The organism is Paenibacillus massiliensis 2301065 = DSM 16942, assembly GCF_000377505.1.
Classification (GTDB): domain Bacteria; phylum Bacillota; class Bacilli; order Paenibacillales; family Paenibacillaceae; genus Paenibacillus; species Paenibacillus massiliensis.
Window position 1 is genome coordinate 173,014 of the sequence record NZ_KB898193.1, and the last position, 57,044, is coordinate 230,057.

At 47.2% G+C, this 57,044-nt stretch carries 57 protein-coding genes, 6 tRNA genes and 1 riboswitch (2 of these 64 only partly in view); of the genes, 12 read left to right on the forward strand and 51 right to left on the reverse strand.

What is annotated here, in order from left to right; genetic code table 11:
- The 3 genes from D328_RS0118730 to D328_RS29405 all read right to left on the reverse strand — a co-directional run.
- Positions 1–1,018, reverse strand: the 5' portion of a protein-coding gene (locus tag D328_RS0118730) for a sulfatase-like hydrolase/transferase (protein ID WP_018886575.1). Its footprint begins 455 nt before the window's first position; 1,018 of the gene's 1,473 nt are visible here — the first part of the coding sequence; its start codon is at positions 1,016–1,018; its stop codon lies off the left edge, out of view.
- Between the two features lie 45 nt (positions 1,019–1,063).
- Positions 1,064–2,161, reverse strand: a complete 1,098-nt coding sequence (locus tag D328_RS0118735; RefSeq protein WP_018886576.1) for a radical SAM/SPASM domain-containing protein — start codon at positions 2,159–2,161, stop codon at positions 1,064–1,066.
- Between the two features lie 101 nt (positions 2,162–2,262).
- Complete coding sequence (locus D328_RS29405) at positions 2,263–3,696, reverse strand: PTS transporter subunit EIIC (protein ID WP_018886577.1); 1,434 nt, start codon at positions 3,694–3,696, stop codon at positions 2,263–2,265.
- A gap of 184 nt (positions 3,697–3,880) precedes the next feature.
- On the opposite strand from D328_RS29405, the gene D328_RS0118745 reads away from it, so the two are divergent.
- The gene (locus D328_RS0118745; protein ID WP_018886578.1) at positions 3,881–4,651 is read left to right on the forward strand and encodes a MurR/RpiR family transcriptional regulator; all 771 of its coding nucleotides are present in this window, start codon (positions 3,881–3,883) and stop codon (positions 4,649–4,651) included.
- A gap of 122 nt (positions 4,652–4,773) precedes the next feature.
- Here D328_RS0118745 and D328_RS0118750 read toward each other — a convergent pair whose 3' ends face one another.
- The 12 genes from D328_RS0118750 to cysT form a co-directional block, all read right to left on the reverse strand.
- A complete protein-coding gene (locus tag D328_RS0118750) occupies positions 4,774–5,220 on the reverse strand; it encodes a hypothetical protein (RefSeq protein WP_018886579.1) in 447 nt (148 codons plus the stop codon).
- Positions 5,221–5,485: 265 nt separating this feature from the next.
- Positions 5,486–6,502, reverse strand: coding sequence for an ABC transporter substrate-binding protein (locus D328_RS0118755; RefSeq protein WP_018886580.1), 1,017 nt, complete (start codon positions 6,500–6,502; stop codon positions 5,486–5,488).
- 22 nt (positions 6,503–6,524) lie between these two features.
- A complete protein-coding gene (locus D328_RS0118760; protein WP_018886581.1) occupies positions 6,525–7,283 on the reverse strand; it encodes an ABC transporter permease in 759 nt (252 codons plus the stop codon).
- On the reverse strand, positions 7,280–8,041 hold the full coding sequence (locus D328_RS0118765) for an ABC transporter ATP-binding protein (protein WP_018886582.1): 762 nt from the start codon (positions 8,039–8,041) through the stop codon (positions 7,280–7,282). Before D328_RS0118765 ends, D328_RS0118760 begins: the two co-directional genes overlap by 4 nt.
- Positions 8,038–8,697, reverse strand: coding sequence for a thiaminase II (tenA, locus tag D328_RS0118770; RefSeq protein ID WP_018886583.1), 660 nt, complete (start codon positions 8,695–8,697; stop codon positions 8,038–8,040). The genes D328_RS0118765 and tenA overlap by 4 nt, the downstream gene beginning before the upstream one ends.
- A gap of 131 nt (positions 8,698–8,828) precedes the next feature.
- Entirely contained in the window at positions 8,829–9,488 is a 660-nt protein-coding gene (thiE, locus tag D328_RS0118775) for a thiamine phosphate synthase (protein ID WP_018886584.1), read from the reverse strand.
- Positions 9,475–10,296 (reverse strand): hydroxyethylthiazole kinase, encoded by an 822-nt coding sequence (gene thiM, locus D328_RS0118780; protein WP_018886585.1) that lies wholly within the window; start codon positions 10,294–10,296, stop codon positions 9,475–9,477. Before thiM ends, thiE begins: the two co-directional genes overlap by 14 nt.
- 63 nt (positions 10,297–10,359) lie before the next feature.
- The gene (gene thiD / locus D328_RS0118785; RefSeq protein ID WP_018886586.1) at positions 10,360–11,157 is read right to left on the reverse strand and encodes a bifunctional hydroxymethylpyrimidine kinase/phosphomethylpyrimidine kinase; all 798 of its coding nucleotides are present in this window, start codon (positions 11,155–11,157) and stop codon (positions 10,360–10,362) included.
- A 111-nt stretch (positions 11,158–11,268) separates the two neighbouring features.
- A riboswitch (TPP riboswitch) is annotated at positions 11,269–11,366 on the reverse strand.
- Between the two features lie 129 nt (positions 11,367–11,495).
- On the reverse strand, positions 11,496–12,566 hold the full coding sequence (locus D328_RS0118790; RefSeq protein ID WP_018886587.1) for a sulfate ABC transporter substrate-binding protein: 1,071 nt from the start codon (positions 12,564–12,566) through the stop codon (positions 11,496–11,498).
- Positions 12,567–12,621: 55 nt separating this feature from the next.
- Positions 12,622–13,686 carry a sulfate/molybdate ABC transporter ATP-binding protein gene (locus tag D328_RS0118795; RefSeq protein ID WP_018886588.1) on the reverse strand — a complete coding sequence of 355 codons (1,065 nt, stop codon included), beginning with the start codon at positions 13,684–13,686 and terminating at the stop codon, positions 12,622–12,624.
- Between the two features lies 1 nt (position 13,687).
- Positions 13,688–14,485 (reverse strand): sulfate ABC transporter permease subunit, encoded by a 798-nt coding sequence (locus D328_RS0118800; RefSeq protein ID WP_018886589.1) that lies wholly within the window; start codon positions 14,483–14,485, stop codon positions 13,688–13,690.
- On the reverse strand, positions 14,482–15,297 hold the full coding sequence (cysT, locus tag D328_RS0118805) for a sulfate ABC transporter permease subunit CysT (protein ID WP_018886590.1): 816 nt from the start codon (positions 15,295–15,297) through the stop codon (positions 14,482–14,484). The genes D328_RS0118800 and cysT overlap by 4 nt, the downstream gene beginning before the upstream one ends.
- Before the next feature lie 209 nt (positions 15,298–15,506).
- Here cysT and D328_RS0118810 point away from each other — a divergent pair, with 209 nt between their 5' ends.
- Positions 15,507–15,908, forward strand: a complete 402-nt coding sequence (locus D328_RS0118810) for a secondary thiamine-phosphate synthase enzyme YjbQ (RefSeq protein WP_018886591.1) — start codon at positions 15,507–15,509, stop codon at positions 15,906–15,908.
- Positions 15,909–16,123: 215 nt separating this feature from the next.
- Here D328_RS0118810 and D328_RS0118815 read toward each other — a convergent pair whose 3' ends face one another.
- The 8 genes from D328_RS0118815 to D328_RS0118850 form a co-directional block, all read right to left on the reverse strand.
- Entirely contained in the window at positions 16,124–16,705 is a 582-nt protein-coding gene (locus D328_RS0118815; RefSeq protein WP_018886592.1) for a TetR/AcrR family transcriptional regulator, read from the reverse strand.
- A 5-nt stretch (positions 16,706–16,710) separates the two neighbouring features.
- Positions 16,711–17,343: a YigZ family protein gene (locus D328_RS0118820; protein ID WP_018886593.1), complete on the reverse strand. Its 633-nt coding sequence runs from the start codon at positions 17,341–17,343 to the stop codon at positions 16,711–16,713.
- A 137-nt stretch (positions 17,344–17,480) separates the two neighbouring features.
- Positions 17,481–18,836: a glucose-6-phosphate isomerase gene (locus D328_RS0118825; protein ID WP_018886594.1), complete on the reverse strand. Its 1,356-nt coding sequence runs from the start codon at positions 18,834–18,836 to the stop codon at positions 17,481–17,483.
- Positions 18,837–19,194: 358 nt separating this feature from the next.
- Positions 19,195–19,512 (reverse strand): pyrimidine/purine nucleoside phosphorylase, encoded by a 318-nt coding sequence (gene ppnP, locus D328_RS0118830; protein WP_018886595.1) that lies wholly within the window; start codon positions 19,510–19,512, stop codon positions 19,195–19,197.
- Between the two features lie 63 nt (positions 19,513–19,575).
- Positions 19,576–21,618: a transketolase gene (tkt, locus tag D328_RS0118835; RefSeq protein ID WP_018886596.1), complete on the reverse strand. Its 2,043-nt coding sequence runs from the start codon at positions 21,616–21,618 to the stop codon at positions 19,576–19,578.
- Positions 21,619–22,154: 536 nt separating this feature from the next.
- Complete coding sequence (locus D328_RS31280; RefSeq protein ID WP_018886597.1) at positions 22,155–22,652, reverse strand: hypothetical protein; 498 nt, start codon at positions 22,650–22,652, stop codon at positions 22,155–22,157.
- Between the two features lie 507 nt (positions 22,653–23,159).
- Positions 23,160–24,056, reverse strand: coding sequence for a formyltetrahydrofolate deformylase (purU, locus tag D328_RS0118845; protein ID WP_018886598.1), 897 nt, complete (start codon positions 24,054–24,056; stop codon positions 23,160–23,162).
- A gap of 21 nt (positions 24,057–24,077) precedes the next feature.
- Entirely contained in the window at positions 24,078–25,205 is a 1,128-nt protein-coding gene (locus D328_RS0118850; RefSeq protein ID WP_018886599.1) for a deoxyribonuclease IV, read from the reverse strand.
- 474 nt (positions 25,206–25,679) lie between these two features.
- Between D328_RS0118850 and D328_RS0118855 the strand changes: the two genes are divergently transcribed.
- On the forward strand, positions 25,680–26,594 hold the full coding sequence (locus D328_RS0118855) for a TIGR01777 family oxidoreductase (RefSeq protein ID WP_018886600.1): 915 nt from the start codon (positions 25,680–25,682) through the stop codon (positions 26,592–26,594).
- Positions 26,595–26,674: 80 nt separating this feature from the next.
- Here D328_RS0118855 and serS read toward each other — a convergent pair whose 3' ends face one another.
- The gene (gene serS, locus D328_RS0118860; RefSeq protein ID WP_018886601.1) at positions 26,675–27,958 is read right to left on the reverse strand and encodes a serine--tRNA ligase; all 1,284 of its coding nucleotides are present in this window, start codon (positions 27,956–27,958) and stop codon (positions 26,675–26,677) included.
- Positions 27,959–28,497: 539 nt separating this feature from the next.
- On the opposite strand from serS, the gene D328_RS0118865 reads away from it, so the two are divergent.
- Positions 28,498–29,013, forward strand: a complete 516-nt coding sequence (locus D328_RS0118865; RefSeq protein ID WP_018886602.1) for a hypothetical protein — start codon at positions 28,498–28,500, stop codon at positions 29,011–29,013.
- Positions 29,014–29,123: 110 nt separating this feature from the next.
- Positions 29,124–29,624 (forward strand): VanZ family protein, encoded by a 501-nt coding sequence (locus D328_RS0118870; protein ID WP_018886603.1) that lies wholly within the window; start codon positions 29,124–29,126, stop codon positions 29,622–29,624.
- 472 nt (positions 29,625–30,096) lie between these two features.
- On the opposite strand, the gene D328_RS0118880 is transcribed toward D328_RS0118870, so the two are convergent.
- The 10 genes from D328_RS0118880 to D328_RS0118925 form a co-directional block, all read right to left on the reverse strand.
- Positions 30,097–32,118: a DUF6382 domain-containing protein gene (locus D328_RS0118880; RefSeq protein WP_018886604.1), complete on the reverse strand. Its 2,022-nt coding sequence runs from the start codon at positions 32,116–32,118 to the stop codon at positions 30,097–30,099.
- 12 nt (positions 32,119–32,130) lie between these two features.
- A complete protein-coding gene (locus tag D328_RS0118885) occupies positions 32,131–32,646 on the reverse strand; it encodes an A24 family peptidase (RefSeq protein WP_018886605.1) in 516 nt (171 codons plus the stop codon).
- Positions 32,647–32,725: 79 nt separating this feature from the next.
- Complete coding sequence (locus D328_RS0118890) at positions 32,726–33,700, reverse strand: TadE/TadG family type IV pilus assembly protein (protein WP_026281261.1); 975 nt, start codon at positions 33,698–33,700, stop codon at positions 32,726–32,728.
- The gene (locus D328_RS0118895; RefSeq protein WP_018886607.1) at positions 33,669–35,870 is read right to left on the reverse strand and encodes a coiled-coil domain-containing protein; all 2,202 of its coding nucleotides are present in this window, start codon (positions 35,868–35,870) and stop codon (positions 33,669–33,671) included. The genes D328_RS0118890 and D328_RS0118895 overlap by 32 nt, the downstream gene beginning before the upstream one ends.
- Positions 35,871–35,898: 28 nt before the next feature.
- Positions 35,899–36,567: a TadE/TadG family type IV pilus assembly protein gene (locus D328_RS0118900; RefSeq protein ID WP_018886608.1), complete on the reverse strand. Its 669-nt coding sequence runs from the start codon at positions 36,565–36,567 to the stop codon at positions 35,899–35,901.
- Positions 36,564–36,758, reverse strand: a complete 195-nt coding sequence (locus D328_RS0118905) for a Flp1 family type IVb pilin (RefSeq protein ID WP_018886609.1) — start codon at positions 36,756–36,758, stop codon at positions 36,564–36,566. The genes D328_RS0118900 and D328_RS0118905 overlap by 4 nt, the downstream gene beginning before the upstream one ends.
- A 12-nt stretch (positions 36,759–36,770) precedes the next feature.
- A complete protein-coding gene (locus tag D328_RS0118910) occupies positions 36,771–37,646 on the reverse strand; it encodes a type II secretion system F family protein (protein WP_018886610.1) in 876 nt (291 codons plus the stop codon).
- Between the two features lie 20 nt (positions 37,647–37,666).
- A complete protein-coding gene (locus D328_RS0118915; protein WP_018886611.1) occupies positions 37,667–38,530 on the reverse strand; it encodes a type II secretion system F family protein in 864 nt (287 codons plus the stop codon).
- Complete coding sequence (locus tag D328_RS0118920) at positions 38,508–39,770, reverse strand: CpaF family protein (RefSeq protein WP_018886612.1); 1,263 nt, start codon at positions 39,768–39,770, stop codon at positions 38,508–38,510. The genes D328_RS0118915 and D328_RS0118920 overlap by 23 nt, the downstream gene beginning before the upstream one ends.
- Positions 39,771–39,919: 149 nt before the next feature.
- Positions 39,920–41,050, reverse strand: coding sequence for a P-loop NTPase family protein (locus D328_RS0118925; RefSeq protein ID WP_018886613.1), 1,131 nt, complete (start codon positions 41,048–41,050; stop codon positions 39,920–39,922).
- 179 nt (positions 41,051–41,229) lie between these two features.
- On the opposite strand from D328_RS0118925, the gene D328_RS0118930 reads away from it, so the two are divergent.
- Positions 41,230–41,967: a hypothetical protein gene (locus D328_RS0118930; protein WP_018886614.1), complete on the forward strand. Its 738-nt coding sequence runs from the start codon at positions 41,230–41,232 to the stop codon at positions 41,965–41,967.
- Here the strand turns inward: D328_RS0118930 and D328_RS0118935 are convergent.
- From D328_RS0118935 to D328_RS0118950, 4 genes are all read right to left on the reverse strand, one after another.
- Positions 41,948–42,412, reverse strand: a complete 465-nt coding sequence (locus D328_RS0118935) for a thiol-disulfide oxidoreductase DCC family protein (RefSeq protein ID WP_018886615.1) — start codon at positions 42,410–42,412, stop codon at positions 41,948–41,950. The two genes, D328_RS0118930 and D328_RS0118935, sit on opposite strands and share 20 nt — an antisense overlap.
- A 175-nt stretch (positions 42,413–42,587) precedes the next feature.
- Positions 42,588–42,869: a hypothetical protein gene (locus D328_RS0118940; protein WP_051091171.1), complete on the reverse strand. Its 282-nt coding sequence runs from the start codon at positions 42,867–42,869 to the stop codon at positions 42,588–42,590.
- Positions 42,870–43,074: 205 nt separating this feature from the next.
- Positions 43,075–44,139 (reverse strand): aromatic ring-hydroxylating oxygenase subunit alpha, encoded by a 1,065-nt coding sequence (locus D328_RS0118945; RefSeq protein ID WP_018886617.1) that lies wholly within the window; start codon positions 44,137–44,139, stop codon positions 43,075–43,077.
- A gap of 374 nt (positions 44,140–44,513) precedes the next feature.
- The gene (locus D328_RS0118950) at positions 44,514–44,933 is read right to left on the reverse strand and encodes an organic hydroperoxide resistance protein (protein ID WP_018886618.1); all 420 of its coding nucleotides are present in this window, start codon (positions 44,931–44,933) and stop codon (positions 44,514–44,516) included.
- Positions 44,934–45,179: 246 nt separating this feature from the next.
- Between D328_RS0118950 and D328_RS0118955 the strand changes: the two genes are divergently transcribed.
- Together D328_RS0118955 and D328_RS0118960 are read left to right on the forward strand one after the other, a co-directional pair.
- Complete coding sequence (locus D328_RS0118955) at positions 45,180–46,502, forward strand: Nramp family divalent metal transporter (protein ID WP_018886619.1); 1,323 nt, start codon at positions 45,180–45,182, stop codon at positions 46,500–46,502.
- 99 nt (positions 46,503–46,601) lie between these two features.
- Positions 46,602–47,084, forward strand: a complete 483-nt coding sequence (locus tag D328_RS0118960; protein WP_026281264.1) for a glutathione peroxidase — start codon at positions 46,602–46,604, stop codon at positions 47,082–47,084.
- Between the two features lie 108 nt (positions 47,085–47,192).
- Here D328_RS0118960 and D328_RS0118965 read toward each other — a convergent pair.
- Positions 47,193–47,275 (reverse strand) — tRNA-Leu (locus D328_RS0118965).
- Between the two features lie 394 nt (positions 47,276–47,669).
- Here D328_RS0118965 and D328_RS29410 point away from each other — a divergent pair.
- From D328_RS29410 to D328_RS30375, 3 genes are all read left to right on the forward strand, one after another.
- Positions 47,670–48,368, forward strand: a complete 699-nt coding sequence (locus D328_RS29410; RefSeq protein ID WP_018886621.1) for an urease accessory UreF family protein — start codon at positions 47,670–47,672, stop codon at positions 48,366–48,368.
- Between the two features lie 280 nt (positions 48,369–48,648).
- Positions 48,649–48,855, forward strand: coding sequence for a hypothetical protein (locus D328_RS0118975; RefSeq protein WP_018886622.1), 207 nt, complete (start codon positions 48,649–48,651; stop codon positions 48,853–48,855).
- Positions 48,856–48,897: 42 nt separating this feature from the next.
- Positions 48,898–49,521 carry a hypothetical protein gene (locus D328_RS30375; protein WP_018886623.1) on the forward strand — a complete coding sequence of 208 codons (624 nt, stop codon included), beginning with the start codon at positions 48,898–48,900 and terminating at the stop codon, positions 49,519–49,521.
- Between the two features lie 87 nt (positions 49,522–49,608).
- Here the strand turns inward: D328_RS30375 and D328_RS0118985 are convergent, their stop codons facing one another.
- From D328_RS0118985 to D328_RS0119020, 8 genes are all read right to left on the reverse strand, one after another.
- The gene (locus D328_RS0118985; RefSeq protein ID WP_018886624.1) at positions 49,609–50,043 is read right to left on the reverse strand and encodes a helix-turn-helix domain-containing protein; all 435 of its coding nucleotides are present in this window, start codon (positions 50,041–50,043) and stop codon (positions 49,609–49,611) included.
- Between the two features lie 179 nt (positions 50,044–50,222).
- A complete protein-coding gene (locus D328_RS0118990) occupies positions 50,223–50,684 on the reverse strand; it encodes a MarR family winged helix-turn-helix transcriptional regulator (protein WP_026281265.1) in 462 nt (153 codons plus the stop codon).
- 215 nt (positions 50,685–50,899) lie between these two features.
- Positions 50,900–50,982 (reverse strand) — tRNA-Leu (locus D328_RS0118995).
- Between the two features lie 12 nt (positions 50,983–50,994).
- Positions 50,995–51,070, reverse strand: a tRNA-Lys gene (locus tag D328_RS0119000).
- A 204-nt stretch (positions 51,071–51,274) separates the two neighbouring features.
- Positions 51,275–51,346 (reverse strand) — tRNA-Glu (locus tag D328_RS0119005).
- 84 nt (positions 51,347–51,430) lie between these two features.
- Positions 51,431–52,321 carry a carbohydrate ABC transporter permease gene (locus D328_RS0119010; protein WP_018886626.1) on the reverse strand — a complete coding sequence of 297 codons (891 nt, stop codon included), beginning with the start codon at positions 52,319–52,321 and terminating at the stop codon, positions 51,431–51,433.
- Between the two features lie 2 nt (positions 52,322–52,323).
- On the reverse strand, positions 52,324–53,217 hold the full coding sequence (locus tag D328_RS0119015; RefSeq protein WP_018886627.1) for a carbohydrate ABC transporter permease: 894 nt from the start codon (positions 53,215–53,217) through the stop codon (positions 52,324–52,326).
- A 96-nt stretch (positions 53,218–53,313) separates the two neighbouring features.
- A complete protein-coding gene (locus D328_RS0119020; protein WP_018886628.1) occupies positions 53,314–54,648 on the reverse strand; it encodes an ABC transporter substrate-binding protein in 1,335 nt (444 codons plus the stop codon).
- A 379-nt stretch (positions 54,649–55,027) separates the two neighbouring features.
- Between D328_RS0119020 and D328_RS0119025 the strand changes: the two genes are divergently transcribed.
- A complete protein-coding gene (locus tag D328_RS0119025; RefSeq protein WP_018886629.1) occupies positions 55,028–55,969 on the forward strand; it encodes an ArsR/SmtB family transcription factor in 942 nt (313 codons plus the stop codon).
- A 232-nt stretch (positions 55,970–56,201) separates the two neighbouring features.
- Here the strand turns inward: D328_RS0119025 and D328_RS0119030 are convergent.
- From D328_RS0119030 to D328_RS0119045, 4 genes are all read right to left on the reverse strand, one after another.
- Positions 56,202–56,289, reverse strand: a tRNA-Ser gene (locus tag D328_RS0119030).
- 1 nt (position 56,290) lies between these two features.
- Positions 56,291–56,366: transfer RNA gene (locus tag D328_RS0119035), tRNA-Asn, on the reverse strand.
- Positions 56,367–56,502: 136 nt separating this feature from the next.
- A complete protein-coding gene (locus tag D328_RS0119040) occupies positions 56,503–56,958 on the reverse strand; it encodes a hypothetical protein (RefSeq protein ID WP_033413226.1) in 456 nt (151 codons plus the stop codon).
- A 47-nt stretch (positions 56,959–57,005) separates the two neighbouring features.
- A protein-coding gene (locus D328_RS0119045) for a hypothetical protein (RefSeq protein WP_018886631.1) crosses the window boundary here: on the reverse strand, positions 57,006–57,044 show its 3' end. Its footprint extends 195 nt past the window's final position; 39 of the gene's 234 nt are visible here — the last part of the coding sequence; its start codon lies beyond the right edge, outside the window; its stop codon occupies positions 57,006–57,008.

Below are 57,044 nucleotides of genomic sequence, written 5' to 3' on the forward strand. Positions count from 1 at the left end.
CATAGCTATCTTCGACATTGAAATAGTCTAACAGTGTAGGGGCAAGATCAATAGTCTGGCACACCCCGTCATAGACGTATCCGTCATAGTTCGCTTCACCAGGAATGTGCATGAAGAACGGTAGATGAATAATCTCTTCATACATCGGCGCTATATTTTTGCCTAGCCAGTCATGCTCTCCCAGCAGGAAGCCGTGATCCGTATTGATGATGACCAGCGTGTCGTCCCACATGTTGTGCTCATCCATAAAATCCAACACTCTGCCGAGATGATGATCGCACATCGTTAGCAATGCAGCGTACTCTTTTCGCATCGCTTCTACCTGTTCTTGATTGCTGCTCTCATCAATTCTTTGATATTTAGGCCAGAATGGAATATCCTTGTCCTCACTACATGCGTACATCTCTCGATATTTCTCAGGGACATAGAAAGGCTCGTGCGGATCGAAGCATTCAATCTGCAGCAGCCACTGATCCTGATCATGATGCTGTGCCAGGAAATCCAGCCCTGCCTGAATCGTCTGCACGCTCGACATATCCTCTTCAGTCAACTGCCGTGTTCTATTGGCATAATGCTGAATAGCCGACACTCCTTCTTTATTCAGTGGATGTTGGTTGTCCGTTGGCAAGGCCTGACTACGTGGAACCCAACGATCCCCCTCCTGCCCCCGAAAGCCTTCCCAGGTCGAATAACGATTGTGATAGGTTGCTCCCCCGTCCTCAAAATAATGAGAATGATCTGTCACTAGATGGCAGTATACTCCCTTTTCCTGTAATCGCTCGAACACGGAATTGTCGAAGCTTTCAAGTGGCCCCCAGCCTCGGTGCAAGAAGTTATATCTCCCTGTCTGTAACTCTCTTCTGGCTGGCATGCAGGGCATGCTCCCACCATAGAAATTGCCGAAGGTCGTTGTCTTGTCACGCAAACGCTCAAAGTTAGGTGCCTTGACCCAATCATTCCCATAGTTCGGTAAATAGTTGCGTGTGAGGGTATCAAACATAATCATAATGGCTCTCATGTCATCACAATCCTTTATTATTACTCTTATATATTTAACTTGCCATCAAGCGCCGACAAGCCGTAGCAGTCTTGCTAGATACTGATCCAAAAAGTCCTGATAACCGCAATAAGATTCCTTGTCGTTAACATAGCAGGCTTCCTTCATTCGTTTGCAGCCCCCATTGCACATCTCCTTATAAGTACATGCCGTGCAATATTTCGATAAGGGCGGCTTATCTTGAATAAAGCATCCTGCTTGCTGCGATCTCGCAAGCTTACTAAGTCTATGCTCCGTGATATTTCCAATACACCATTCATCCAGTACGAAGAAATCACATGGATATACACTACCATCAGCTTCTATAACATACTGCAGCTGGCACTGACCTATCATGCCGCAGGTGCCGACTGTGCCGTTCGCGAATAGCTGCAAATGATGATCAAAAAAGCTCACATGCAAGTAGTTGCCCTTTCGACATTCCTGCTCCCATAACGGGTACAATCCTTTGTAGAAGGAGGCAAATCTCTCGGGTGTCAGGGCGTATACTGATCTATCTGGTGAATCCAGCTCATTAAGACAAGGGATGAACTGAACATAACGAATCTGATGCTCCAGCAAAAAGTTAAATACCTGTCGCGGATGTCTTGCCAACGGATTCGTCAGCACGCATAGCACGTTATATTCAATGGCATGAGCATCTAGCCGCTTCTTGGCAGCCATGACCCTGGTATACGTTCCCTGCTTCCTTGCATCCTTACGATATTGATCATGAGAGTCCTTCCCGCCATCCATGGACAGACCCACTAGAAATTTATGCTCCTTGAACAGCTTGCACCACTGATCATCCAGCAGCGTCCCATTGGTCTGAATTCCATAATGAACGACTTGCCTGTCTTGCTTGTGCGCCACATAGCTTGTAAAAGCCTTGAAATAATCCAGACCTGCCAAGGTCGGCTCCCCGCCTTGAAAGTTAAAGGTTACATGATCATATGCCTCAAGATCCATAAACACATGATCCAGCATGCTCTCCATAACCTCAATGTTCATTTTGCCAAAGGAGGTGCACGCTCTCTTCTCACTCACATCGGCATAGAAGCAGTACTCACAGCGCAAATTGCATGCTGAAGAAGCTGGCTTGATCAGTACAGATATATGCTTCACGAGCTTCACCTCCTTTGGTTACCCCTATGTGCGATTTATGCAATCGCCTGCGTACCTCTGTATAATGCTCCTGTTTGTTGACGCCGTAGTGGTCTTGCTGATTATTTAATAGCGTTAACGCTCTTGCTATCGTTCCAGAAGAAGAAGGTTAGCAGGAATGCAATAATGAAGGCAATGGTAATGCCAATGACTGCACCATAGAAGCCCATATCAAAAACACCGTTGTTAATATAGTTAGGCAGAGCCAGAATGCCCATACCGCCTACAACGTAGGCTTTGGAGCCCAAGAAGCCCATCAAGCCTCCACAGGCAGAAGCCCCTACAAGCGTAAAAATAAAAGGGTACTTGTTCGGTAACGTGATCCCATATATGGCAGGCTCAGAAATTCCAAAAATCCCAGTGGCAAAGCATGGAACACACAAGGTCTTCAGCTTGGAGTTCTTGGTTCTCAGGAAGACCCCAAGCACAGCCCCCAATGTCGCAAATGGCGTACCCAGCATTAATGCCAGTACGGGATCAAAACCAAATTGTGCGATGGTAATCAGGGCAATCGGAATCATTCCCCAATGCAGACCGAACATTACAAGCACCTGCCACAGTCCGCCGATGAACATCCCCGCCAGTGTTGGGTTCAGATCATAGGCACCTTTGGCCAAAAAGCCCAGAATAGCGCCCAGCCAAGTGGCGACGGGACCGATCACAGCAAAAGTCAGCGGAATAACAATTAGCAAGGTGAGGAATGGTACCATAAACATTTGGATGACTCTAGGTAGCTTGCTCTTCAGCCATTTTTCTACCTTGGCGGCAAAGAAGATGGCTATGATCGACGGAATCACCGACTGTGCATATTTCATAAGAAGGATTGGTATGCCGAATACTTCAAAATAGACAGGCGCCTGAAACACGGTTCCTTCGAATAAGGTATAGATCGGCTGGCCTCCACTAAGTAAGGACGTTAGACCTGGATAGACCAGCGAGGCGCCAATGATAATTCCTAGAATCGGAGACAGCCCAAATTTATTAGCTGAAGTGTAAGCGAGAACGACTGGGAAGAAGTAGAAGAAGGTGTCACCGATCGCCCACAGCATAATATAAAGCCCAGATTGAGCAGTAACAGCCTGCGTAGCCAACAAGATAGCCGCCAGCCCTTTAGCCATACCCGATGCTGCTAGAAGACCCAAAGCAGGAGTGAATACTCCTGAGACCACGTCGATAAATCGGTCAAGCACTTTGGCCTTCTTTGCTGGCTTTGACTCTACCCGGACTTCCGCAGCAGCTGTCGAGCTCCCTTGCTGGTTCACTTTTTCAACCTCTTTATACACCTCCGCTACATGAGGTCCAATGACGACCTGGAATTGGCCACCACTTTTAACCACGGTTACGACTCCTTCTAATTCCTTGAGCGCCTCTGCTTCTGCTTGTCCTTCGTCATGCAATTTGAATCTTAGACGGGTCGCACAATGCTCCAGACTCGATACATTGCCCGGTCCGCCTACCTTCTTCATGATTTCCTGCGCTAACTTCTGATAGCTCATATCTTAGATCCCCTCCCATAGCTGCAAGTGCCACTAATGCTGTATGTCCGGACTATTGCATTAAAGCAAGCGCTTACGATAAACTCAGTATACATTCGACCTCCGACAAAAAATACGCTTTCAGAGCACCTTGGGAAGATGTCCACCATTCAGAAAATAACTGGAAATGAAAGGATGAATTCAGATGAAATTCGAACATATACTGGAAAAAAACCATGCAAAACTTAATGAACTGGACCAACAAATTGCATCTTTTATTTTGAATCATAAAGCAGAAATTCCAAAGCTGAGCATCGTGGAGCTAGCTGAAAAAAGCTATACCTCGAAGTCTTCCATATTTCGCTTTGTACAAAGGCTGGGATTCTCAGGCTATTCGGAATTCAAATACCTGATTGAGTGGGACAACCATGAACTCGGTACAGCTCAGAACATTTCGATTGAAGTTGTGGGGCAGCAGCTAATTCATATATTGAATAAAGTAAAACAGACAGATCTGCCAAAGCTGTATAGCCGATTGTCCAGCAGCAAGCGAATTTATTTGCTATCTACCGGACTCACACAGCAGCTGCAAGCTCAGGTGCTGCAACGTAACTTCCTCAAGATCGGCATCAGTATGAGCTTGATCCCATTAGACATCGGAACACATTTAACCAGCGCGGTCGTTGAGAAGTTGGAGCCTGAGGATTTGCTAATTGTGTTCTCCTACTCTGGTGAGAATCTAGCACTCAAGGAAGCACTAACGATACCTTTACTTAAGAAGATTCCCGTGATCTCCATTACCAATACCCAGCAGAACTGGCTGAGTCAGCAATCCGATTTCCATATCTCAACCTATATCGAGGATTTCAGGGAGACTAATCATTTCACCTCCAGCTTCGTACACAATATTATTGATTTTATTACCTATGAATTCGAACAATATCATAAAGAAAAAATGAGTCAAAGGTTGCAATGAACGACTGAAATTGAACAACCGACTTTCATGCAATGCAAAAAAGCCCTGTACCCCAATTGCTGTGGTAACAGAGCTCTTTGTTTATTTCCCCTATAAATACGTCCCTTGCTCAGGGCTAATGATCAGGCCAGTGCTCGAAGCTTGAGCGTCAGCTCTACGCCTTTGTCCACCTCATTGGTGTCCGTTACAACCCAGTTTGCAGCCAGTCGTTGCTCCAGTACCTCAGCTTGCTCCTTGCTCAGCAGCAGACCTGAAATAACGCCCTCTCCAACGGTAAAATCGACGTCAGGCTGCAAGCCGAACCGCTTGGAGATCCAGATGCCGAGTCCCCCACGTGTATTGAAGGTGATCCGATATCCCTCCGTGACTGCTGTCTCCAGCTCCTCCCCGTGCTCCTTCGCATAGGTGAACAGATCGGTATAGCTCAGGTCTTCATCAGCGACGGCGTCAAAGGCTGCGGTGTCTTCCGCACGAATCGCCTGAAGTATTGCTTCCTCAGACATGCCGCGCTGGCGGGCATTTTCCAGACGGATGGCTGTAAATTGAGATATTTTAACAACAGTACTCATGCATTCGTTCCCCTTACATCCTTAACTAATGCAGCAGCCATTCTACTGCCTCATCTTCCTTATCTTACTTCCAGTCACATTAGCTTGGCAATGACGAAGCCGAACTCCGTTTTTTCCGCAAGCATTACAAAGATTAGAGTTTTTGAAATACTATTCGATTCCATTTCATAACTCACTTAAGATTGATCTTTGTAGCTGGAAATAGTCAAATCATTTTGAGCTAATCTAGTCCCGATTAAAACAGCTAAAGTTATAATGAATTGATTCATTCATATGGAATTTCTACACGAACATCGTCTAATGCAGGCACGTTGCTTATTAGTCCTTCAGATTTTAGCCAATCGATGTTTTCCTGCCAACAGGAATCATTTTGACTCAGGAAATCAGCTTGATCATTCTCCATCAGGGGAAGAAGTATGCCTAGGCTCTGACGCTCAACATTCTCAGATAAAGGAAAATTGTCTGCATTCTGATGACTTAATAAGATTTGTAATGCAGCCTCTGGTTCAGCTTTCATATCATTAAAGCCTTTTTTAGAGGCGCGCAAAAATTTCGCTAACGTGTCAGAATCAGATGCAATCATAGCATCATTAGCGAGAAAAACGCCTTCATAATAGGATGGCACACCATATTTCTCCAAAGTAAACCAATTAATATCAAAGCCCTCCTCCTGAAGCTGAGGAACCTCGTGATTAATTAAGCCACCGATTGTGGCATCTACATTATCCGTTGTCATGGAGCTCATGAGCTCAAAGCCGACATCAACCATATTGACATCACTGCTGTCTGCACCAGCACGAGTCATGACGCTACGAATAAGAGCCTCGGATAACTCTGTTCCGGAATAGCCAATCGTTTTGCCTTTTAAATCCTTTGGAGAAGTGATGTTCTTATCCGCTAAAGAAATGATTGCATTAAGTGGAGCTTGTACAACAGCACCAATGGATTTTACAGGTACTTGCTGATTCGCTCTTGTAATAATTACATCCTGCTGATAATAAAGTCCAATATCCGCTTTTCCTGCTGCTACAAGTGAAATTGCGTCATTACTGTTAGAAGGAAATTGCAGGTTTACTTTCAACCCTTCTTCTTCGAAGTAGCCCTTCTCAATGGCTACATAGAGAAACGCATGTAAGGCATTTGGATACCAATCCAGCACAACATTAATCTCGCGTAAATCCTGAGGGGATGAGGCAGATGGTGTAGACGTATTTTTGGGTGTACATGCAGTAGCTGCTAACAGGATAAATATTAGTGTAAAAATAACCCCTGTTTTTCTCATGAATTCGTGCCTCCATATTCGTTTAGGACTCACCACGCCAGTGAACGAAGCGGCGCTCTAGCAGTCCGATTAGTGCGACCGAGGCCATAGCAACCACAGATAATAGTACAATTGGTGCAAACACACCTGCACCATCGAGCTGAGTCATCATGCGGCGTGAAAAATAACCTAGACCACTCTGTGCACCTAGCCATTCTCCTATGGCTGCCCCTATGACACTAATTGGAATTGCCATCTTTATAGCTGAGAAAAAATAGGGCAAGGCGCAAGGGAATTTGATTTTGAAGAAGATATCTCGTTGAGTAGCACCATAGGTAAGGAGAAGCTCCTTCATATCATGACGTGCACTACGTAAGCCGTCGTAAACGGTAATGGTGATCGGAAAAAATGTAATTAATATGACTACAAGCACCTTGCTCCATATCTCATAACCGAACCATAAAACAAACAATGGTGCGATAGCTGTAGTAGGAATTGTCTGAGAGCCTACAACGATCGGATACAGACATTTACGCAATAGCACACTGACATCCATTAGTATAGCTAACGCGACTCCAAGGACTATGGATAATACGAGCCCAATACTGGTAATCAGCAGAGTGGCGGGCAGATGAACTGTAAATAATGGCATACGCAGATCCCATATTTTTCTGAAAATCTGAATTGGGCTTGGCAAAATATAAGCGGCATTCAGGTTCATCGCTCCCAGTTGCCACATCATCAGAAGCGCCAACAACACAATAAGAACTGGCAAATTATTATAGTGGGGTAGCTTCCTCATAGGATCACATTATTCCTTAATGTATGGATCAAGTCTTCTCGCAGTACTGCTATTTCTGGTCTAGCGAGTGATTCTCGCCCTCTAGGATAATCTCCAGGAACATCTATTTTATTGAATTGCGTTATTGGTGTGCTTGTTACAGCTAACACACTTTGCGAAAGAAATAATGCCTCATCTACATTGTGAGTAATAAAGAGAATCGTTTTTTTGTGCTGCTCCCATTGCCCAAGCAACCATTCCTGCATACTAATGCCAGTTAAAAAATCCAAGGCAGAAAACGGCTCATCCAGTAATAGTAAATCTGATCCGGTTAGCATAGTACGGGCAAATGCAGCTCGTTGACGCATGCCACCTGATAATTCATGGGGCATCTTGTCGTAGCAACGATGTAAGCCTACATTGTCCAGCGCCTCAGCTATTAACTCCTTGCACTGCGCCTTGGAGTAGCCACCTATAATTTCTAAAGGCAGGGCAAGATTCTCTCCAACGGTTCGCCATGGGAACAGCATATCCTTTTGTGGCATATATCCGCAGTAATGCTTCCGGGTTCCGATCGGCGCTCCATCGATTAGAATAGAGCCTGACTTTGAAGGGAGTAATCCATTAATGAGGTGAAATATCGTGCTTTTACCACAGCCAGAGGCGCCAACAATACAGTGGAAGGAGCCCGCTTCAACATTAAATGACAAGGTATCAATAATGTCAAAATCCTCAGAAGCATACTGATAGGACACATTTTGAAATGTTAATGAACTCAATGCTCAAGCCTCCATGCCATCTCCCAAAAATCAAGCTCAAACCGACTACACATCACGAAAATATCCTCCATCCGTTGGTAAACTTCCTCGCTACAGCCTTCTAATAGCTTGTCCGTTAACGTCACAAGGGATTGATTGTTCTCATTATACTCCGAGGATGCATATCCTTTTATCCACTCACCGTAAAATGCATGATCAGCTGCGCCAGGCTTTCGGGCAAGAGCTTGGCCAATCTCTGCATAACTCCATGAGCATGCTAATATGGATACGAGCACCTCTGCTACGCCACCAGCATGTGAGACAGAGAGCATATAATGGGTATAGGCTGCATTTTTCAGTGCTGGTTGTACCTGAAAAACCTGATCCTCCGTAATTCCTAACCGCTGCATATAAGAACGATGAATTTTCATTTCACCATTGAGAATGTTGTCTACTTTTTTACTAAAGAACTGCATTAATTTGGGGTCCTGTGACTTGACGATCCCTAGTGCAAATACACGGGCATACTCGAACAGATATGAGTAGTCTTGTAACAAATAATAGCGAAATTGCTCTACAGCTAAGGAGCCGTCCCCAATCCCTGTAACAAAGGGATGCTGTAGACATTCCTTCCACACAGGCTGTGCCGCCTGGTATAGTCGTTCTGTAATAGTCATCAGGTGTTCCTCCAATCCATAATGTAGGTATGATGATGTAGGGTATGATGCATGTACAATGTACGAATCATGTATATATCTTATTGAGCATCCATCAAGCCATCCCTCCCGTGACTAGGAAGCAGCATGGCTTAGCTGCGCTGTGAGATCATTTGCTGTGCTAGCTGTAGTAAATGTGCAGTGGCTGCGCCTGGATGTGGCTGTGCAAATATAGCAGAAATGATTGCGACACCATCTACCCCACTGCGCGAGAGCTGTAGCACATTCGTGTCATCAATGCCCCCAATAGCAACGACAGGGATGCTTACGGCATCTACAATTTCTTGTACGTCAGCAATGCTTAAATACTCTGCATCGTTTTTGGTAGTGGTGTTAAACACAGCTCCGACCCCGATATAATCAGCTCCTGCTACTTCTGCCTCCTTGGCGCTAGCTACTCCATTCGCGGAAATGCCAAGAATCCTGTCTGGGCCGATCAGGGACCGAACATCCTTACCCACAATATCGGATTGACCCACATGAACACCATCTGCCCCGCATTCCAGGGCAACTTCAATATTGTCGTTGACTACAAAGGGAATCTGATATTGCTGTGCAAGGCTGCGTAGTTCAATTGCTTCTGCCAAAAATTCGTCGAAGGGCAGCTCCTTCTCACGCAATTGCAGAAAGGTTGCACCATTCTGGAGCACCTCTTCGGTCACTAGTGCTAAGGAACGGCCTTGCAGCCACCTACGATCTGTAATGGCATACAGCAGCATGGATGATCGCAGAGCTTGCTTAGACCATTTCAATGCGAGCACCCCGATCCAGCACCTGTTCCGTCAGATTAAACATGGCATCAATAAGGTCTGTTCTAAAGCTTGCATTGCCGGTTCCATTTTCCAGACGACGCGCATCTGCTAGCTCACCAGATAGACCCATGGCGGCCATCGCAGCTACCGTTGCCTCAAAATTAGATTCCGATGCGCCTGCGCAGAATGCTCCAATCAAGGACGTAAGCATACAACCGCTGCCCGTGATCCGTGCCATCGTTGCACTGCCGTTGTGAACAATGGCATGCTGTGATCCATCGGTTACGATATCCATTGCACCGGATATGGCAATAACACTTCCTGTTTTTTGAGCAAGCATACTGGCGACATCCACTGCTTGAGGAAGATTTTCCTTGGTCACTTGATCGAGTGTACTCACATCTACGCCACTACCCAGCTTTTTTCCAAAGGCGATCGCTTTAATCTCCGAGGCGTTGCCACGTATGGCGGTAAACTGTATTTCGTTCATAAGCTGATGTACAGCATCTAATCTTAAAGATGTACCTCCTGCCGCAACAGGGTCCAGTATGACAGGACGTTGAAGACGATTCGCTTCTTTACCAGCCACCAGCATCGCTTCCAGATCCTCAATCGTTCCCATATTAAGGACCAGCGCATTGGCCGCAGCCACCAGCTCTGCGACCTCATGCTTGTTGTGAGACATGATGGGGGAAGCTCCGGCAGCCAGAAGAATATTTGCACAATCGTTAACGGTTACATAATTCGTAATACAATGTACTAATGGATTGTTGCTTCGTACAGGAGTGAGGTACTGGGATGGATTCATTGCTATGGCTCCTTTCGTTTATCAATTTTTTGTATCCATTTTGTGATTCGATAGGATATGTGCTTATTTACTGCCACCCTCTGCAATAGCATAGTTATGGTGCAAAGGCCCATTGCCTGCTCCTAGATTCAGACCCGCATGCAAGCAGGCGGTGATGTACGTCTTGGCACGGTCGAAAGCCTCCGGAAGGCTGTGTCCCATGGCTAAAAAGCTTGCAATTGCAGAAGACAGCGTACAGCCCGTGCCGTGAGTATTGATATTTTCTATTCGTTTTGCCCTATACCAGTAAGACTCGCCATCCATCATGAGAAGGTCATCAGCATCCACTAGACTATGCCCCCCTTTCAGGGCAACTGCACCTGTGAGCTTGCATCCGATCGTGTCAGCTGCCCTAAGCATGTCCTCCTTCGTGTTAATCTCGAAGCCACACAATTGCTCTCCCTCTTTCAGATTCGGGGTAATCACTTCTGCCAAGGGGAATAGCTCCTCTTTTAACGCGGTGAGTGCATCATTTTGCAACAATACACTTCCACTTGTTGAGACCATGACGGGATCTACAACAATATGCTCTGCCTGATATTGCCGTAATTTAGCTGCGATGGAGCGGATAATAGCGGCATTGGATACCATACCAATTTTGACAGCATCGGGTCTTATATCTGTAAAAACACAGTCTAACTGCTGCCCAACAAACTCCGGTTCAGACTCAAAAATTCCAACTACACCTGTCGTGTTTTGGGCTGTCAGCGCTGTAATGACACTCATCCCATATACGCCCAAGCAGGTCATCGTTTTTAAGTCTGCCTGTATTCCTGCGCCACCACTGGGGTCAGAGCCAGCAATGGTCAATACAGTTTTCATATGTGTTAGTCTCCTTTCCATGTTCAATGACAAAAAAAAAGCGAAACATCCGTAGGACGTTTCGCTGACAAAATAAACTAGTACAATGGTATAGCATGAGCTAACCATGTATAGCATTCTATCGTTGCGTCCCTACGTTGGCATTATCCAAATCAGGTAAGGTCGGTGTAACACCCTCTCAGCCGGTTAAGGCTCCCTTGCAAACGGTAGTATTCAATTATGATCTTAGATGTTCAATATGTCCGAAGTTGAAGTGAGTCTAGTATATCAACAGCTATTTAATATAGTCAATGCAGATTTGACCCTGAGTAGCCCCTGATTGGGGAACTGGGGAACTGCTACAGACCAGCAAGCACCTGATACCATACTCCACGCTTCGAGTACAGTGTTTCGCGCACGGCATCCCAGCCGCCCAAATATTCGATGTCGAACAGGTCCACCGGGTCAGGGAATCGTTCCTTCTCAGCTGCTAGCACCTGCTCATTAACCGAACGAAAACCATGCTTCGCGAAGATCCGTTGCGCCTCATCTGACTGCAAATAGTCAAGAAGTGCCTCGGCAGCTTCACGACTCCCGTGCTTCTCCACATTGGCATCGACAATCGCTGCCGGATTCTCAATACGGATTGTGTCGCGTGGAATGATCACCTCGTATTTTACGCCCTTGGCGATGCGAGCCAGCAGTTCGTTCTCATAGGTAATAATGACGTCGCCTACACCGTATTCAAAAGCCGCCATCGATGCCCGTCCGCTCTTGTCCAAAGACTCCACGTTGCGATGTACATCGACCAGGAATTGCTTGGCTGCGGCGGGACTTTTCTCCCCCTGACGTTCGGACATCTTCAGTCCGGCACCGTAAAGCGCATTAATATCCCACTGTGCGCCTCCTGACGTCTTCGGGTTAGGATACAGCACCTTCACGTCTGGCTTCGTCAGGTCCGGAAAATCACGAATACCGAGCGGATTGCCCTCACGCACTCCCATGACGACAATCGAGCGAGTAACCATTCCACCATATGGCCGTTCCTTCCAGGCAGGAGCAACTAGCCCTGCATCAACGAGCTTTTGTACGTCACCTTCCATAGCCAGCAGCGTTACGTCTGCCTCAAAGCCACCAGCAATCGCCCGTGCCTGTGTACCAGAGGCCTCGTAAGATTCCTGAAAGCGAATCGTCTGCCCGGTCTTCTCCTTGTACTCCTCACGAAAGCGTGGCAGAAGGTCTGCCATCGCATCCTTAACCACGCTATAGGCACCAATGACCAGCGTAACATCAGCCGTATCCCCAGGCGTAGGCTGATCACTGACAGAATCAGACTCTGCCGCTGTACAGGCCGACAAAACCCCCAGGCATAGCAGACAGAACAGTGCAGCCCCTATATGGCGAGTGTATCCAACCAGCTTCCTTCTCATGGCACAGACTCCTTGCTGTTCATCTCAGTTACACAATCATCCCATACATGTTCTATTAGATCATAATCGGCATCGGATCTTCCTTCAGCCTGTTCTCAACCATCCAGCTGCCTTCTTCATTAAATAAATACGCCCGGTGAATGAGTACACGCACATTCTGACCTGGTGTGAGTGTCTCCTTCTCCAGCGAACGATAGGTAATCAGACGCTGGCCCTTGATCTCGACCTCAACCATCCATTCACTCCCGCGAAAATGAAGCTGATGAACCGTACCTTCTTCTGTCGCGGAGCGCAGTGTGAACTCGTGATCCAGCCCCATCTCGATATACTCGGGACGAATTAGCGCCTTGATCCCGGCTCCTGCGGCTTCCTCGAAGCCCCTGAGCGCTGACGCCTCCTCCACGATGGTCGATTCGCCAATGAAGGAAGCAACGAACGGCGTGCCTGGATTTTTGTAAATATCCCAAGGTGTTCCCTTTTGCTCCAGTCTGCCCTGGTTAATAATCATGATCTCATCCGCCACCTCGATGGCCTCATCCTGGTCATGTGTCACAAATATCGACGTGATCCCTACCCGCTCAATCAGCTCCCGCAGCCATGTACGCAGCTCCTGCCGGATCTTTGCATCAATCGCGGCGAACGGCTCATCCAGCAGCAATAGCTGAGGCTCCGGCGCCAATGCACGCGCAAAGGCCACACGCTGACGCTGGCCGCCAGACAATTGATGAGGGTAGCGATGCTCGAAGCCTGCGAGGCCCGTTAGCTCCACCAGCTCTGTGACACGCTCCTTGATCTGTGCCTTGGACAGCTTCTTCACCTTCAAGCCGAAGGCTATGTTATCGTAGACGGACATGTGCTTGAAGAGCGCATAATTCTGAAAAACAAAGCCGATACCACGCTCCTGCGGAGGCAGCTCGTTCACCCGTTGTCCGTGAAACACAATCTCCCCGGTATCCGGCGTCTCCAGCCCGGCAAGCATTCGCAGGATCGAAGTCTTTCCTCCGCCGCTGGGGCCGAGCAGACCAATGAGATGACCTTTACGAATCTCGAATGACACATCCTTCACGGCGTGAAACTGTCCAAAATGCTTGTTGAGCTGACGAACCTCCACATGCTGCATATCAGTGCACTCCCTTTCTTTTTTTGGCCAGCTCCATGAGCAGCAAGAGACCTGCCGAGAAGGCCACCAGAACTAAAGCCAGGCCATTGGCCGCCGTTACATTGAAGTTCTCTACATCCTGATACACCAGTGTAGTCGCTGTCTGGGTCTTGTTCATGATATTTCCGGATACAACCAGCACTGCACCGAATTCCCCAAGAGAGCGTGCCACAGTGAGCACAACTCCATAAATAACCGCCCAGCGGATGGAGGGCCAGGTCACCTTCCAGAAAGTCGTCCAGCCATAAGCGCCCAAGGTGGAAGCTGCCTCTTCCTGCTGCGCTCCGATCTCCTGCAGCACAGGCATAATTTCACGCACCATGAGCGGAAAGGTCACGAACAGTGTAGCAATCACCATGCCTGGGAAAGCGTATACGATCTTGAAGCCACTATCCTCGAACAAGGCTCCCATAACGCTATCCGGTCCCAACAGCAGGACGATCATTAATCCGCCGATGACAGGCGACACCGCATACGGCAGATCGACGATGCTATTCAGGACGTTTTTGACACGCTCACTTAACCAGCCTGCTCTCACTAGATAAAGTGCCGTCATCATTCCGAATAGGGTATTCATCAAAGTTACGACGAGAACGATCAAGCCTGTCATCTTCAGCGCATGGAGCGCCTCTGGACGAAGCATGGCTGTCACGAAGCCGCTCCACCCCTGATCGAAGGCTCCGAATATAATTCGAGTCAACGGAATAATGATAATCACAAGAATAAGAACATAAGTAAGTGTAATCCACCATCTTCTCATCGGCTTCTCCCTCTGCTCTGTACCGTATTAATGCCCCAAAGGATCAGGAAGGACAGGGTCAGCAGCAGGATCGACACCGAGGCAGCTCCCACCGTATTATCACTTTCGACCTCTCCGAAAATATAGACCGATGCCACTAGCGTTCTGCCGGGAATGTTACCCGCTACGAGCACGACCGCACCGAACTCGGCAAGTGCACGCGAGAACGCCAGCATGCCCCCACTAATCATACCGGGTGCCATGGAGGGCAGAATGACCTTCCAGAACGTCACCCCACGGGATGCTCCCAGCGTATAGGAGGCTTCCTCCGCTGAAGGGTCAATCTCCTCCAGCAATGGCTGCACTGCACGAATAACGAATGGGAATGTCACGAATACCATTGCCAGTATAATCGCAGGCTGGTGAAATACGATCTCCAGCCCCCAGCGTCCTGCTGCTGTCCCAAGCAGGCTATTCGGTCCGAGTAGCAGTAGAATCATTAATCCTCCTACCGCAGTCGGTAGCGCGAAGGGCAGATCAATCAGACTATTCATCAAGGTCTTGCCCGGGAAGTCATAGCGGTTCAACGTCCAGGCAATAATCGTTCCGATCAGCACATTGATCAAGGCGGCTATGGCAGCCAGCTTCACAGTCAGCAGCACGGCCTTCCAAGCTATCGGGTCGCTTAGATTCTCCAGTAGCGTGTGCCAGCCAAGGGTAAATGCATTGAAATATACGCCTGTAACCGGCAGTATGACCAGTAGTACGAAATAGAGCAGTACCGTCGTGCGGAACCCCCATGTCCAGCCCGGGTGCCGGATAACCGTATTCATGCCAGCCTACCATCCTTTCTCGTGCTCTCCTTATCCTAAATACCCATAAGCATACTTGGTTTTACTTAACAGCTACTTTACCAATTGATTGAACTTACGTCAATCCCTATCTCATATTTCCATGAGTAGAATATAATAGAAGTGGGTAAACAAAAGAAAAGTCATGATCGAACAGGCTCTACTAGAGCACACAGAAAGGAGAAATACATATGCTGCATACAATAGAGATCACTACAGCCAAGCGGGATGAAATGCGTGATGTAACTCGTGAGGTGGCCGCCTTCGTGGATCAGAGCGGTATACAGGAGGGACTGGTGGTGGTGTACTGTCCACATACGACAGCAGGCATTGCTATTAACGAAAATGCAGATCCTGATGTGAAAAAGGATGTATTAATGAGGCTGAACGAAGTCTATCCGTGGGAGCATCCCGAGTATCGTCATATGGAGGGCAATACGGCGTCCCATTTGAAGGCTATCACAACAGGGAACTCGCAGACAGTGATTATTCATAAAGGCAGATTGCTGCTTGGACGCTGGCAGGGCATTTATTTCTGTGAATTTGACGGACCACGGACACGCCAGATTCATTTTAAGCTCATCCAAGGCTAACCCCCTAGGACGAAGCTGATTTCAGGTTGAATGATCCGTGAAGTGTAGTCGCACGCCTAACATTATCAACAAAAAATAGACGAGGAGTTCCTTACCTATTAGGCTCCCTCGTCTTTTTCGTCTTGTCACCATACATTTCCTTTCGCAATGCAACGTTTTGAAGTATCAAAGTTAATAAAAATGCCGTCAAAAAATCCTCGGCAAGCGTGCAGATTCTATATGCTTTTACAGAGCAGCTGTACATGCGCAATGGCAGTAGGCTTTACCTCTTCAAATGTAATTTTGTCCTGGATGTAGTACGAGATAAATCCATGCAAAGCCAAGAAGATACTATGCGGTACCCTTGCTCTGGATTCGTCAGTATGCGGTTCGGCACCCAGATGATTTCTTACGATCGAAGCGAACAGCTCCAGACACCTGCTTTGCTCAGCACGACAGTAGGCCAGCAACTCCTCGTCACGAATGAGGAACATAATCTCATACTGGTACGGATTTTCAATGCCAAAACGAATAAATTCCAGCAATAAATACTCCGCCTTGCTCAGCCCCTCTTCCGGGGTCGCATTAACGGCGTGCATCAGAATATCTCCCAGTGCCTTGAAATCCTCCATTACAATGGCGTAGAAAAGCTCAGCCTTCTCCTTAAAATGATAATACAAGGATCCGTGACTGTATCCCAGATGCTGGCCAATGCTGCGCATGGAGATAGCACGGTATCCCTTGGTAATAAAAAGATGCCTGGCGGCCTCCAATATCCTCTCTCTTGACAACTCCTGATCAACTGCTCTTCTAGCCATAGTATTTATTCCCCTTCGATAAAGTAAAGCTGGCTTCCCTTCGTTAAAAGGCACTGTCCCTGGGTCAAATCTGTCATCCAGTGCTGAAAGGCCTCCGCTTCACCACTTACAGGATAACAGGCCAACACGACCTTATCCGTGAATACAGTATCCCCCGTTCGGACTCCACGACCCCGAAGCTCATTTTCTACCTTGCCCAGCCATGTGTAGTCCAATTCAACCTTTATTTCCTGATGTAGCACTCGCGTAATAGCTTCCCCTGCTTCAATGGCAGCGACCGCACCATCCGTATAAGCGCGGATCAAGCCACCGGCTCCCAGCATAATACCACCAAAATACCGAGTTACTACAATAGCAACATTCTTCAAGCCTTGATTGCGGATGACCTCCAGGATCGGTTTGCCAGCGGTACCACTCGGCTCCCCGTCATCCGATTGCTTCTGAATCTCATCGCGCTCGCCAATCATATAAGCGGAGCAGTTATGCGTGGCATTCCAGTTCTGCTTCTTGATTCCGTCAATAAACGCAATCGCTGCCTCTTCGTCTTCCACCGGCTGCACATATCCGATGAAGCGGGACTTCTTGATGACAATCTCACGATGTCCGGCCTGACGAACGGTTCGATAGCTTTCCAACATACGCGTAACAATCCAATCTTATCAGATTTTGCAAGAAAGCAGTCCACGGCTTGCATACAGTGAACTGCTTTCTTGTCTTGTTATGCAGAGGCTACTTGATGACGCAACCTCTGTGCTTCAGTTCCCTCAGGTTTGAATTACTCAGTCAATCTTGCTTCCAGCTTCGCTTTCTCTTCCTCAAAGCCTGGTTTGCCCAGCAGTGCAAACATATTCTTCTTGTAAGCCTCTACGCCCGGCTGATCGAACGGATTCACACCCAGCAGGTATCCGCTGATGCCACAAGCCTTCTCAAAGAAGTATACCAGATATCCGAACGAATAAGGTGTCATATCTGGAATGTTCACAATCAGGTTAGGAACCTGACCGTCTGTGTGAGCAAGCATCGTTCCTTGGAACGCTTTTTTGTTAACAAAATCCATCGTCTTGCCAGTCAGGAAGTTCAGACCGTCCAGATCGTCTGCATCTTCCTCAATGGTGATATGGCTAGGTACGTTCTCTACCTGAATAACTGTCTCGAAAATATTACGGCTGCCCTCTTGGATAAATTGACCCATGGAGTGCAAATCTGTCGAGAAGTCAACCGATGCCGGGTAAATTCCCTTGAAGTCCTTACCTTCGCTCTCACCGAACAGTTGCTTCCACCATTCCGATACGAAGTGCAGAGAAGGCTCGTAGTTCACGAGAATCTCAGTGCCTTTGCCTTTACGGTACAGAGCATTCCGTACAGCGGCATACTGGTAAGCTTCGTTCTCAGCAACATTAGGATTGCTGTATTCCTTGGAAGCGTCAGCAGCACCTTGCATCATCTCTTCGATGTTGATTCCAGCAGTAGCGATAGGCAGCAGGCCTACAGCCGTCAGCACGGAGTAACGTCCGCCTACGTCGTCAGGAATAATGAAAGATTCGTAGCCTTCTTCATTCGCCAGCTTCTTCAATGCACCACGTTCTTGATCCGTTGTAGCATAGATGCGTTTGCGAGCTTCTTCTTTACCGTACTTCTTCTCCAGTGCTGCACGGAAAATACGGAAAGCAATTGCTGGCTCCGTAGTCGTACCGGACTTGGAGATGACATTGACGGAGAAATCCTTGCCTTCAATCAGATCCAGCAGATGGTTCACATAAGTGGAGCTGATGTTGTTACCAGCAAAGTAGATTTCCGGAGTCTTACGCTTGTCCTTCGGCAGCATATTATAGAAGGAATGAGACAGCATCTCGATCGCTGCACGCGCACCCAGGTAAGATCCACCGATTCCAATGACGATCAGAACTTCGGAATCACTTTGGATTTTGGCAGCTGCCTTTTGGATACGTGAGAACTCTTCTTTATCATAGTTGGTCGGCAGATCAATCCAGCCGAGGTAGTCAGAGCCTGCTCCCGTCTGGTTATGTAACTGTTCATGAGCCAGCTTGATGGGCTCAGCGAAATAATAAACTTCGTGTTGGCCTACAAAGCTCAGTGCCTTGCTGTAATCAAATGTTACTTTTTTGGACATGGATAGAACCTCCTGTTTTACCATTGCCAATGGTCAGGGCATTTGCCTCTGATGCGACTTAGCAATAGAATACTTTAATTTAAAGAACCTGACAAGCGTATGCCACAAAGCGGCCCTTGACCATGATGCCACAGGGCAGCAGCTATAGCTGTGATATAAGTCAGACTGAGTAGTCCTGCTATGATGCTGTAGTACTGTTCTGCTGTGGGATAGAAAAAGGGTAAGACCGTAATATCACGGTACCTACCCTCCGGCAGCCTCCAAAATCAAGTACTGCTACTTGGCTGACTTAGCTCCCTCAATAGGAATTGTTCCGGCCAAAGCGGGTACTGCTCTCGGTAAGCTCCCTCTACTCACATTAATCTGCCGGGTAAGAGCAGCAGTAATCCGTTACACTGCGCACTTCCAGCTTAAAGGAGGACTTGGCAGGAACATGGAAAGTTCCTTCTCCTTGAATCTCCAGCCATTGCTCTTCACCAGGGAGTTGTACACGCAGATCGCCAGCGAGAATCTCCATAATCTCACGAGAATCAGTCCCAAATTCATAAGAGCCTGGAAGCATGATGCCAAGCGTAACCTTGGAGCCATCCTGCAAAATGACGGTACGGCTAGTAACCTGACCATCATAATAGATATTTGCCTTCTTAATAACGCTAACGTTGTCAAATCGCCCCATGGATGCCGCTTCTCCTTTGTCCGGTCAGATATATTGCCAAAAGCCTAAGGCTTATAGTTAAGACTACAGCAATGCTTTCACTTTGCTAACTACGTTCTCTACAGTGAAGCCATATTCACTTACGACGCGGTCGCCAGGTGCGGAAGCACCGAAGGTGGAAATACCGAGGATATCTCCTTGGTCACCCACATACTTCTCCCAGCCCATCGGGTAAGCCATCTCTACAGCCAGACGAGCTTTTACAGATGGAAGAATTACAGAATCCTTATACGCCTTGTCCTGCTTCTCGAACAAATCCCAGCTCGGCATACTGATGACACGGACATGGATGCCTTCGGCAGCCAGTGCTTCGTGAGCCTTCACAGCCAGTTGAACCTCGGAGCCTGTAGCGATAATTTGCGCCACTGCAGTACCTTCCTTAGCATCAGCCACGACATAAGCACCACGACGGATACCTTCACGTGCATGCTCTGCTGTAGCAGACAGGATCGGCAGGTTCTGACGAGTCAGCACCAGCGCTACCGGATTGCCCGTATTTTCCATCGTATAAGCCCAAGCTGCGGAAGTCTCATTACCATCTGCTGGGCGAATTACAGTCAGGTTCGGAATAATACGCAGGGAAGCGAGTTGTTCGATCGGCTCGTGAGTCGGGCCATCCTCACCTACAGCAATACTGTCATGCGTAAGCACGTAGGTTACAGGCAATCCCATCAGTGCAGCCAGACGTACAGCTGGACGCAGGTAATCGGTGAATACGAAGAACGTACCGCCGAAGATCTTCACACCACTGTGCAGAGCCATACCGTTCATGGCTGCTGCCATACCGAATTCACGGATACCGAAGTAGATATTGCGGCCCGCATAATCCTCTGGAGTAAAGTTGGTCAGGTTGTTCAGGTGTGTCATCGTCGAGCTCTCAAGGTCTGCAGAGCCGCCAGTCAGGAACGGAATGTTCGGTGCCAGGCCGTTCAGTGCATTACCAGAAGCTACGCGAGTGGAGACAGCCTTGTCCTCAGCGGAGTACTTAGGCAGGTCACGATCCCAGCCCTCTGGAAGCTTGCCGCTAATCGCGATCTCGAATTGTGCTGCCAGCTCTGGATAAGCCTTTTTGTACTCAGCGAACAGTGCATCCCACTCTTTGTTAGTGGCGATTCCTTTTTCCTTCACGCTCGCGAAATGCTCACGAACCTCTTGTGGTACATAGAAATCCTCTTCATATACCCATTTGTAGAATTCCTTGGTCAGCTTCGCTTCTTCCGCACCCAGCGGAGAACCGTGTGTACCACCATGGCCGCCTTTACCTTGCTTGTTCGGGCTTCCGTAACCGATGACCGTCTTCACTTCGATCAGGGTAGGACGAATCGCTTCGCCCTGTGCTTCAGCAATAGCTTTCTCGATGGCAGGGAGATCGTTACCATCTTCTACACGCAGCACTTGCCAGCCATAAGCTTCAAAGCGCTTAGCTACGCTTTCACTGGAGGAAAGATTCAGCTCACCATCCAAAGTAATATCGTTGGAATCGAACAGTACAATCAGCTTGCCAAGGTGCAGACGTCCAGCAAGGGAAGCTGCTTCGTGGGATACACCCTCCATCAGGTCTCCATCGCCGCAAATCGCATATGTAAAGTGATCTACGACATTGAATTTATCCTTATTATACGTAGCAGCCATTTGAGCTTCAGCCATAGCCATACCTACAGCCATCGCAATACCTTGTCCCAAAGGACCCGTAGTAGCATCTACACCAGCTGTGTGACCAAATTCAGGGTGACCTGGAGTCAAGCTTCCCCATTGGCGGAACTGCTTGATTTCTTCCATAGGCAGATCGTACCCGCTCAGATGGAGCAGGCTGTATAGCAACATGGAGCCATGTCCAGCGGAAAGTACAAAGCGGTCGCGGTTAATCCATGTCGGATGATCAGGGTTGTGGTTCATCGTCTTCGCAAACAATTGGTAGCCCATTGGAGCCGAACCCATTGGCATGCCCGGATGACCGGATTTGGCTTTCTCAATAGCGTCAATAGCCAGTGTACGGATCGTCGTAATGGACAGGTTATCAATCGTTGAGTTCTCTTCCTTATGAATCGCTTGCTTGTCGTCAGTCATGGTAAGCCTCCTCATAATAAATAACAAAGTATACCGTTGGTGAGTCGTGGCACAGAGGCGTCCCCAGAGCAGACAATGTTGGTCATTGCGCTGTCCGATGGAATCCATCTGCTTGAATCTTTCAATTTGACTTATTCATTCTCATGTATTGTACCATTTGCCACGCGGCTTTGCCAGATGTCAAAACGCTTTGAAGCCATTATCAAATAATATACCCGTTATAAGTAAAGCAATGCTCCATTGTCAAACCAGAATACAATTCGGACCGTGTCGTCACTCGGAATACCCCTCACCCGGGCTACCATGAGGACTGCATCATTATGCATGTTGGTAGAGAACTCCAAAATAACGCAAATAAGTTCCCTTCACCCATGAAGGTAAAAGGAACTCATCTCTGCGAAAGCCCTTGACCAAAATAGCTTATACACACTGCGTGTGGGTTGGTATTTAACTCTCTCTATTGGGTCTCAAAAGGTGGGGCCAACTAGTCTGACGCATTCTAGTGACATGGTTTTGCAGACTAACTCCAGTAAGGATTATTGCCCACTTTGGCTTCCCGCATCCGTTGCAGTTGTTGAAGCATCCGATGTGCTGCCAGAGGCGGCGCCGTCTGCTGCTGCTTGATCTTCATTTGGCTTGGATGGTGGATTGCCCTCCCCTTCCGGCGGTGCACCCTCAGGAGGTGTTCCATCTGGTGGTGTTCCTTCTGGCGGTCCACCTGCCGGCGGCGTGCCTTGCGGTGGTGTTCCTGTCCTGCCATCATTCGCAGCCTGCGGAGTTGCAGCGTCCGTTCCACTACTTGTATTCGTATCCGTACTTCTCATACTAGAGTTCATATCGTTACTTGTGTCGGTGTCGATGTCGGTATTGGTTTTGGTGTTGGTATTGGTGTCAGTATTAGAGTTCGTGCTGGATACAGCGGAGGAGGAGTTAGTTGCACCTGAGCTAGATGTATCATTTGTACTTCCGCAAGCGCTAAGGGCAACGGTCATCGTGAGCATTGCGGCAATTGTAGCTAAGTTTTTCTTTTCCATGGGATTAGGCCTCTTTCCATTGATAATAGTAAAGATAAGATTGGTACGAACTCTTGATTCCCTCACATTATCTCCCATGAAGCTGAAGCACTTATGAATGCACGTTGAGTATTTCCTGAATGCACCAATAGTCAGTAAGTAAACACATAGCATACAAACAATGAAGCAACGTAATAGTACTCTACGGCACCCCATGAAAAATAAAGTAGCTACATGTCAGCAGTTCATAACTTTATATGCCATACACATAAATGACAGAAACATATGTAACACAAACATATATAACACAAACACAAACAGCTTTAAAGACAGGGACACACAAGTAATACACAGATGGAAATGTACAAGTGATACACAAAAGGAAATACACGACAGGTATACATCAACCTGTACACCTGTGCACCAAGCCAAGGTATAAAACCAAATATAGCCCATAGAGTCCGTCCTCAAGGAACAGCTTCTACGGGCTATACAAAAAAATCACTTGAATTAGAATACGGTCATTGATTAGAATACAACCGTCTTGTTCTCATGCACCAGAATACGATCTTCTACATGCCATTTGACCGCACGGGCTAAGACGACACGCTCAATGGTCCGTCCAATCCGCTTCAGCTCATTTACATCATCACGATGGCTGACCCTTTGAACGTCCTGCTCAATGATCGGACCGCCGTCCAGCTCCTCGGTCACATAGTGTGCCGTAGCCCCGATAATTTTAACCCCACGGTTATAGGCTTGCGCATAAGGCTTTCCCCCCACGAAGGCAGGCAAGAAGGAATGATGAATGTTAATAATGCGATTGCGGTAATGCTCAATGAACTTAGGTGAAATGATCTGCATATAACGAGCCAGAATAATAACATCAATCTCGCTACCGATCAGCTCTAACTGTCGACGTTCTGCCTCAGCCTTCGTATCTGCCGTTACGGGGACATGATGGTACGGAATCCCGAATGATTCAACGTACTCCTTCATATCTGGATGGTTACTGATGACCATAGCGATATCCGCATCCAGATCACCTGCCTGCCATTGCCACAACAGCTCTACGAGACAATGATCCTCCTTGGAGACGAAGATCACTAGCTTCTTCTTACGGCTCACATTCGTGATCGTCCAATCCATATTGAACTGGGAAGCCACCTGCCCAAAATCCTGCTCCAGGCCTGGCAGCGAGGAATCTAGTTCGGGAAGGTCGAACTCGACACGCATGAAGAACATTCCGCCTTCTGGGTCCATTGTGTACTGATCGGATTGAACGATGTTCGCACCGTGCTCATGCAAAAAGCGTGAGACAGCTGCAACGATGCCCGGACCATCCGGACAGGAAATCAACATGCGTGCACGATTAGCATGAGTCGTGTGTGCAGCATTGTGTGTGTTCTTTACATGAAGCTCCATTTGAAAAATGATCCCCCTTGATTATGCATTCACCAACAGCTCCTTGCCTGACAGCAGGGCAATGAGGCGGTGGTTAATCTCTTGTTCTGTAAGCTCCGGGAAAATAGACGCCTGCACAACGGTATCGTACAATCGCTCCAGTGGCTCCCTTGGGTCAGCTTTTCTCGCTTTAGCATCACTCTTCAGCAGATCCCAGGTACTCAGGACAAATTCCCGAAGATTCGTATCGGACTTGCGGAAAAATGCATGCAGCTCTTCTACTTGCGTCAAGAACTGCTCACCGAAGCGCTCAGCTACATTACCGCGCAGAAGTGCGATTTCAGCCTCATACATCGGCTGCTGCGTCTTGGCATCCTTACCAATCCATGGTGTCTCCAGAATGAACGGACGATCCTTCAGCAGCTCATGATTGACGATATTGCGAATCGTGTCATATCCGATGTATCCCGTGCCGATAGGTGTATGTCTGTCTTTGCCAGCGCCTACCGGATTCTTGCTATCATTCAAGTGAACGACTGCAATACGATCCACACCGACGAGCCGATCAAATTCCTGAAGCACCCCATCCAGATTGTCCACAATATTATAGCCGGCATCGTGAATGTGACATGTATCCATACAGACCGTTAGACGCTCATTGTGCTCGACCTTATCCATAATGGCCGCGATCTCCTCGAAGCTTCTGCCAATCTCCGTGCCTTTTCCCGCCATCGTCTCTAGGGCAATATTGACCTCCGTCTCCTTAACCCCGCTCAATACCTCATTAAGACCGTCGGCAATGCGGTTAATCCCGTATTCCTGATCCTTGTCCGTAAAGGCACCCGGGTGGAGCACGATATTCTTCACGCCAATCGCATGGGTGCGGCGAATCTCTTCCTGCAGGAAGCTAACGGCAAGCTCGTACGTTGCTTCTTTATAGGATCCCAGGTTGATGATATATGGGGCATGAACGACAATCTCGCCCATCCCTGCCTCAACCATTAGTTGCTTACCTTCGTCCAAATACATGGACTCCATCGGCTTGCGACGTGTATTTTGTGGTGCTCCTGTATAAATCATAAATGAACTGGACCCGTAAGATACCGCTTCCTTCGTGGCACTTAGCAGGCCCTTGTCCGAGAAAGATACATGGGAACCGATTTTCAACATGTTGCATCCCCCTTTTAACCTTCGCGAATTATTCCCCTATTCTAACGTGATTATCACGTACAAACAACATTAATATCCTAGAAGATATGAGAATATAAGAGAAGTGTCAATGTGATGGCTTGGTTGATGCAAAGGATACTACGGATATCATAGACATGACGATGATGAATGAAAGGTACGAAGGATGCAATGACACGGTTGATCACATGAAACCATAGATACAAAGAAACCCATGGATGCGGTACGACCCATAAGATACGATGGATGTGTAGGTACTGTGAATGCGAAGGGTACTGTGAATGCGTTGGATAAGCTACTTCTGTATTTCTTCTCCTTTTGATTCCAGACAATTATTTCCGTTATGATAAGAATCACATACACATCTGCGCGACAAAAGCGTCAAGCATCTGTACACGGGTATTTTAATTTAGAAGCAACGTATATATCACTCCATTGAAGAGGACGGAGATACACTTGAAAATAGCTATTTGCGGTGGAAGCGGGCTTATTGGCAGCGCACTGGTAGACTTCAGCAAAAAAAATAACCATGACATCATTATCGTATCGCGAAAATCTCCTGATCGAGAAGCATCAGACTCCGCTATTACTTATGTAACCTGGGATGAGCTGAAGCATAATCCAGAGCATTTGGAAGAAATCGATGCCCTGGTCAATCTCGCAGGCGAGAATTTGAACCAACGCTGGACGAATGCAGCCAGGAAGCGCATCCTGCAATCCAGACTCGATACAGTTGCTTCTGTCGCCAGCATTGTAGCAGCTCTCAAGCACAAGCCCAAAGTAGTCATCCAGGCTTCGGCTATGGGCATATACGGCACCTCGGATACAGCTACTTTTGTAGAGAACTCGCCCACTCGTACTGACAGCTTTTTGGCAGAAGTCAGCTCAAAATGGGAGCAGGCAGCCGACGCCATCCAAGATACACGTTTAGTGAAACTTAGAATTACTGTGGTACTGAGCAATAAGGGCGGAGCTTATCCTTTGCTGCGTCTGCCTTACAAGCTTGGTGTCGGCGGCAAAATGGGTGATGGACAGCAATGGACAAGCTGGGTCCACATCGCTGATATGGTTGGCATTATCAACCACTGCATTCACGATACTAGCATCTCTGGGCCAGTAAATGCTGTAGCTCCCCATCCTGTACGCAATGAGGACTTCGGCCAAACCATTGCAAAAGTCTATCATCGGCCTCATTGGCTGAAGGTACCTGGTTTTGCAGTATCCGCAGCCATGGGTGAAGCCAGCGAGCTCGTTCTGGAGGGACAGAAGGTACTCCCTGCCAAGCTGCTGGAGCATGGATATACCTTCCAATTCCCAACGCTGGAAAAAGCTTTGGAGGCTCTGCATCGGGCGGAGCAGGAGGGCTCTTAAGCCCTCCTGAACACTACATGGCTCTAGTCACTTACTTCTTATCTATTCACTTGCTTCTTATCTACTTGCTTCTCACCTACTCACTTGCTTGCCTCCAGCACTTCCAGACCATTCAAGTATGGTTGCAAGGCTGCAGGGATTCGAATACTGCCATCCTCCATTTGATGATTCTCCAGCAGTGGAATTAGAATGCGTGGTGAAGCTACGGCTGTATTATTCAAGGTGTGGCAATAGACGAGCTTGCCCTCCGCATCCCTGCAACGAATATTAGATCGACGAGCCTGAAAATCATGAAGGTTCGAGGAGGAATGCGTCTCCCCGTATGCATTACGGCTAGGCATCCATGTCTCGATATCATACTGTTTGTACGTTTTTTGCCCCATATCTCCTGTGCACACTGCAACCACTCGATAAGGTAATTCCAATAGCTGCAATAGCTCCTCGGCATGCCCTGTTATTTCCTGAAGCATGGCTTCGGATACATCAGCAGACGGCTCACACAGGATGACCTGTTCCACCTTCGCGAATTGATGCACCCGATACAGTCCTCTTACATCCCGACCACTGGAGCCTACTTCACTGCGAAAGCAAGTGGATGCAGCAGCAAGCTTTATAGGTTCACTTACATCAACAATTTCATCTGCGTAATAGGATACCAATGGAACCTCGGATGTGCCTACTAGCCATCTTTCTTCATCCTCCAGCTTATAGACCTGATCACGCCCTAGCGGAAAGAAGCCTGTATTGAGTAAAGCTGGCTCCCTGACCAGTAACGGTACCTCCAGAGGAGTGAATCCATGGCGTAGCAGGATATCCATTGCCAACTGCTGAACAGCTCGATGCAGCAATACGCCGGCGCCTTTCAGGACATAACTACGAGCCCCGCCCATCTTGACCCCACGTGCAATATCAAGCAGGTCATGAAGCTCCCCTAGCTCCACATGATCCCGGAAGCCTACCGGCAGTGAGGGAATCATACCTACCACACGTAGCTCTACATTATCCAAGTCAGAATTACCAACAGGTGTATCTGGAGATACGACGTTAGGAATCAAATATAATAAACGCTTCACCTCAAGCTGCACTTGATCCAGAGTAGCATCCAGTCTCGCCAGTTGTTCGTTGATGTTCAGCACCTGCTCACGCAGCGCATCTGCCTCCGGCTTCATCCCCTCACGCAGCAGTTGACCGACCTTCGTCGAATGACGATTCCGTTCTGCCCGCAGCAGCTCCGTCTCCTGCAATAGAGCACGCCGCTCTTCATCCCGGGCCAACAGCTCATCTACAGACACATCAATCCTTTTGCCGTTAGCAGCCTCTTGTACCTGCTCCGCATGCTCCCGAATCCATTTCAAATCCAACATCGTTACCGTCTCCTTTGGCTAAAAAAATACAAAGAGCGCCCTCATCCCTTGGGACGAGGAGCGCTCTGCTCGCGGTGCCACCCAACTTGCCAAAGCATGCTTATGGTGCCTGCTTGGCCTCTTGGTCCGCGATAACGGGCGGTTCCGGTTAACTTGGAGAGAAGCTAGCTCCCCTGGCGATAACGCCTCCGAGTTGGATTCTCTTCAATGGCGTGATTCCGATCTGTAATTGTACGGACCATTATAATGGAACAGTAGGCCTACTTGCAAGTAATAGTGAAATTTGGACAAATAGCACAACCATCATGGCTCTAGTACACAAACAACTATATTATTAGTTAGGCCTTTTCTTTTCATCATCAAAAGTTTCATAATCACTTTCAAAATATGAATTTAGCAACTCTTCTCGACTCTTAAATGTCAAAAATTCGAATGAAATACCATAGTTCAAACTAATTTCTTGTATTTTCAATAAAAAACTAGACATTATGTAATATTATGGTATAATTTTCACTATAAAAAGAAGAGGAGGAATATTAATGAAAAAAAGAAATGGTTTAGCAAATGGATTACTGGTAGCATCAATGGCATTGGTTTTAGCTACTGGTGGTAGTGCTTATGCTAGCGAGGATTATCATGAGCTTTCAATTACGCCACCTAATTTAGAATCTTCGAATGGTGGAATTACTATTTTCGGTGCAAATCCACCAAGCAGCGGTGCCTCCTCTCATGATGTATCGGTAAGTGACTATAACTATCAAATTTCAAAAATCGGTTATCGAGTATATACAGATAAATGGTTAACGGGCACAACCTCCCTTAAAGTTACTGTTGACAACTGGAAGTTAGTAGAGGATTATGGTGGAACTTCTAATTCTTTGACAATTGCAGTGCACAAGTCTTCTGGGGGAATTGTAGCTTCCAAAACAATTAATACGAATGAGGTTTTAAGAGCCTCTTTTACTGATCTTACAAAATCAAGCAATTATTATGTATCATTCAGTGTCCCGAATAATGGAAACACTTATTCATTTAACGGTTCCATTTCCAAATAGTACTTACGTAGTTTCTAGTAATTTTTTATAAAAGCTACAAGCCTGTAACTAGGTTTGTAGCTTTTATAGTCATGTATTGTCTACAGACAGGGCATGGTTAGGGGGAGAATATGACTATTTTTACTCACAAAAGATCTAAAGTGATTTTCTCTATCTATTTATTATTTATAATAAATTTTGTGATTATTAAATTTACGGGAAATATTGAACATGTTGTTGCGAGAATACAAGCTAACATTTTTCAAAAAAGCATCGGATACTGGAAAATAAATCTCAATCCAGTTGTTACTTTAAAATCATCTTTCCACTCTTTTCAAAATAGTGGAATCACTTCATATGAAGTGCTCTATTTTATTGGGAACGTCCTTATTTTTCTTCCAATGGGATTTCTAATACCTTTCCTTTTAAAGAAACAATCTTTGTTTAAAACAATGTTTTGTTGTCTTCTTTTAATCGTAGGAATTGAATTAACTCAATTTATAACATATTTAGGATCGGCTGATATGGCTGATGTATTTTTAAATATGATTGGTTGCTTATTTGGTTATATAGGTAACAAAATTTATTGTAGCGTAGAAGATGTTTTTATTAATCGTTCTCATGGCAATTAATTATATGACGGATTGTCAAATCAAACGCGACAGTTACTCTGTAAAAAATTCGTGAGCGGTTCCGCTCATCTTGCCCCATGAGTAATGTCAATCATCCCACAAACTCTCCCATCCCCCACGTGTTCCCGAATCCATTTCAAATCCAACATCATTACCGTCTCCTTTGGCTAAAAAAATGCAAAGAGCGCCCTCATCCCTTGGGACGAGGAGCGCTCTGCTCGCGGTGCCACCCAACTTGCCAAAGCATGCTTATGGTGCCTGCTTGGCCTCTTGGTCCGCGATAACGGGCGGTTCCGGTTAACTTGGAGAGAAGCTAGCTCCCCTGGCGATAACGCCTCCGAGTTGGATTCTCTTCAATGGCGTGATTCCGATCTGTAATTGTACGGACCATTATAATGGAACAGTAGGCCTACTTGCAAGTAATCAGCTTCATTTAGGTCAGCTTCACTTAGGTCCGTCGGGTTCACTTAGCTCAATTTGCCAGCCCATGACTTACATTAGATGGTCTCTCTGTACTAAGAGGACTTGAATATTGAAAAGCGACTCCCGGCAGCTTCAAAATATCCCTATGTTGAAGTAGATATTCCTTATACGGTATCATCGCTTCATTATTAAGTAGAGAGCCGTTAGTAGATGCCAGATCCTTGATCCGATACTCCCCCCTCATAGACTCTGATATTTCTATATGCAGACGTGACAGACCTTCGGCATCTGAAATCCGGTAGGCACTCTCTTCGCCTCTTCCTATAGTGAAGCTACTCCGCGACAACCTGATCGGTACCGTCTCATTCAAGTAGTTGCCCTCTGTATCTAATAGATACAAGCAAGCGACCTGCGTGTCGTGCTCCTGCCGCTGTTGAGCAAGCTTACGATCCTCTGACCCCAAAAAACGGGTTGCATCCGATGAACTGCTCGCAAGAATATCCGTATTTTCTTTTAATGAGGAATAGTAGTCACCTGAATTCACTTCTTCATAGTGAATGCTATTGCTACGGTCATTGTCTAATTTGTTGTTCTCCAGGCTCCCCGGAACATTGCCACTATCACTTGCCAAATACGGATCTGTACCGCCAAGCGCCTCTCTCGTTCGCTCTTCTTCATGCCCTAGTCTACCTATGTGCTTTCCACGGTTGATCTCCATTTTGGAGCCTTCTAGATCCCCTTTTCTTTGCTGCTTGCTCATGTAGCCTGTAACACGATCGACTTGGAAACGGAATATCTTGGCTCCTTTACCTGAATTCGCTGGCTCATAGTTTTCTAATTCACCTGAATCAAGCTCTGCTACATGCTCACTGTAATCTTTAGCACCTCTGCTGAGACGTAGCTTCCCGAACCATGCTAATAGCGTCACTGTGCTAAGTAGAACGGTGACAGCCGATGTTATGATCAGATTGGAGAGACTTGGATGGTCCAGATAAAGATACCTCCACACGCTTGCGGCCAGGAGGATACATGCTGACATGATATATGTCCGATATTTACGAGGACCATTCGTTGAAATGTCCTCCTCCATCTCATCATCGTCAGCCGAAGCCTCCCCATAATTCCACGCTGGTGGATCATTAAATGACGGAGCTTGAAGCTGGGGAGCCTGAGATTGTACCATGTGCGAAGCTCGCTCACCACTACTGCGTCCACGTTGTCCCAGGAATGGTCCATACTCCCCTTCCCCCTCCGGGTGTCGTTCGGTCTTTCTTAGAGCAGTTTTACTTAGATATGAATCCACAGCCGAGTTCGATTCAGAGAGATGATCACCTTGAACACCATCTGTTGAAATCTGGCTTTTCCGCTGAGCAACAAGACCTTTTGCTCTCGAAGAAGAGCTAACATTAACAGGTGCAGCCCCCGTATCTAGTACTGCAGATGCTTGTGAGTATATGGCTGTCTCCGAGGCTGTAGCTATACTCGTCTCCTTTGAATCGTTAGCTTCCAAATATTCAAGCAAGAGCAGCTTCATTCCCTGCAGATCAAATATGTCCTGATCGCACATTTGCAGTAATCGCTGCAGCCCATCGCCTTCCAATTCTTTTATGGAGCTGAGCAGTCGAATAATTAATTGCTTAATGTCTTGCCCCACTGAGCATGCATCGAATCCCTCTCTTAGCGGGAGATAAGTCAGACGTACTGCATATTCAGCCCCCGTACCCTCTACAAAAATGTAGTCTTCATGAACAACGAATTGCAAAGGTGTAAGCATATACTCTCTGGACGAGTCTAATGCATCTAATATTTCATAAAGTAGCTTGTACAGCATCTGAATGGAGTGTCTGTGGGAGAACCATATATGCGAGAGCATTTTCAGACCTGTAACGTCATACTGAAATGTGACCTTATTATCTACTTCTTTAATTCTAAAGGCCAATAAGCTGTGAATCCGATTGGAGGTCAGCATACCTGCCTGTGTTCGATTAAGATCAGTTGAGCTCAGACCATTCTCAGTGTCGATCATCATAAAGATCCCGCCATTTTGAACAAAATCTCTTGTTAAATTCACCTCCTGCCCTCCTTATGCATGGATCAAATAGAAATAAGTACTGATAACCCCTGGAATTACAGCAATCATAAATGGAAAACGCAGATAAGAATCTCTTCCTGCTGCAAGAGCCACCTTGCTTCTAAGTAATAGGAACCCTCCAATCTGTAGCAGCAAGCTTCGTAGACGACCTACCATCTCACGCCTCCAGAGAAGCATAATAACTCCAACCAAACCTGCGTACAGGATGGAATAGAATGCGGCATGTAATACGAAAGCAGCACCAGTCCAAGCCCCAATCCCGCCAAATAGCTTCACATCCCCAGCCCCAACAGCACCTACCCAATATAAAATGAACAGTAGCCCGAATCCGGTGCCAAGCCCTGCAGCAGCAAAAAGAATCCCAGCCCAGCCATCACTATATCCGTGCAGTATCAGACCTGAAAGTATAGTGGGTATTGTAAGCTTATTCGGTATTTTCATGGACCGTATATCCGTAAATAGTGCTATCAGCAAGAAGCATGCGCACCCTATATACATCCAGCTCAATATGGACGCCCCCAATTATTTTATTCAGCATTTTTGTATAGCAAGCTCAGCTCTAATCCATCTGGAAATATCATATGAACTATTTGTTAGCTTTGTCTGCCACCTCCAGTGGACCCTCAAGCGTTGCTCCACTATCGCTCTCGATTACAAAGCTCCATGTACCAAGGGTCGTATTCGTACCCACGAACCAGTTCCATTCAACGTAGCCTTGCTCATCGGCCACAGCCCATCCTACGTGTCTTGCCACACTTGCTCCTGACTTGTAATAGATGGACAGATTAGCTGAGCCGCCTGGCTCAATCCTGGCCCGTATTTTGTTATACACTCCTCGGATAGCTGGCTTCGGTGCTTCGATAAGCTGAATCGTACCCGTGACACCCGGCGAAGCCTCATCTCCTATTTCTTCACCGGTATCCCCAATCCAGAGCCGCTCCTCTGCCGTCGCCTGCAAGACCAGCTCACGCTGAACAAAAGGTATACGTATAGGAAGGACGTAGGATAGCTCGATCTTAAAATAAGGATCGCTTCTGCCCCGGAGTGCAGGAAGATGAACGCTGGTAACATGAATACGATCCAAGTCCAGAATACGGTCATCCATGAACGGCTTAAGCAACGGCTTGGCGACGGGATCAAGCATAGCCTCCGTAATCTTTCCTTTCATTCGATCAAATGGCTCAGTCCCCGAGCTTACAGCATCTCCTACCCAGAGCCCGATCGGCTCCGGTAGCGAATGTCCGAACTGCTCTGTCATCTCTCCCATCGTAAGCTTGGGTACAATCTCCTGCTCCTCAAGATCTCCAAAAGTTGTATCCGCATTATTCAAGGCCAGCGATACAGGATAGATCTTGCTTGCTACCTCCTTGGCTACCTCAGATGCAACCGTCTGTAGAGCTGTTGAGAAGACCGTCATTTGTACGATGTATACCAGCAAGATCACGAAGAACATGAACACAGGCAGGACCAAAGAAGCTTCCAGCACAATGCTCCCTCGCTCCAATCCCCAGACCTTTCCAGATCGGTGCTTAATAAGAGAAATGTGCCTGCTTTCGGACATAATAGGTTCCATGCTCAATGTCCTCACCTTCTCCAGAAGCTGCTCCTACCATCTTCATTACTCCAGGCAGGAACCACAGCCTGATACCACTTCGCACCTCACCTAATGCATAGGTCGGTCTTTCGGCCGGGTTCACCCCCGTCCCATAACGAATCAAGGCCAGCATGCGAGACAACTTCTGTCCTTTACTGCTGTGCATCATCATGAATAATCTGAGATGGTCCTTGTAAGTGAGCTTAATTCGAACGTAGTCTGATAAATACAAATAGCCTTGCTGGGCCAGCATCAGCATATCTTCTATGGCCTTCTCCACTCCGTACAGCAATGCTGCTGCTAGTACAGCAAGCGGATGTCCTAATGAAGAATATTTCTGTAGACCCTCCATCGTCCGAATGGCCATTCGCATAGCAAAAATCTCACCATAAGCTGCTGCCAGGTTACCTGTGGCATTATGAAACCCATAAATAATGTACTCAGCCTCCTGATTACCAATCTCTAACTGATCACCCAAGGCCTGCGTTAACCCCTGCCTGGAGGTGCCTGAACCAATCACATCCTTGAATCTTCCAAAATCAATATGTGAGTAGTACGAGAGTGCATATTCATTCTGAAAAAATTCATCTCCCATGCTGCTTAGCATGCCTGCAGCCGCTTCATATAATTGGTCCATGGCATTCATTGCCGCTCCACCCGTTTCGGTGGGATCAACCGAATGGTTCACCAAGCTAGTCGGCTGAGCTGCAGTTGAATTGAACGCGAGACTTTGTTCATAATATCCTTTCAGCTCCTGAAAAGAGTTGTTCGACTCCTTGTTCTTCGTTAACAGATCAATTAGACCGTATGCTTCCTTCAGCCTCTCGGTAGCTTTTTTCTCCATCTCTTTGCGCTCACGATCAGACCCACGGGCACTATCGAGTGCCTGTTGCTCCTGATCCAGCTTATTGCTACTGCCTTTCGTTACGTACGCCCTCTCGTAAGCATAAACACGGTCAAAGGCTCGTCTTACGGCTTCCTTCATTTCCAGGTCGGTATGCTCCCGCAGAGGAATTTTATTTAATGTTGTAACCATGCTCCTTATATTGTTGTTAGCTGCACTCCACGCATTTCTTTGTTGAGCGATCCCTGTCTCCACGGATCGGAATACATCCTCTGAAGTAAGCAATTCGCTCACTCTATCCCTGGTAGCCGCAAGACGGCCATCTGCAGGCACAGCGGCATTTGTGGGTGATGGTGATGAGCTCACCGTATCATAGCTGTCATTAGCAGCTCGCTGCTTATATTGGGCAATGACTAGCCTCATTTCACCATTAATATTTCTGGCCTCTGCTAGCAATGCCTCAGCTTTAACCAACCCCGTATCATGCTTCTGCCTGAAGCTGTCCAATTCGCTCTGGATATGAGCTAGAAGCCTGTTCAACTGTTGTCTGAACTCGCGAAGCTCCCTCTCTTTGCGTTCGGTAGGGTCCCTTTTGAATGCTTCATAACGATCTAGGTAATCCAGATATTGCGATGCTGCATCAGCAGCACTATCCATCTCCTCATAGATGTACTTATTCATCTCAAGTGAGCTCTGCCCCATGATAAGCTTTCTAAGACTTGTGGCTCCCGCCGCTGCTTTACGCTGTTGGTTTAAGGCCTCATCAAGCTTGGCTTCACGCTGTTCATACAACTTATGCAGCCGCTTCAGCAAATCGACTGTATGGGAGGCCTCCTTCATCTCTTGGGAGATCGGCTTCAGCTTATCCACGATCTCGTATGCAAAGGTGACGGGTGCCCTGTACTTCATATCCTCTCGAATCTGAGTATTGAACATCCCATAGCTACCAAGCATCCTATCCATACTCAAGGTGCTGCTGTCCAGACGGCTCCTCATCAAGCCGAATGCTCCTTCACGCGAAGTAACTATTGTACTGTCATTCAGAACCTTAGTCATTATGCGGTTACCTGTCCCTTCGCCATAAGCAAATAGCCCATACTGCTGCTGTAGCACCGGATCATAGGAGGACATTACAGATCGGACTGCTGCATGAGCCAGCTTTTCCGTCTGAACATGCAGGGCTGCGATACGAGCGTAATCAATGAATACAGCGGTGAAGGCAAAGACAAAGGCCAGAATAATAATTAAAAAAACAGAAACTGCACCTTCTTCGTTGTGCCTATGCCGGAACATCTTTACCTCTCCTCTTCCCACTCCGGGCTTAATTTTCTCTGGCTGCGTAATCCTGTAGCACTGCCCCTGCTGCGCCGGTCTTCAATGGTATCCCTTGACCAGTTCCCTTGAACTTCGGCCCATAATAGCGCATCAGTTCAATAGTTCTTATATATTCAACAGGGTCTACCACCCCGGCATAGCTTGAGATGGACAGTCTGTCTCCCTCCAGAACACGGCTTAATAAAGGCAGATGTATCATCTTGCTTAGCTCCGTCGTCACCCTCCGGTTAATCATAAAATTCTCATAATACTGCTGCCCCTTCATTCCGCCCGGTATGGCCCCGCTTGCCTGCGACATCTTCTTCTGTGGCAAGCCCTGCCCCGTTGACATTTCTGGTATAGCAACAGCCTGCCGTGTATCGGCCCCAGTCCAGCCAAACAGTGCCCCTATCATCGCATCATCTGTCATACGCCAATACAGAGGATCACGCTGCCCTTCCTCCACCGCACCATTTGTCGGTACTTTATAGCTATTGTCCCAACTATATGCCGCTCGTTCGGAAGCAGTAGCGGCAACCTGAATGAGAATGGATTTCTGGTATAAATACAGACAGAAGAATAGCAGTATAAAAATAATGAACATAATGATAGGAAACACCAAGGATGCTTCTAGCGAAAAGCTCCCCGCCTCATCGGAACCCAGGTCCCGACTCATTTGCCGTCCATAAAATCGCTGCTCTTCTTATCTGCCTTTTCTAGCAAACTGGAAATAATCTCTGTAATTTGCTTTCTGAAAATGACAGCCACAGCAATAAGAATGGCAATAATCAGGATCATTTCTAGGGTGCCAAGTCCCTCTTCTTCCTTCCACAGTCTCTTCCAACCTGAAGCTATCGTCATTAACATCGCTTTCTCCTCCTACAGATCCATAATCATAAAAGCGGGTGCTCCAATTAATACAATGACCGTTAACAAGATCAGCGCCATGGGAAACACCAGCTTGGATGATGCCTGCTCCCCACGAATTCGACTGATCGAGGTCCTTTTGCTCCAAAGTGTCTGAGACAGCTCGTGCAGTGCCATGACAAAGTCACTGCCGCCTCTACGCATATTTAACAACACCGTTGTGGTGAAGATCGTTACTTCCTGGATGGCACAACGCTTGCTTAACTGCTCAAGAGCTTGCTGAAATGAATATCCGTTATTCCATTCACCAATTGCTTGCTTCAACTCCTGATACAGTGGATGCTCAGTAGCCCCACTCTTCTCGTTCACACAGTGCAGCATAGCACGCTGTACCGTCTCCCCTGCCCCGACAAGCAGCATGATCTTCCCCAATAGCTCAGGTAATTCCATGAGAATGGCCTGGTCCCTGTTGATCACCTTCGTATGCAAATCTCTGAGCAGCGCAGCAGGAATAAGTATGGCTAGTAGCAGGCTCAAGATAAGCCCCGCCGTGTCTCCACCGGTTATGACCGTTAACAGACAGCCGAGAGCCAGTATTCCATAGCTATAGCCCATCAGTTCAGCCAATAGTAGAATTGTTCTCTCCCCAAGCTGATCCATTCCATGCAACTTACCAATCATTCTTTGCAGTCGGAACATCAGAAGTGGACAACGCTGAATCAAGCACGACGACAGTATTATCCATACAAATGGACCCGACAACCTTTGTAGCCGTAATCCCGGCATTCTGATGCTTTGTATCGAACGATACTTCTTACCGTGCATTAGGTTCAGCACCACCCAGCCGCCCACTTGCAGAACCAGTACAACCAAGACAGATTCAATCATGTATTTCCCTTATCCCTTCCTCATACTTCAATTCTGACGATACGGCTCATCCACATTAGACATAGCCCCAAGACGAGAAGACATAGTGTAGAAATTATTCTGCCTGCACCGCTATAGAGCGGCTCCATATAATCCGCGGCAGATAGGTTCATGAACAGCACGAACAGAAACGGGGCTGCGAACATCGCCTTGGCCTCAAATTTTTTCTGGGCAATCATAATTCGGATATCCTGTTGAATTTCCAGCTTCTCTCCTATCACGCTAGAAGTTCTGCGCATGACCTCTATTAAGTCCCCGCCAGTACGCTTACAGGTGACGAATACATCCGCAAAATTCGTGATATCCTCCATCGCAGCTCGCTGAGCAAAATCCAGCAACGCAGCTTCTACAGGCTCCCCGTACTCCATACGCGCTATAATAATGCCGAACTCCCGGATAAGATCATTCTCCCCTTCCGGGCTGAGCAGCTTCAGATCCTGAACGGCCTCTCGAAAGCTGTTCTCCACGGATCTGCCCGCAGCCAGAGAGGATGACAGCGAATATAATGCCTGCTTGAATTGAATACTGAGCGTCGCTCTTCGCCTTGCAAGTAAGAATCGACTGTACGGTCCAGGACAGGCCATTGCACCACCCGCAAGTATTAGAGCTATTAGTGCATGATGATAAAACAAGTAACCTATACCGTAGAGCAGACCACCTGAGAGCACTAAAATAACCCAGCGCTGTCGCTTGGACAGCATATACACTGTATAGCTAGGCAGGATATGTCCTGAAGAATTGTCCGCTGAGGAATCCTCATTTCTATACTCTTTTACCTTTTGTCCTATTATCTTGTTCTCTCTTGCCTTCCGCTCTCTTCCTTTAGGAAGACGATACAGACGCATAAGTCTTCTCCCCCCAGGCCACAGGGATTTCGTACCCGGACATCGCTAACTTGTCAACATGCACCATTCCGTCCCCACAAGGCGCCCAGTATCCTGTAATACGTCCATCCATTTCCCCATCAATCTGAAACTTGTACAACGGATTCAGCTCCACCTCTCCATCTCTTACGCCCACGACCTCAGTAATCTCCATCACGCGCCGTGAACGGTCCCTAAGTCTTGATAAATGGACGATAATATCAATCGACGAACCAATCTGCTGCCGAACTACACTCAGCGGAAGCTCTGCTCCACTAAGCACCATGGTCTCCAAACGGCTGATCATATCGTGTATATTGTTACCATGGCCAGTGGACAAGGAGCCATCGTGTCCGGTATTCATAGCCTGAAGCATGTCCAGTGCCTCGGCGCCACGCACCTCACCGACTACAATTCGATTCGGGCGCATCCGGAGCGAGGCTCGAATCAGATCACGGATGGATATGGCACCCTTTCCCTCTGTATTGGCATTTCTGGTCTCCAAGGACACAAGATTCGGGACAGTGACAATCTTCAGCTCAGCCGAATCCTCAATCGTAATGATCCGTTCATCTGCTGGAATGTACTGAGACAGCGCGTTGAGAAATGTCGTCTTCCCTGACCCGGTTCCCCCACTGATGAAAATGTTGTATTTACTTCTTACAAGTAGCTTCAACAATTCTGCGGTATGTTCATCCAGTGCATGAAGCCCGATTAAGTCCGTCATAGTCAAAGGACTATCAGGGAACTTTCTGATCGTTAACGTTGGCCCCTTCAAGGCCACAGGAGGCAGGACAATGTTCACACGAGAACCGTCACGGAGCCGCGCATCCACAATCGGAGACGATTCGTTCACAATGCGGTTGACTCCCGCCACAATCGTCTGAATAATATCCTCCAGCCGCTCTCTGGACTCAAAAGCCACAGGCACCTGGATGATCTCCCCGCCCTGCTCCACAAAAATTTCACGGTGACTATTGATCATAATCTCCGAAATACATGGATCATCCACGAGCGGCTGCAGCACATCAAGTCCCCGGAAGGAATCAAAAATACGACGCACAAGCCTGTACTTCTCTCGTGAGGTCAGTTCATCCAGCTGACGATCTTGCAGAATTCGGCGTTCAATCTGCTCCATTAGCTCCTGATCGTCGAGGGATGAGATGACATTCAGTCCTGTACGGATGTCATTGCGAAGCGCAAGAAATGTCTCTTCGTTCATACCGTTCTCCTTTCTTCACCGTACTCTCTTCCATGCATTCCCTTGGTGGCAGGCATTCATATTGCCCTGCTATACCTTGTACACCCACCAATAGCCACTAGTAATAATCACTTATCGTCACCATCATCACATCAGCATTCATCAGCATTCTATAGCTCATCCCCGAGTATGGCTCCACAAAGCAACCTCACCTCTCGCTGGAAAATAGGTGAGCTAAGCAGCAGCTCATCCAGCTGCATCTGCTTCCAGGAGGGAATGTACGGAAGGGACCCTGACAGCTTTATAAGAGCAGGAGGTGTATTTGCCAATTCTCCCATATACCGATTCACGACAAAGTGTACTTTGCTCATCCAGCTCTCGTAGGCAGATGAGTACTCCTTGTGGAGCAGCTCTAGCCACAGCATACATTTATGCATGGAGAGCAACTCGTCATTCAACAGCCAGATTAATTCATCAGTTCTATCCAATACACCCTGCAAGCGCCCGTTCAGCTCAGTAGAAGCATCAATGACAAGGACATCATAGCGGCCACCATCCACAATTGCCTGAATTAGCGCGGACGTCTCCTGCGCATCCATCTCAAGCACCTCTTTGCGATTGGCAAGAGGAGCGAATACATCAGCCTTCAGCACAGAGTGCCGCATTGCGTACTCTTGAATCGGCAGAATAGTCGAGTTCTGTTTGTGGCGTCCATCCTTGCCAGACCTGAGATCGTACAGTAGTCTTGATAAGCCCCTTCCAGCAGCTTCTCCCTGGTCGTGAAATAACGAGCTCGAATCCAACGTCTCCAGATTCAGATAGAACACAGAATAGCCGGCCCCGCCTAACTGCTTGACCATGTTCAGAGCGGTCGTTGTCTTCCCCGTCCCTCCACTTGCCGAGATTAGGCCAATCGTAAGTGTCCCCTCACGGTTACGCCTGCTCGCAACTGCAGCTTGTAGTCTACCTGCATCCAATATTTTCTCCAGCAATCGGGGCAGCGGCTGATACATGGCAATACCCGTTCTTCCGTCCATAGTGGCTCCGTGCTCACTTAACAGCAAGAGAGGCTGCTCACAATCCGTATAGCCACTCCATGAATCCAGAAACGCCTGCTCCGCCACTACGACATCTGGCAGCCTTCTGTTCAATGACGATTCCTCCATAAATTGCGCGAAGGACTCCGACTGCGAGAAAGCCGTAATTCGCAACTGCCTGCTATACTCACTTCCGTGGAGATAATCCAACAATGGCTCAATGTATTCACGATTTTCCGTGGCAAGTACGGCTGTAATCGACATCAAATAGCATCACATTCCTTCCGTTCCATGAACGCAAAAAAGCACCGTCCATCCATCGCTATATAGCCAATGGTGAACGGTGCTTCCGTTACGTTCTATATTTTTACTGGTATGTTATCATAGATATGAGCTACAGGCAACTTTTTTCTGAACCGCAGCTACCGAAAGGAGGATTACGCTTGTCCAGACATTTACGGTTGATTGCCGTTATAGCAGCTCTGTCAGGCTGCCTGCTGCTGCTTAGCGCCTGCGCGCGAGGAGAAGCACATGTGATGGTCAATCGGGACAACAGCACTGATCTCGAGGCCTTTGTCAGCATCAGTGACCAGGCTCTGCAGACCTTAAATTTCCCAGACGCGCTGAGCTTCATCACCAGGTTGCTGGAGCCTTACGAGATCGAGGTGAAGGAACTGCAGGAGGCAGGAAGACAAGGACTTGAATTCAGACGACATTTTGCAGCTGAGCAACGTACGGATAGCACGACTACCACAGGAGCCAAGCCTTTACCACCAGGTCTGTCTTTTACACGTCTGGAGACGGCCCACCTGTTCACGACCGAATACAACATACAGGCTCAAGCGGATCTGATGAAGTTCATGAGTGGCGGGGGCTTGGAATCATGGACCCAGCGTATCCATAGCATGAATTTCCTGACCAAGCGACTGCTTGACAATCAGCTCGATCTGTCCTTTAGCCTGACTCTTCCTATTAAGCCACTGACCCATAATGCGGATCATGTATCCTCGGACGGCAAGACGCTCACTTGGGATATATCCCTGCTCCAACCCAATACGGTAAATGTGGTCGTCAATGCCCCCAATATCCAGCGTATAGCATGGACAGCAGGGTCGGGCATCGTTCTATTGGCCTTGGTAGTCTGGCTGCTACGCAGACGTCTTACAAAAAACGCTTCCTGATCTCCGGCGCGGGCATCTGGCAATAATCTTCCTTGGCTTTGCCGAACCAGCGATACCGATTGCGGGCAAAATACCGATACATTGCATCCCGCAGCGGCCCAGGAATCAGAATGAAGACATACATCATTGCAAGGGGCGAGCGAAGTCTTCTAGCTATTCTAAGCGCTGCTGTAGAGCGAGTGTAATAGCGTCCTTGTTCGATAAGGACAAGGGTATCAAGGGCCTGAGCTGACATTCCTCCAACCTGCAGCAGCTGCTCACCCCGTTCAGATTGCAGAGAAGCGAACTTGAAGTATCCCTTTGGGTCCCGTGCAATGATGAACCGGGTTGCCCCCTGGCAAAAATGACATATTCCATCAATGAGCACGATAGCGGATGAAGCAGATAACTGTACAAGCTCCTGCTCCTCCGTCGATGTAGGCACCTCAGGCGAGGTTTTTGTCATGGGAATCCCTCCTTTTGCACCAGACTGTTATGGAATAATCCACACACAAATTATAGTACAAAAAAACACCGTAATCCTCATCACGGCGTCTTGATGGGCAATCCTCCCACACATCGTAAGATGTCTGAAATGCGAATTGCTTCATACATTCTATAGTTCTCTCGCGCACTCCTGCTTATTCGGCAGCAGCCTTCTCAAGCCAGTTATGATCGTGCAGTTGCTGTCCCAGTTCTCCCTTGAACTGATCCATGCATTTGCAAATGAAATCCTTCCGGCAGACAGGACAAGGTGTTCTTAGCAAACGGCTGATGTTAGTCATTGTCCATTCCGGATGACGCTGATAGAAGACACGACATTCAGTTCCGTCTTCGAGGTACATCATAAATTCATAGAGCCCTTCGTTCTCGTTACTGCTGGCTTTTGTAAAGTTGACAATATTCGGTCTGTAAGAAGACATAACATCACCTGTGTTCTCAAATTTGTTCAGCAAAAACCTGAATCACCTAAGTCATATTAAAGAATTTTCACTTTGATGTCAAATACAAACGACGACAAAAGGGCTGACAGATAGCCTTGCCAGCCCTTGATTATGCACAGATCACTCCAGTATTACATGTGCAGTTGCATCTATATGATTGACCACTGCTAGGAGAGATAACGAATTAAGATGTATAATTCCGACCCAGGCCAAGCTCCGTCAAAAGCTGGCGGTAGGCGATTGAAGTACGGTCTGCTGGAATGTGTGCCTCCGCATGAAGATCCAGTGGCAGATCCTCCGGTGTCTGGGATTCCACCATTTCCCTGTCCTCATCAAATACCTGCAAATTGAAACGGATCGTGTCCTCGATCGGGGCCTCTTTATCAAAATTACGGGCGATAGGGCAAAACAATCGGGTGTACCTCGCAGACACCGGGGATGCACAATTCAGAATTCTCAGTCTACCTTCCTCAGGAAAATACACTGTGAGCGAAGCAGCAAATGGCGGAAAGACCCGAAATTCCCTTAACCACTGGAAGCCCTCTGGTGCTGCATTCATCTGCCCTTTTCCATAGTTGCTCACGGTACTCCAATATTCGGCAATCAGTTCGTTGCCATCGCGCTTGACCGTGTACTGCGGCACCTCGGTATTGTTACGATCACCAAAGGTCTCGGTGTGTACATATGCAAAATGGGATACGTCCAGAAATCCCTCCATTTGCCGCCCAGCCGAGCCCGCAATGTCGAATGGCGGGGGCAGAATCTGAATATAATCAGGATCATCCCAGGCCGGAAAATCAGGAATTAATTCCTCACCGCCGCCTCCGAGCGTAGTCCAGATCAGACCATAGCGTTCCACCGAAGGGTAGACGATCAGCTTCAGCTTCGGAGAGATTTTGGCAGCGGGATGGGCAGGAACCGCCGTACATTTACCTTCACAATTATATCGAAAGCCGTGATAAGGACACACAATCTCCCCATTTTCCACCCAGCCCTTGCTGAGCGGTGCTCCTCGATGGAAGCACAGATCTCTGGCCACCACCACTTTGTCACCACTGCGGTATAAGACCAGCTTCATGTCTAGCAGCTTGGCAGCGAGCGGCTGATCAGTTACCTCACTTGCATGAGCTACCGGGTACCAATATGAAGACAGCACCTTCCAATCCTCCGCGGAAAATGTACAGTCACGAGGAAGCTCAGGAGCAGAGGACGTCCGGGCAACAGACAATGAACTAGGATTACTACTCATATACACACCTTCTTTGGTCGAATTTACACAAAGGCCTCTATCTTATGGCGGGCTCTACTGTCGCGAAATACATGGACACTCTTCATCAGAATGTGAATTAAACTCACTTGATAATCATCAATTAACACTTAATATGTATACAATTTCAATAGTGGACATCCTATTTTTGTATGAATTCACAAAAAGACAAGGTTATTTTCCATATGATGATAAACAGATATCATTTTATGTAAGTATTGCTTCTTTAGCTGTTTGCTACTTCTCTATTTTTTTTATAAAAGTAATGTCCTACTTGATGCGGATGCAGAATCATAGACACAAAAAAACGCAGACCAGAGCTGCTGCCCCGGCCTGCGCTTTTTTGAATCCCAGCTTTAGACCACTTCCAGTTCAACCTCAATGTTCCCACGAGTCGCCTTGGAATATGGACAGAATGCATGTGCATCCCTCGCCAGCTTCTCTGCCTGCTCCCGTTCAATACCTGGAAGCTTGACCTCCAGCCGTACAGCAAGACGGAAGCCTCCGTCAGCTGGATCTTTCCCTATGGACACATGGCTCGTAACCTCAGGGTTATCCAGCTTGACCCCCGCTTTTCTGGCTACATTGGATAAAGCACTCTCATAGCAAGCTCCGTACCCTGCTGCGAAAAGCTGCTCAGGATTTGTACCGTTGCCTCCGCCTCCACCCAATTCCTTAGGCATACTTAGATCGTGCTTCAACACACCATCGGAAGAAGCGACATGTCCAGTCCGACCACCGTGTACCGTTGCTGTTGCTGTATATAATGCGTCCATTCCAATCTCTCCTTTAGCCTAGATAGTGTAGTAATGCAGGTAGGTTGCCCTCTCTATATTTCCTTTAAACTTCTCACCATAAATGAAACGTCTATCACAATATTGCCCCAAGGTCTTAGTTAACAAGGCCCCATTTGCCTCTAGACACAAAAGTTGCACTAGACAAAAATAATTGAAGGAGTACAATGTAAGAAGATGAAACCGATGAAAATCATTTGACTTTGTACAATATATGAGGTGATAGAAATGGGACAGCACGTTGAACAACCACCGGTTCAGACCGCTTCTCTCGCGGAAATGAACTCCTCTTTATCCGTCCCGCGCCATGCATCGAGGCTGAAAAAATTTCTCGCCTTCGCAGGCCCGGGCTATCTGGTAGCTGTCGGCTATATGGACCCAGGCAACTGGGCGACCGATATTGCTGGCGGCTCGCAATTCGGCTATAGTCTGCTATCTGTGATCTTAATCTCCAATCTGATGGCGATTCTGCTGCAGAGCCTATCCGGAAAATTAGGAATTGCTACAGGCCGAGATCTGGCGCAGGCTTGCCGGGAGCATTATAGCCGCCCGATTGTCATGCTGCTGTGGATCATGTGTGAATTAGCCATCGCTGCCATGGATCTGGCAGAAGTCATTGGCTCAGCTATCGCACTCAAGCTGCTGCTTGGTATCCCTATTCTATACGGAGTTATCATTACCGCCTTCGACGTCATGCTTATTTTGTTGCTCCAGAACAAGGGCTTCCGTTCTCTTGAAATTCTGGTCATTGTGTTGATGGCTACCATTGCCGCGTGCTTCGGAATTGATCTGTTCCTGTCACAGCCTGCTTGGGGTGGAGTACTAAATGGATTCATCCCGAACACAGACATTTTGACTCAATCAGGTATGCTCTATATCGCCATTGGAATCATGGGGGCTACGGTTATGCCCCATAACCTGTATTTACATTCCTCTATCGTGCAGACACGCAACTATGAGCGCTCCAGTGCCGGCAAACGAGAAGCGATTCGATATGCAACACTCGATTCCACGATTGCCCTTACTTTTGCACTATTCATTAATGCAGCGATACTGATTGTCTCGGCAGCTGTCTTCCATGCTCAAGGTATGACGAATGTCGCAGAAATTAGTGACGCGTATTATTTGCTGACACCACTGCTAGGAACAACGATGGCGAGTATCCTCTTTGGTGTTGCACTGCTGGCTTCCGGTCAGAATTCCACGGTTACGGGTACCTTAGCTGGACAGATTGTCATGGAAGGGTTTCTGAATCTGCGTCTTCCTCCATGGTTCCGCCGCTTGGTGACACGATTAATTGCCATTATTCCTGCCGTCATCGTCACTGCGATCGCAGGCGAGCGAGGCACTGAGGAGCTGCTCGTGCTTAGTCAGGTCGTGTTGTCCTTGCAGCTGCCCTTTGCGATCATCCCACTGATTCGCTTCACCAGTGATCGCAGCAAGATGGGCGAATTCGTGAATAGACGCTGGGAGAATATACTAGCCTGGATAATTGCAGCCGTCATTATCACCCTGAATGTCATTCTCGTCTATCAGGTGTTCGCTGGCTAAATAGCTGAGGATCCTTAGGGGGTATGGGAAAGCTTGCTAAAGATTTGTCATGAATTTATGATAGTAACTGAGGAAATTCCACACGGAGAGGAGATTACGATGAGTATTTATGAATATACTGCCACTTCATTAAAAGGAGAGACCGTGGATCTATCCCGGTACCGGGGCAAGGTACTCCTGATTGTCAATACAGCCAGCAAATGCGGCTTCACGCCCCAATTTCAAGGATTACAGGAGCTCTACAACGAGCTTCATGAGCAGGGTCTGGAGGTTCTGGGATTCCCGAGTAATCAATTCGCCAATCAAGAGCCGGGGTCAAGCGATGACATACAGGAGTTTTGTCAGATTAACTATGGAGTCACATTCCCTATGTTTGAGAAAATCAAAGTGAACGGCGATGGAGCTCATCCCCTCTTCAAGCACCTGGCATCCGCGGCCCCCGGTCTACTCGGCTCCAAGGCAGTCAAATGGAACTTCACCAAATTTCTGGTCAGTCGCGACGGGAATGTCATCAAGCGATTTGCGCCAAATACTCCACCAGCTGACATCATACCCGATATCCGGCAGCTACTAGAACAATAGGTCCGACGTGATCGTCACTATTCCTCGATATGAGAGTCTTCCTTCAAGGCAAAAAAAAGAACCCTTGTTCAATGAACAAGGGTTCTTACTTCTGTTGTTAAATCAGGATGCGGTCGAGAGGACTCGAACCTCCACGGGCATACGCCCACTACCCCCTCAAGATAGCGTGTCTGCCATTCCACCACGACCGCATGTATTATTTAATGGCAACAGATTTATTATACTCCTTATTCATGAGTTTGTAAACCTCTAATTCATAATTAAATCATCAATTTACATAAATCCAGCAAGTGAAATGTTTGATCTATGCAACGTCGAATCACAAATGTTACCTTTATGTAATTTATATGTTATAAAATATAACTTAAAAGGTAGATAAATCACTAAAATATGGCTTTTTATATTGACAAAGTCTTTATATCTATGTAAAAATAAACTCCATAAAGCAAAGGAAGCAATGAAATCTTCACTTAAATGATAGAATACATCACACAAAAATATAAGTGTTGAAAACTTTACTATATAAACAGAGAGTAACATGGATAGCGAGTTGTCAGGTAAATCAAACCTAAGGAGGGAGCCCCCATGAGCAAGAGTAGTCGATTGCTTGATTATGCTCATCTGTTAAACCCTACAACCCCAGCATGCGGCCACTCACAAGCCTATATTCTGTATGCCAGGGTCTCTTCGGGACAGATCAAGACGCTTGAAGAAGTACATGAGTATATGCGGGATCACCTCCTATGTAATCTGGTGAGAACAGATGGGATGGCCATCAAGGGGATCTACACCGCCACCGCACAGCAGGATGGCTGGAAGATTGCGCTGATCGACAAGATGCTCTACTCTCAGCAAAGCGACCACGCCAAGGATGCCAATGCATTATCCTCCTCCAAGCTGATCAAGCTTGCCAAGGCACTATATCCTTGGATCCAATTCGAGGAGTTCGAAGCCTGTCTGCATCGTTATAAAGCGGCTGGAACACTTGCCACGGTCCACGCATGGATTAATTTCCAGCTAGGGGTTGATCAGAACGAAGCTGTTACAGGCTATTTGGATGCTGCTGTGAGCTCCTGTGTATTTAATGCCGCCAGACGTCTGAACATCGCACCGGACAAGACGCGAGCCACAGCTCGGCAGATGTTGGAGGAGGTCGAATCGGAGTGGAATATCATCAAAGACCTAGACCCTGCTGAATTCCAGCGTCCTGTAGTACCCCATTCCATCTCCACAGCGCACATGATGCTGCCTATACGGCAGAACGCTCACATGCAGACGAGCTAAAGCAAGCAACACCTACAATGTCGCCCCGGAAAAACCAAATACATCCCCTCATCCCAAAGAACTCCTACCGCTGTTCTCCCCTGCGGCAGGAGTTCTTATCTTTGTATTCCTTTTCATCTACGGACTTAATAACGCCACCAAAAGCACCTTATTAAAGTAATTTCAGATTGTAAGAACACTTAAATAAGTGTATAATGACGTCAAAGGTTAAATCATGCCTGTTTTACCATGAATTATAGTATAGCGTTCGATCTTGGAAAATAATAAGGGGCGAATCTTCATGAATAATCGAAAACCTGTCACTGCCCTGGGATGGGCTATTAAGCGTAGACTTGCGGAGCTACAGCTTGATCAACAAAGCTTTTGCAAGCAATACGGAATACCTCCCTCCCGCCTGTCCAATCTGATTCACGGCACAAGAAAAGCGAACCGATATAGGCAGCAGGTTATCGAAATACTAGGCATACATACGTTAGACCAAGACTAAGGGTCATGTCTCGCAACTACAGGTAGGGGAGTGTGAACGATATTGGTCAGAACCAAGGCATTGTCTCTGGAGGATGCCATTCATTCCTTGCGCAGTCAAGTGGTGGCCACTGATAAGCAAGGGATTATTCACGCTGCGAATCAAGCCTGGATCACTGCCGGAATGCACAACGGTAGACCTGCAAATTTTGATTGGGCCGGCCAGGACTACTTCCAGTATCTACACTGGCAGCACAGGGGTGACGATCTGCTACTTCGCAAAGGCTTTCGCGACGTCAGTCAAGGAGATCTCCACTTCCACAGACAGGAATACTTTCGCAGACACTGCGCAGGGAATGATTGGTTCCTGCTTGAAATAACCCCATTCATCGAGCCACATTCCATGAAGATCAGCGGACTTGTCATTTCCCATACGAATATTACAGACTATAAAAACAGAGAATGCTGGTTAGTAGAGGCCTTAACTGCTATGAGCAGCCATCAGCATGTTCAGGACATGCTGCCTGTCTGCGCTGTGTGCAAATCCATCAAGGACGAAACTAATCATTGGCTCTCTCTTGAGGATTACCTGTTTAAGCATACTCATGTCGACTGCACACATGACATTTGCCCAAATTGTATTCGCCGACTATATCCCGGTTACTCCTCCATCCTTGATCATCCTTAAAAGATAACCATCATACAATCAGACAATAACAAAAGCCAGAATGGGGCCTTCAGCTCTCATTCTGGCTTTTGTTATTGGTCATCCATTTTATTCATTGGATTTTTGTGAGGAATGAGTATCTTCAACAGTACGTCCTTCGACTTCCTCGTCTTCCATAGCGTCCGCCTGCTGAAGCTTTCCTTTACGAAATCTTGTAAACTCTATGTATTCTTTGATAAAGTCCTTCTCCGCTTCAGCTAACTCATTATCTTGGCAATTCAATTGCCCCATGATGTCAAAAAAATAAGCTTCCCGCTGCTCTTTAATTAAATCTTTGCCCATATCTCGTCCCATCATCAGCCAATCCAAAGAGACACCAAAAAAGGTGGCAATCTCAATGAGCTTACTTGCGCTTGGCTTAGTCTTGCCACGCTTCCAGTCACCAAAATTGCCAGTACTAATATTAAGCTCTGCACAAAACGCTTTCTTGGTTAGTCCCCGCTCTGCGATGAGCGCTTCAATCCTCTGATAGATCGATTGCATATTCAACCGCCTTCCACCCGAACTTGAGTTACATTACCAGAATGCAAATACTGAGATATTTTAATATATTATACCACAATATACACACAAGGCGGTTCTTTCCTTGAACGGCACCCGCTCCATTCGGATAGAATCGCCCAGCAGAAGATCAGAAGCACATATCCGTTATGACTATGACTCTAGAAAGGAACATTGTCCACCTTCATCAAAATGGACTTGATTTGATTCAGCGATTCATTAAGCTGGGTCAAATCTTCTTCCTCCAGTACAGTTAGCCTCTTCTGCACCGTCTCAATCATGGAATCTCTGATCTCTAAGCAGAGCTCATCCCCACTGGGGGTAATCGACACATCAATGACACGCCGATCTGACTCACTTTGAATTCGCTCAACAAGTCCATATTCCACTAATTTATCGATCAGAGGAGTCATATTGGGCCTAGACACATGCAAATGCTTGGATAAATCCGATACTGTGGACCGCCGAATCTCCCATAGTATGAATAGTACCTGGACATTCGAAGAAGTCAGCGGATAACGAAGATTACTGGCCACCAGCTTCGGGGCAATGATCTTCTTTCCGATTAAGGGTAGAATCCCCAGCAGATTCTCTGATATATTCACCAATATGGGCTCATTCATATCATACACCGCCATTCCCTGATATAAAGCAGCACATAGACGCACTATATGCACTCTCGATCCTTAGCTACTCAAAAACTCATATCTTCCATTGTACACTAAAGCAGATTTTTTCATAAGTGGCGTGTTATTTGTCATCATGATCGGAAGTCCACAGCAAGTGTAAATATAACAAAAGAGCCTCTTCGAAGGAAGAGACTCTTGGTCGATTCAGATGCGGTCGAGAGGACTCGAACCTCCACGGGCGTACGCCCACTACCCCCTCAAGATAGCGTGTCTGCCATTCCACCACGACCGCGCAGACAATTCATGGTGAGCCATGAAGGACTCGAACCTTCGACACCCTGATTAAAAGTCAGGTGCTCTACCAACTGAGCTAATGGCTCTTACTAATATAATGTATTCCTACCGAAGCCTACGCTCCGACGAACCACTAGGGGTTCTCATCTTTCAACGGCTATGGGATAGCCTTATGACCCGTAGGGGATACGCCTCACGATGTGAGCCGACTGCGATGCATTCCTACCGAAGCCTACGCTCCGACGAACCACTAGGGGTTCTCATCTTTCAACGGCTATAGGATAGCCTTATGACCCGTAGGGGATTCGAACCCCTGTTACCTCCGTGAAAGGGAGGTGTCTTAACCCCTTGACCAACGGGCCTTGATTTACAATGTCCTTGTGACAACAAAAATGAGTATATCAAAATCAAGGACCGTTGGCAAGATTAAATTTTAATATTTTCGACTAGCCTTTCACTGCGCCTGCTGTCATCCCATCAATGAAGTATTTCTGGAAAGCAACGAATAAAATAAAGATCGGAATAATGGAGAAAAACGATCCTACAATAAGCAAATCATAGTTGTTACCGTAGGGTGTCAGCAAGGTCTTGAGTCCGATTGGTAATGTATATTTACGCTCGTCACTAAGTACCATGAATGGCCACAGGAAATTGTTCCAGCTATTCATCCCGTTAAGAATGGCCATGGCTGCAAAAGAAGGCTTCATGATGGGCAGAATCAGACGCATATAGATTCCATACTCCGACGCCCCATCAACACGCCCTGCTGCGATAATCTCCTTGGGAATGCCGCTCAGGTACTGTCTAAAGAAGAAAATGGTCGCTGCACTAGCGATACCAGGCAGTACAATCGCCGAGTAGCTATTCATCATCCCCAGATTATGAATGAGCGTATATAACGGCAGTAGCAGAATTTCGAAAGGTACCATCATAATGAGCAGCACACAGATGAACAGAAAGTTCTTGCCCTTGAATTCATAAGCCGCGAACCCGTAAGCAACAGTCGCACTAATAAACAGCGTCAATGCGACCTGTACGACCGTAAGCAGAATCGAATTGAAGAACCACGTAAAGTAAGCATGATCGCCTGTGAACAGATACATATAATTGTTGAAGCTCATTACAGACGTATCAAAGCTTAGATTCAATCCATAACGAATCAGCTCCTGACCAGGCTTGAAGGAAGCAAGGGCGATGGCATAGAACGGGAGTAGAATCAACGCGCATAGTATGGAAAAGATCACAACAAGACTGATTTTAAGTAGCAGTTCTTTTCTCTTCACCTGTGCATCCTGCCGCAGACCGGAATAAGACTGAATAATCACATCCTTCTTCATGCTTAATCCTCCTTCTTGAACAAGCCGGAAAAGGCCAGCTGCGTCAGATTAATAATCATCGTAACCGCTAGCAGCACAATCCCTACAGCCGCCGCGTAGCCAAGATTATTCTTCTCAATTCCTTGTCGGTACAGGTAACCAACAATCGTAAGTCCGATGTTCTTCGGCGAATTGTTTCCGTTCCAGAGCATCATGCTCTCAATGAACATAGCAAGGCCGGCATAAATACTGATGGTCACAACATAGATCGTCGTCGGCTTCAGCAGCGGCACAGTAATCATGCGAAACTTCTGAAATGCAGAGGCTCCGTCAATTGAAGCAGCCTCATAGTATTCATCCGGAATATTCTTGAGCCCCGACAGAAAATACAGCATGTTGACCCCAGTCCAACGCCATGTCGCGAGCGCAAGCAAGGCAATGAAACCCGTAACCTGCCCTTTCAGAAACTTGACTGGATCAATACCGAACCAGCCGAGCACACTGTTCATCAGTGAGCCATCCATTTCTCCGAAAATCAATCGGAAGATGGTACCCGCTACCACGACAGAGGTCAACGCCGGGAAGAAGAAGGATGACTTGAAGAATTCTCTCCCCCACATCATCCGATTATTGATTAACACGGCGAAGAGCATCGGGAAAGGAATCAGAATCGCTAGCGTCAGGATCATGTACATCGTGCTGTTCAGTACAGCTTTCAAGAAGATCCCATCACTCAGAAGCCGAGTGTAGTTGTCTACGCCAACCCAGTTCGCCTCCTGCCCCAAGGATATTTTCTGGAAGCTCATCTCGAAGGAGTTCAGTAACGGATATACCCAGAAGACGGCGAATACGATGACAAAAGGCAGAACAAATACGTACGGAGCAACCTTTTGCGAGTACAGGAAATTTTTGATCATCTCTCTTACTCCCTTCCTCAAAATAGAGCCGCTCTATACAGAGCAGCTCACTCCTATCTCTACAACAAATTTACATCCGAAATTCGACTCTCTAGGCTATTTAAGCTCCTGCTCTATTTGCTGCTGGGCGTCGTTGAGCGCCTCCGTAATATCCCGACCGTCTTCAAAAATCTCATTCAATGTCACCGTACATAGCACATTGTTGATCGTCGGATTGGCCGAGGTGGATTTGATCAGTTGGATCTCATCCTTGATCTCGTTCAGTACATCGAATGGATTATTCACGAAATATTTCACGAATTGATTTTCTGGGTTGTGCGTGATGTCCTTCATAGACCATACATCCAGGTTCACCGGGTCAAAGCCCAAGGTGTTCCAGATTTCAATATTAGCATCCTCAGATAGCTTGGCGAATGCTACGAACTCCTTGGCCAGTTGCACATCCTTAGCCGTATTGGTAACTACAGTACCTGTGCCGCCACCTCCGAGTGATCTTGGCATGCCCTCTTCCATGACTGGCAGAGGAGCAATCGCGATCTTCCCGGCCAAATCAGGCATATAGTTCGTATATCTGGACATTTGCCATAGTGGCATAAACGCAGTAGCATAGTTGCCTGAATTGAATTCGCCGTAGGCTTCCTCTGTATCCGGCTGCCCTCCAGCTATGGTGGCAATCACGTTATTGTCCTGAAGATCTTTTAGCACGCTCAGGCCCTTGATCATTTCTGGCGTATTCACCTGAGGCTGTCCGTCTGCATCCGTAAAGTCTGTATCCTGCTGCGCCAGCATAATCCCAGACTGCCAGGTAGCGCTCGTATCAGCGGTTCCCATATATTTGCCTGTCTTCTCATAGACCTGAATGCCGGCTTTCTTGAAGTCATCCCAGGTCACGATCTTGGTATAATCTACCCCGGCTTCTTCAAGAATCTCTGTATTGTAGAATGCTACTGTTGCACCGACATGTGTAGGTGCGCCGTAGTTCTTGCCATCCTTTGAATAAATATTGATGCGAGACTCAACGATGGTATCCCGATAGGGATCAATAACATCATTCAACGGCTCCAGATGTGGTGTGCCAGCAAGAAAATCAGGGAATTTTCCCAGTTCAATATCTGAGATATCCGGGGCACCCGTTCCCGTCTGCAGAGCTATAGACAGCTTGTTATGCATGTCATCGTAAGGCATTACAGTTACATTGAGCTTAATCTGCCGATCCGGATTGGCCTCATTCCATTTGCCCAGCATCTTCTCAAAGTGCTGACCATGTAGCTCCACAAAGGTCCAATAAGACAGCTCTGTAGCATTCTCTCCGGCACCAGCATCCAATACGGAGCTTTTTCCGCTGCTGGAGCTTCCTCCAGAATTGCCACAGCCCCACACCATAAGCAATAAAGATACAACCGTTAACATTACAAACCATTTTTTCTTCATGCTCGACCCTCCCAATTGTCCTTACCGGGTGTAATGAAGTACCATTAAACAGCTCGTTTTGGAAAAAAATATATTGTATCCGCTTCCAAAAACAAGATAACATATAAGTTAAGCAGTTGTAAACAAATAAATATAAAACAATTCATGTTTTTATAAACTTAACTCCACTTTTTTCTTGTTTTTGGGTATAATGTTGATTCCACGAGCTTTAAACCTTACTTAATTTCATTTTTTTATAAAATAAAATTTGTGATTTATGTTGGAATTGTGAATAAAGAAGTTGGTTTCATATCATTAAGGAGGTGGAATTGTCCTTTTATCCATTTTTACTTTATAATGTTCTAAAATAAACTTCATTCTGGAACGGAGTTGCTAATCCATGATTTATATAAAAAATCTGATGAGTGGGCTTGAAGTCTTCAAGGCACTCAGCTCGGAAATAAGAATTCAAATACTGGAGCTACTGGCATCGAATCAGGAGCTGAATCTGAACGAGATTGCGAAGCGGCTGAATCTGAGCAACGGGGCTATAACGATGCACATCAAAAAGCTGGAGGAGAGCGGTCTGATCGAAATTCACAGTTCCGTCGGCAAGCATGGCATTCAGAAGGTATGCTACTTGAACAAAGATAAGCTCATGGTGGATTTTCGTAGCAAGGAGGCCGATAATCTCTATGAGGTTGAAATTCACGTAGGACATTACAGTAATTACCAAGCTTCCCCTACCTGTGGACTTGCCACCAAGGATAGCATCATCGGTGACTTCGATGATCCACGCTATTTTGCAGACCCACAGCGTATTCACTCCGGTATTATCTGGATGGCTGAGGGCTTTCTGGAATATCGTATCCCGAATTATCTCAAGGCCAATCAGAGCTTTCGAGAAATTCAATTCTCGCTGGAGCTCGGAAGTGAGGCGCCTGGTCATGCAGATAATTATCCATCCGATATCCAATTCTCCGTCAATGGTACTGAGATTGGTTACTGGACCAGCCCTGGCGATTTTGGTGATGTACGCGGGACGTTCAATCCGGATTGGTGGCCCCCCCATCTGAATCAGTATGGCATGCTGAAGCTCATTCGGATCAATAAGGATGGGAGCTTCATTGATGGCTGCCGCATCTCGGATATCACACTGAATGATATTGCACTGGATTACAAGAGCGAGCTCACCTTTCGCATCGCTGTAGGCGATAAGTCGATGAACAAACGGGGGCTTACGATCTTCGGGAAAAATTTCGGGAATTACAACCAAGACCTGCTTGCCCGGGTGCTGTATGATGTGCATGAGATTGAGGATGCTCAAGCTCTAGGCGAATAGCCCAGATGAACCGTCACATCAGCTACCACCGTATCCATTCAACCCCACAACCAGACATGGTTATAAAAAAGAAACACGCTAAATGCCTAGTAGCATTAGCGTGTTTCCTTTTGCTTAATCAACGGAGAGAGAGGGATACTCTCACTTCGCTCGAGACTGCGATGTAATCCTAACGAAGCTTATGCTCCGACGAACCCATATGGGTTCTCATCCCTGCAGGACGTCTATTCAACGGAGAGAGAGGGATTCGAACCCTCGCACCACTTACGCAGTCTAACCCCTTAGCAGAGGGTCCCCTTGAGCCACTTGGGTATCTCTCCATGGCTCCCCGAACAGGACTCGAACCTGTGACAACTCGATTAACAGTCGAGTGCTCTACCAACTGAGCTATCAGGGAATGAAAAAGTATGGACATGTATAAATTTATCATGAATTGCAGACCGAGTCAAGATAACCAATCTTGCTCAGCAGGATCACCCAAGACGACATGCCTCATACTCCATTTTCCAAGCTTGGCTGGTGATTTTGCTGTATTAGGTCCCCGATTTGATTAAATTCAGCTTTACCCTGTCTGGTTCATCCACATGGAGCCGTAATACGAAATTAGCACTCGAATGCGCACAAATCACGCCATTAGCTTCCTCTACAATATCTACAAACGGATTGGAGCTCTCGGAATACATGACCCAGGTGAGTTGCCCACCTGGCTGCAAATAAGCGACAAATCCCTCAGAGCCGTGGCTCCCCTCGCCCACACAGCCATACCCCCCGTTGGATAATTGAATCCTCTTCGTCATCGTGATGTAGGTAGTCTCATCAGGATTACACTCATGGAAGTGCGACAAATCGAACCACTCGCCCTGCTTCAGGCGTGGATGCGGATAGGATTCGATGTTCATGGCAAGCGATCTGCCATCAGCCCAATAGAGGCCATTCTTAATAGGAAGCTGCTCTTCTGCCCATAGGTCTAATATACAATGCTTCATCATTTCACCTTCACTTTACCCGTACAAGTAATTTATAACGACTTCTCTTCTCACTGTAAGACAGGAAGCAGGATATAGCTAATGAGCGA

Excerpts from the sequence above, each read along its gene's own strand:
- D328_RS0118925 (WP_018886613.1), bottom strand. The coding sequence starts at position 41,050 with ATGTCGATTACAGCCGTACTTGCCACGGAAAATCGTGAATACATTGAG.
- D328_RS0118820 (WP_018886593.1), bottom strand. The coding sequence starts at position 17,343 with ATGTTGGAAAGCTATCGAACCGTTCGTCAGGCCGGACATCGTGAGATT.
- D328_RS0118900 (WP_018886608.1), bottom strand. The coding sequence starts at position 36,567 with ATGAGTCGGGACCTGGGTTCCGATGAGGCGGGGAGCTTTTCGCTAGAA.
- D328_RS0118815 (WP_018886592.1), bottom strand. The coding sequence starts at position 16,705 with ATGGCTAGAAGAGCAGTTGATCAGGAGTTGTCAAGAGAGAGGATATTG.
- D328_RS0118950 (WP_018886618.1), bottom strand. The coding sequence starts at position 44,933 with ATGGACGCATTATATACAGCAACAGCAACGGTACACGGTGGTCGGACT.
- D328_RS0118755 (WP_018886580.1), bottom strand. The coding sequence starts at position 6,502 with ATGAGAAAAACAGGGGTTATTTTTACACTAATATTTATCCTGTTAGCA.
- purU (WP_018886598.1), bottom strand. The coding sequence starts at position 24,056 with ATGGAGCTTCATGTAAAGAACACACACAATGCTGCACACACGACTCAT.
- D328_RS29410 (WP_018886621.1), top strand. The coding sequence starts at position 47,670 with ATGAGCAAGAGTAGTCGATTGCTTGATTATGCTCATCTGTTAAACCCT.
- D328_RS0118850 (WP_018886599.1), bottom strand. The coding sequence starts at position 25,205 with ATGTTGAAAATCGGTTCCCATGTATCTTTCTCGGACAAGGGCCTGCTA.
- D328_RS0118760 (WP_018886581.1), bottom strand. The coding sequence starts at position 7,283 with ATGAGGAAGCTACCCCACTATAATAATTTGCCAGTTCTTATTGTGTTG.
- D328_RS0118905 (WP_018886609.1), bottom strand. The coding sequence starts at position 36,758 with ATGTTAATGACGATAGCTTCAGGTTGGAAGAGACTGTGGAAGGAAGAA.
- D328_RS0118985 (WP_018886624.1), bottom strand. The coding sequence starts at position 50,043 with ATGCAATCGATCTATCAGAGGATTGAAGCGCTCATCGCAGAGCGGGGA.
- tkt (WP_018886596.1), bottom strand. The coding sequence starts at position 21,618 with ATGACTGACGACAAGCAAGCGATTCATAAGGAAGAGAACTCAACGATT.
- D328_RS0118825 (WP_018886594.1), bottom strand. The coding sequence starts at position 18,836 with ATGTCCAAAAAAGTAACATTTGATTACAGCAAGGCACTGAGCTTTGTA.
- D328_RS0118865 (WP_018886602.1), top strand. The coding sequence starts at position 28,498 with ATGAAAAAAAGAAATGGTTTAGCAAATGGATTACTGGTAGCATCAATG.
- D328_RS0118945 (WP_018886617.1), bottom strand. The coding sequence starts at position 44,139 with ATGAGTAGTAATCCTAGTTCATTGTCTGTTGCCCGGACGTCCTCTGCT.
- cysT (WP_018886590.1), bottom strand. The coding sequence starts at position 15,297 with ATGAATACGGTTATCCGGCACCCGGGCTGGACATGGGGGTTCCGCACG.
- D328_RS0118955 (WP_018886619.1), top strand. The coding sequence starts at position 45,180 with ATGGGACAGCACGTTGAACAACCACCGGTTCAGACCGCTTCTCTCGCG.
- D328_RS0119040 (WP_033413226.1), bottom strand. The coding sequence starts at position 56,958 with ATGATGAAGCATTGTATATTAGACCTATGGGCAGAAGAGCAGCTTCCT.
- D328_RS0118915 (WP_018886611.1), bottom strand. The coding sequence starts at position 38,530 with ATGCGTCTGTATCGTCTTCCTAAAGGAAGAGAGCGGAAGGCAAGAGAG.
- thiD (WP_018886586.1), bottom strand. The coding sequence starts at position 11,157 with ATGAAAACTGTATTGACCATTGCTGGCTCTGACCCCAGTGGTGGCGCA.
- D328_RS0118870 (WP_018886603.1), top strand. The coding sequence starts at position 29,124 with ATGACTATTTTTACTCACAAAAGATCTAAAGTGATTTTCTCTATCTAT.
- D328_RS0118745 (WP_018886578.1), top strand. The coding sequence starts at position 3,881 with ATGAAATTCGAACATATACTGGAAAAAAACCATGCAAAACTTAATGAA.
- D328_RS29405 (WP_018886577.1), bottom strand. The coding sequence starts at position 3,696 with ATGAGCTATCAGAAGTTAGCGCAGGAAATCATGAAGAAGGTAGGCGGA.
- D328_RS0118795 (WP_018886588.1), bottom strand. The coding sequence starts at position 13,686 with ATGCAGCATGTGGAGGTTCGTCAGCTCAACAAGCATTTTGGACAGTTT.
- D328_RS0118920 (WP_018886612.1), bottom strand. The coding sequence starts at position 39,770 with ATGAACGAAGAGACATTTCTTGCGCTTCGCAATGACATCCGTACAGGA.
- D328_RS0118960 (WP_026281264.1), top strand. The coding sequence starts at position 46,602 with ATGAGTATTTATGAATATACTGCCACTTCATTAAAAGGAGAGACCGTG.
- D328_RS0118800 (WP_018886589.1), bottom strand. The coding sequence starts at position 14,485 with ATGAGAAGATGGTGGATTACACTTACTTATGTTCTTATTCTTGTGATT.
- D328_RS0118975 (WP_018886622.1), top strand. The coding sequence starts at position 48,649 with ATGAATAATCGAAAACCTGTCACTGCCCTGGGATGGGCTATTAAGCGT.
- serS (WP_018886601.1), bottom strand. The coding sequence starts at position 27,958 with ATGTTGGATTTGAAATGGATTCGGGAGCATGCGGAGCAGGTACAAGAG.
- ppnP (WP_018886595.1), bottom strand. The coding sequence starts at position 19,512 with ATGGGGCGATTTGACAACGTTAGCGTTATTAAGAAGGCAAATATCTAT.
- D328_RS0119020 (WP_018886628.1), bottom strand. The coding sequence starts at position 54,648 with ATGAAGAAAAAATGGTTTGTAATGTTAACGGTTGTATCTTTATTGCTT.
- D328_RS0119010 (WP_018886626.1), bottom strand. The coding sequence starts at position 52,321 with ATGAAGAAGGATGTGATTATTCAGTCTTATTCCGGTCTGCGGCAGGAT.
- D328_RS0118935 (WP_018886615.1), bottom strand. The coding sequence starts at position 42,412 with ATGACAAAAACCTCGCCTGAGGTGCCTACATCGACGGAGGAGCAGGAG.
- D328_RS31280 (WP_018886597.1), bottom strand. The coding sequence starts at position 22,652 with ATGGAAAAGAAAAACTTAGCTACAATTGCCGCAATGCTCACGATGACC.
- D328_RS0118750 (WP_018886579.1), bottom strand. The coding sequence starts at position 5,220 with ATGAGTACTGTTGTTAAAATATCTCAATTTACAGCCATCCGTCTGGAA.
- D328_RS0118790 (WP_018886587.1), bottom strand. The coding sequence starts at position 12,566 with ATGAGAAGGAAGCTGGTTGGATACACTCGCCATATAGGGGCTGCACTG.
- D328_RS0118890 (WP_026281261.1), bottom strand. The coding sequence starts at position 33,700 with ATGTCCGAAAGCAGGCACATTTCTCTTATTAAGCACCGATCTGGAAAG.
- D328_RS0118910 (WP_018886610.1), bottom strand. The coding sequence starts at position 37,646 with ATGATTGAATCTGTCTTGGTTGTACTGGTTCTGCAAGTGGGCGGCTGG.
- thiM (WP_018886585.1), bottom strand. The coding sequence starts at position 10,296 with ATGAATCCATCCCAGTACCTCACTCCTGTACGAAGCAACAATCCATTA.
- D328_RS0118990 (WP_026281265.1), bottom strand. The coding sequence starts at position 50,684 with ATGAATGAGCCCATATTGGTGAATATATCAGAGAATCTGCTGGGGATT.
- D328_RS0118940 (WP_051091171.1), bottom strand. The coding sequence starts at position 42,869 with ATGTCTTCTTACAGACCGAATATTGTCAACTTTACAAAAGCCAGCAGT.
- D328_RS0118810 (WP_018886591.1), top strand. The coding sequence starts at position 15,507 with ATGCTGCATACAATAGAGATCACTACAGCCAAGCGGGATGAAATGCGT.
- D328_RS0119025 (WP_018886629.1), top strand. The coding sequence starts at position 55,028 with ATGATTTATATAAAAAATCTGATGAGTGGGCTTGAAGTCTTCAAGGCA.
- tenA (WP_018886583.1), bottom strand. The coding sequence starts at position 8,697 with ATGACTATTACAGAACGACTATACCAGGCGGCACAGCCTGTGTGGAAG.
- D328_RS0118895 (WP_018886607.1), bottom strand. The coding sequence starts at position 35,870 with ATGTTCCGGCATAGGCACAACGAAGAAGGTGCAGTTTCTGTTTTTTTA.
- D328_RS0119015 (WP_018886627.1), bottom strand. The coding sequence starts at position 53,217 with ATGATCAAAAATTTCCTGTACTCGCAAAAGGTTGCTCCGTACGTATTT.